The sequence below is a fragment of the Sulfuricella sp. T08 genome (assembly GCF_000971475.1).
GTDB lineage: Bacteria > Pseudomonadota > Gammaproteobacteria > Burkholderiales > Sulfuricellaceae > Sulfuricella.
In genome coordinates this window covers 1-56,219 of sequence record NZ_DF967541.1, presented here as the reverse complement: position 1 = coordinate 56,219, position 56,219 = coordinate 1, and the positions used below count along the sequence as shown (strand labels likewise).

Sequence of the window (56,219 nt, the reverse complement as noted above, 5' to 3'; positions counted from 1 at the left end):
TGATGACCCATCATGGCGTGATTCCTTGTATCCATAATATGTCTATATCATATCACAAACAGGGGGCTAAAGGGTGGGGTTTTTCAACAGAATTGGCACTAAGCAGTCCCCGCCCAAAATTGATTCAATGCTGGATGACAACTCACAATAGCGAAAACAACGGCTACAGATGGGAAATTTTCAACAATAGATTCCGGACACCCGGTTTTTACATCCCCGCTTTTTTATAGCTTCCCACGGAGCCAGTCGAAAACCACAGCAGTCAAGTTTCTCTCCAGGCAGTCAAACTCGACTATCCCTTCCATGCCACGCAACCATGTCAACTGCCGCTTCGCCAGCTGGCGCGTGGCGGCGATGCCTTTCTCGCGCAACTCGGGCAAATCGAATTCTCCATCCAGGTACTGCCAAGCTTGGCGGTATCCGACACAGCGCATCGACGGCAGGGAAAGATCAAGCTCATCATTCCGCCGCAATTGCTCCACCTCATCGATCAAGCCCTGCTCCAGCATGATGTCGAAACGCTGGGCTATGCGCTGGTGCAGTACGGCGCGGTCACTCGGCAACAGGGCTAGGGCATGGACGTTATAAGGCAGGTCGGCAATGGCTTCCTTTTCGAGTAGCGAAGACATCGTCTGGCCGCTGAGAATACACACTTCCAGGGCACGCTGGATGCGCTGCGCATCGGCAGGATTTAGGCGCGCAGCAGTGACCGGGTCGAGCCGGGCGAGTTTCGCATGCACTGCGGGCCAACCGCTTTCAGCGGCCATGGCATCGATGCTTGCGCGGGTTGCCGGATCAGCTTGAGGCAGGTCATTCAGCCCCTGCCGCAGCACCTTGAAGTACAGCATGGTGCCGCCCACCAGCAGGGGAATACGGCCGCGTGCAGTAATCTCTGCCATCAACCGGAGCGCGTCCTGCCGGAACTGCGCGGCGGAATAACTTAATCTCGGATCGATAATGTCAATCAGGTGGTGCGGCGCTACCGCCAATGTCTCTGCATCGGGCTTGGCAGTACCGATGTCCATGCCACGATAGACCATGGCCGAATCCACACTGATGATCTCGCATGGCAGGCGCTGCACCAGATCGACCGCCACGCCGGTCTTGCCGCTGGCAGTGGGGCCCATGAGGAAAATTGCCGGGGGAAGTTGAGGGGAATTGGAAATGGGTAACGAGTGATGAGTTGACATATATTTAAGCCATCAGCCTAAGCCGGACCAGCCGGAAGCCAAATGGAATGATAGGTGATAGGGGGCTGATCGAGAGGTTTTCATCTCCCATTCCTCATCACCCACAACTGTTATTTCCCCCGCATGAATAGCTTGTCCAGCTCTTCCATGGAAATCTCGCGCCAGGTGGGACGGCCATGATTGCACTGGTCTGCTCGCTCGGTGGCCTCCATTTCACGGAGCAGGGCATTCATTTCCGGCACGGCCAGTTTTCTGTTGGCGCGCACCGAAGCATGGCAGGCCAGCGTGGCGAGCAGTTCGTTGCGCCGCTCGGCGAGCACCCGGTCGGCGCCGAATTCGCGCAATTCCTTGAGCAGATCACGTGCCAGCAATACCGGATCGGCATCCTGCAGCAGCGCCGGCAGCGCCCGCACTGCCAGCGTGGTCGGCGACAGCATGGCGATGTCGAAACCCAGTGCGCTGAATGCGGCGGCATGTTCCTCGGCCACGGCAACATCCAGCGCCCCGGCATGGAACGACACCGGGATCAGTAGTGGCTGCATGGCGACGGCGCGGTTGTCGAGAGCCGCTTTCAGCTTCTCGTAGGTCACCCGCTCATGAGCGGCGTGCATGTCGACGATCACCAGCCCCTTGGCGTTTTGGGCCAGAATATAAACGCCGTGCAGCTGCCCCAGAGCGAAGCCGAGCGGGGGAATTTCCGGTGCTGCTTCGGTCGGCAGTGCCGCTTCCGGCCTGCCGATCCGGCCGAACATGGTGGCATAGAGATCGGTGCGTTCCGCCACGCCCAGCGGCATGGCCTGCTGCCGAGGATAACTAGCGAATGACGCCGGGTGCGCCGGTTCCACCATAGGTGCAACAGTGGATTCCTGGCGCGCCCGGATCGGTGCCGATAGCGCCTTGTTCAGGGCATGAAAAATGAACTGGTGGATGGCACGTGCATCGCGGAAACGCACTTCGATCTTGGTGGGGTGCACATTGACGTCCACCCCTTCCGGATCGATTTCGAGAAACAGTGCGAACGCCGGATGGCGGTCGTTATGCAGAATATCCTTGTATGCCTCGCGGATAGCATGAGCGATCAGCTTGTCGCGCACAAAACGACCGTTGACGTAAAAATACTGGGCATCGCGTCCGCCGCGCGAAAATCCGGGCAGGCTCGCCATACCCCACAGGCGCAAGCTGCCGGCACGCTCGTCCAGAATGACCGAAGCAGCAGCGAACTCATCGCCAAGCAGAGTGGCGGCACGGCGCTCCATCGTACCCGCAGGAAGCTGCCAGATTTTGCGTCCGTTATGCTGCAGGGCAAAGCCGATATCGGTACGGCTCAACGCAAGGCGCCGGAACATTTCCTCGCAGTGACCATATTCGGTCGCCTCGCTTTTGAGGAACTTGCGCCGCGCCGGGGTGTTGAAGTACAGGTCCTGCACCTCCACCGCCGTCCCCGATTCCAGTGCAGCGGGCTGTATCCCGGTGACATCGCCGCCGGCAGCCTCGACTTTCCAGGCGTGACGCTCCCCCCGTCGGCGGCTGGTCAACGACAGGCGCGACACCGCGGCGATACTGGCCAGCGCTTCGCCCCGAAAACCGAGACTATTCACCGACTCCAGATCGTCGAGTGTAGCGATCTTGCTGGTGGCATGGCGCGCCAGCGCCAACGCCAGTTCCTCCGCGACAATGCCGATACCGTCATCAGCAACGCGAAGCTGCTTGATCCCGCCCTGCATCAGGGTAACTGCGATCTCGTTTGCCGCTGCGTCCACGCTGTTTTCCAGCAGCTCCTTCAAGGCCGAAGCAGGACGCTCCACCACCTCGCCGGCGGCGATCTGGTTAATGAGCAGGTCGGGCAAAACCCGGATGACAGACATATAACAATCCGAACAGAACACTAAGGTTCATGATTATATCCGTTCTGCCCGGACTATTCGAAACCATCCCCTCGCCGCAGCCGCCATAAACTGATCGTACCGGCATCAATTCAGACGTAGCACCTGCAGGCAGCCGCCCCGTGTAACGCCTTTGTCACAATCGCTGCGTAATATCGCCTCATGGCATATGCAATATTCAGCTCGGCAAAAAGTCAATAATGGCTCAGGTCCGCAGCGTTTTCATTTCCGACGTGCACTTGGGCACCCGTGCCTGCCAGGCTGAACGGCTACTGGATTTCCTCAAGGAACATCCTTCCGAACACCTGTTCCTGCTGGGCGATATCGTGGACTTCTGGGCCATGAGCCGTGGCGGGATTTACTGGTCACCGGCTCAGAACACCATCGTGCAGAAGCTGCTGCGGCGCTCCAGGCATGGCGCCAAAGTATTTTTCATCCCGGGCAATCACGACGAGGCGCTGCGCGAATATGTCGGCACCTCATTTGGTGACATCCGTGTCGAATACGAATATGTTCACACCACGGTCAGCGGCGAGAATTACCTGCTCCTGCACGGCGACGAGTTCGACCAGGTAACCCGACACCACCGCTGGGTCGCGGTGCTCGGCGACATCTCGTACAATTTCCTGCTGTGGCTCAACAGCTGGCTTTCCTGGCTGCGCAGGACTTTGCGCCGTCCAGGCTACTGGTCGCTTGCCGGCTACGCCAAGCGCAAGGTCAAGACCGCAATCAGCTTTATTTTCAATTTCGAAGATTCCGTCATCCACCATGCCCGTGAGCGCGGCCTGCACGGCGTGATCTGCGGCCATATCCACTGGCCAGCGATGAAGGAAATCGGCGGCCTGGCTTACCTGAACTGCGGCGACTGGGTCGACAATTGCACTGCCATTGTCGAGCATCTGGACGGCCGGATGGAACTGATCCACTGGAACGGCAGCCTGACCAGTGGCAAAGAGCTGCCGACCATGGCCGAGGATCTCCCGCTCTGAATCAGTTGTGCTGCGGATCGAGGCTGGCGGTAGGCACCTCGGCATGGCGCTCGATCATGGCCTGGTAGAACCCGGCCAATCTCTGTGCCAGTACCGCTGCGGACCAGGTCGCCGCATAGCTCCTGCCAATTGCCCCCAGGCTGGAGGCGTATTCTTTGTCACGCAACAACCTTACCGATTTTGTCGAAAAATCCTCGATATCATTGTCGGCAATCAATACCCCCTGCCCAGGTTTGAGTACATCCTTGGCACCCATCTCGGCGAGTGACACCAGCGGTACTCCCTGGGCCATGGCCTCCAGCAGCACCAACCCTTGCGTTTCGGTGTGCGATGAAAATACAAAAACATCCGCCGAACGGTAGCAGCCCGGCAGTTCACGGCGCCGGTCGAGGTAGCCCACAAACAATACGTTGCTCGACAACGACAACTTGTCCACATCCTGCTTCAAACTGGAAAGCGCCGGCCCTTCGCCAGCCACGACCAGCAGCACGTCTGGAATATCCAGCCGAACACGAACCAGCACTTTGATCAGGAAGCCGATGTTTTTCTCGAACGCCACCCTTCCTACATACAACATTACCGGACGCTGCGCCGCGATGGCATGGCGCTGGCGGAAGGCTGCGCCATCGCCGGGTTCGAAGCTTTTCGGATCCAGCCCGGTTGGAATCACCTTGGCACGCGTTTCGATGCCATAGTTACGCAAGGCTTCCAGCATTGCAGACGATGGCACCACCATCCCGTCGAGATTATTGCACTGGTGGCTGGACAGGCGGCGCGCCATGAAGCGCATAAACTGTTTCGGCAGGAAGGGTACGTAGAAGTAGAGGTATTCCTCGAAGAAGGTATGGTAGCTTTCGATCCGAGGCACGCCCAGCTCCTTGGCCAGACGCACCCCCAGATAGTGAGCCACGAATGGGGTCTGAATGTGCACGATATCGAAATCGGACTGATGCAGCCATTCCCTCATCGCCATCACGTGCCCGGTCTTCATCATCCGGTCTTCAGGGTCGAGAATCAGGTTGCGGGAAGGAATGCGGTGGATATTGTGCTCATCCTCGGTGATCCGACCATAGTCCGGTACGATCAGGTGTACCTCGTGTCCCTGCGCCACCAGTTCACGCCGGAATGTGGCGATAGAGGTGGAAACCCCATTGACGCGGGGAAAGTAGACATCCGAGATCATCAGGATTTTCACTGTTCATTCCTCTTCTCAAGTTGGAACAGCACGGAGCTGTCCTCTCCATCACGCCCATCAGTCATTTTGAACAGGCCTGGAAAAATAGGGAACAGTCATTCTAAGAAAGTCAGATGACAGAATAATGACAGCACCCATGTCGCCATGCATGCTCCATACAGATCTGGGCGCCATGCCACTGTGGCACATCAGAATTTTCTAAATCGTCTATGTAAATAATTCTTGACTGTTTAGCTTGGGTATTGTCTAATGTCGAGACATGGTCTAAACAGAGGCATTACAGTTAACGTTGACTAAACACAGTTACAGCAAATAATCATGCACTGTGTAGTTATCAATAATTTCAGATTTCAGAAAGGAATGCTTAATATGGAACTTCCAGAGCGCGACGGAGATGGTTATCTCGACGACATGAACATTTGGACAGAGGAGATTGGCCGAGCAATGGCTGAAGCAGACGGTTATGTGCTCGATGATGCCAAATGGGCTCAGGTCTTAAAAGCCCGTGAATATTTCGAAGAATTCGGTAGCGTGCCACCGATACGGAAGTTCGCCAAATACCTGGGCGAAGAACAAAACACCGTATTTAAACTCTGGATGACCGGACCAATGAAGCCGATCACCAAGTATGGCGGTCTGCCCAAGCCTACTGGCTGCGTTTGATTCAAAACTCGCACCGGCGCTCGCCGGTGCATCCAGCACCTTATTCGGCGCTAGCCATCTTTGAGCGTGCCAGCGGCGGATTCTTCGCGAAATAGTGCTTGATCCCGCCAAGTATTGCCGCCGCCAGTTTGTCCTGATAACCATCATCCGAAAGCTTACGCTCTTCCTCGGGGTTGGAAATGAATGCGGTTTCCACCAGGATAGAAGGGATGTCCGGCGATTTCAGCACGGCGAAGCCGGCTTGTTCTACCGAGCCCTTGTGCAGGTCGTTTATCCCACCAAGTTCGCCGAGCACAGCCTTGCCGAGCTTGAGGCTGTCGTTGATCGTAGCAGTCTGCGACAAATCGAGCAGAGTCTGTTTGAGATAGACGTCCTTGACGTCGATATTGACGCCGCCGATCAGGTCGGCATCGTTCTCTTTCTTTGCCAGCCAGCGCGCCGCGGCGGAGGTAGCGCCACGCTCCGACAGCGCGAACACCGAGGAACCTCGCGCATCTGGCTTGACGAATGCGTCAGCATGAATCGAAACGAACAGGTCGGCCTTTACGTTGCGCGCCTTGACCACGCGGCCATGCAAAGGGATGAAAAAATCGCCGTCACGGATCAGCACGCCACGCATGTTCGGCTCCACGTCAACCTGTGCTTTCAAACGGCGGGCGATTGCCAGGGTCACGTCCTTTTCTCGGGAGCCATTTTTGCCATGTGCGCCAGGGTCCTCGCCGCCGTGTCCGGCGTCGATCGCAATGGTGATGAGGCGCGACACCTCCGGCTTCCAGGCACGCATTTCAGTCCGAGCCGGTTTGTCTGCCAGCTTTGCAAGCTCAGCAGGCTTATCGCTGGCCGGATTTTCCTGAGTGGTGGCAAAAGCCAGCTCACGCGACTTCTCTGCTTGCTCTTTGCCCCCCCCCGGCACAGCGACTTCCTTTTGTCCCAGCAGTGCCATCAGCGGGTCCGCCGGCTGTAATGGATAAATATCCAGCACCAAGCGGTGACCGTATTCGCCATAGGGCAGCAGGGTGAACATCTGCGGCTTGACCTCGCCCTTCAGGTCCAGCACCACTCGTACCACGCCCGGCTTGTTGCGGGCGACTCGCACCAGCTTGATGTAAGGGTCATCCGCCGCGACCTTGGCTGCAAGCCCTTCCAGCGCGGAATTGACGTCCACGCCCTCAAGGTCGATCACCAGGCGATCGGGGTTCTTGACCGCGAGAAACTGATATTTGACCGGACTTGCGGATTCCAGCGTGACCCGCGTGTAATCGGCCGCCGGCCAGACCCGCGCCGAGGTAATGCCGTTTTCTGCATGGGCACTTGCCGCCGCGACCAGCAGAAATACAAGAGCTATTCTAATTCCTGCAAACATAGCCTACCCTTTTTACTGCCCGCTTCAACCGAAACATCCCGGCCAGATTCCCGGATGTCCAGGGAAATCCTGATGTCCGGCGAGGGCAACAGACCACCCGCCTTTTCCGGCCATTCGACGAGACACACCGAGTTTTCGTTGAAATATTCCCGAAAGCCCGCCTCGTGCCACTCATCCGGATCATTGAAGCGATAAAAATCAAAGTGATATAAGTATAAGCTAGAAATCACATAAAATTCAACCAGAGTATAAGTAGGGCTTTTTACTTTTCCAAGATAACCCAGCGCACGCAGCATGGCGCGCACCAATGCGGTCTTGCCGGCGCCAAGGTCGCCGCTGAGGGTAATCATCAGCCCCGGTTTCAGCATCTTAGCCAGCTCCGCGCCGAACGCATCGGTCGCGGCTTCATCGGCCAGATGGCGTGTTATTTTCGACGGCTGACGGTTTTCATCTAAACTATGCACGTGGACGCTCTCACTGATTACTCCCAACTGGATTTACGGCAGCTTGCCGATAATATCAAGGCCTGGGGGATGGAATTTGGCTTTCAGGCAATCGGCATCGCCGGTAACGATCTCGGCCAGGCCGAAACTCGCCTGCTGGAATGGTTGGCGCAGGGCTGCCATGGCGAGATGGATTATATGGCAAACCATGGCGTCAAGCGTAGCCGTCCGCAGGAACTGGTGCCGGGCACACTACGCGTGATCACGGCGCGCATGGCCTACTTCCCGCCCCAGGCGCACGACAGCATGGCGGTAATGGAAGACAGCAGCAAAGCCTACATCTCGCGCTATGCGCTGGGCCGCGACTATCACAAGCTGATCCGGGCTCGACTGCAGAAGCTGGCGGAAAAAATCCAGAGCGAAATCGGACCGTTCCAGTTTCGCGCTTTCACCGACAGCGCACCAGTGATGGAAGTGGAACTCGCCAGCAAAAGCGGTCTGGGCTGGCGCGGCAAGCATTCGCTGCTGCTGTCGCGCTCGGCCGGGTCGTGGTTTTTTCTCGGTGAAATCTATACCGATCTGCCGCTGCCCATCGACGAACCCGAGCAAAACCACTGTGGCACCTGCACCAGCTGCATGACATCCTGCCCCACCGATGCGATCGTCGCGCCCTATCAGGTAGATGCACGGCGCTGCATCTCCTACCTCACCATCGAGCTTAAAGGCAGCATCCCGGAGGAACTGCGCCCCCTGATCGGCAATCGCGTCTACGGCTGCGACGACTGCCAACTGGCCTGCCCGTGGAACAAGTTCGGCCAACTCACGCGTGAGCCCGACTTCGCCGTGCGCCATGGCCTGGACGATACCAGCCTGATTGAATTGTTCCTGTGGAATGAAAAAGAATTCGACAGCAGGCTCGCCGGCAGCCCAATCCGCAGGATCGGCCACGAACGCTGGCTGCGCAATCTGGCGGTGGGATTGGGAAACGCCAGGCCAGTCGTTGAGATCACGGCGGCCCTAAAACAGCGTTTAAACCATCCCTCCGAACTGGTGCGCGAGCACGTTTCCTGGGCGCTTAATCGTCAAGCGTTGTAAGGTAAGCCAGGATATCGCGAATTTCTTCAGGCTTGAGGAGGTTCAGCACATCCTTGCTGGGATCCTTCATTTCCTCGTCGTGAATGCGCTCACCCTTGATGAATTTGTCGATCTGGCGCTTCAGGTAAGTTGTGTACTGGCCAGCCAGCATCGGCACGGTTTTGTGGCCCATTCCGTCCTTTTTGTGGCAGGAAGAGCATTCGGTCTTGTAGATCTTGGCCCCGGCATCCACATCCCCTTCTGAACGCGGAATGTTCAGCACTTTCTCCACCGCCAGCAACCGGGTCAGCGCGTCATCCGATTCCTTGAAGACAGGAAAGGTGGTATCCAGCTTGATCGAAGCCAAATAAGCCGCAATATGGACAAGATCCTCGTCCGGCAACTCGCGCTCCTCGGTGTAGGGGAACATCGGCAGGTTAGTCCGCTTGCGATCTTTGAACTTGTGCAGTTGATCCATCAGGTATTCGACATGCTGCCCCGCCAGCCGCGGATATTCGCCCTTTTTGCCGCCCTGCCCGGAATCACCGTGGCAGGCTGCGCAAACGCCATTGATCTGGCGCCCGGTTTCCGGATCGGCCTTGAGCGCCGCGATTGCGGCGGAAATATGGGTGGCAACAGGCTTATTGGTGGATGCGGGTTCCGACGTCTCGGCTGCCGGCTTCTTGACCGATGTCTTGGCTGTTTTTTTGGCAGATGTCTTGTCCACCGGCTTGTCCGCCGCGATACCGCCCATCGGCGAAAGCGCCACAACAACCATTATCAGATACAAATAATTTGTTGATTTACCAAACACTTAAATATCCTCCTGGGAGTTTATCTGATCCAGATCAGGGAAATGATTGTACGATAAATTCCGGGCCCGACCAACAGCCACTGTTGTCATAAGTTCGAGGCGGCTCTAAACTGGCGCCAACCCATCATGAGAAAATATCTTGCTGAAATCATTACTTAGCCTTCCCTCCACCGTTTGGCTGCTCGGCCTGGTCAGCTTCTCCAACGATGCAGCGAGCGAGCTTATCTACCCGCTTGTGCCTCTTTACCTGGCATCGGTGCTGATGGCCGGACCCAAGGCTCTGGGCATTATCGAGGGCATCGCGGAAGCGACCGGCAGCCTGCTCAAACTGTTTTCCGGCGTGCTGGCGGACAGAATGCGCACTACCAAATACTGGGTGGTGGGCGGCTATAGCCTTGCAGCGCTGGGGCGGCCGTTACTGGCGCTGAGCGTATCGCCCGGCCAGCGCGGGCTGGCGTTCGGCTCCACCGCGCCATGGACAATGCCGGCGCGGTGGTCGGTCCGCTCTTGACGGCGTGGCTCCTGGCGAGACATACGCCAATCCGCGAAATTCTGCTATGGACCGCCATCACCGTCGCGCTGGCACTGTTCATCCGTGAGCCAGCACGAGAACATCTGAAAAAACCCGCCTTTAGTTGGACGATGCAGGGCTTCCCGCCCGTCTTCAAGCGCTATCTGCTGGTGCTGGCGCTGTTCACGCTGGGCAACTCCTCCAACATGTTCCTGCTGCTGCGCGCGAAAGAGATGGGGCTGCCCGACTACCAGGTGCCCATACTGTGGGCGCTGGTGTCGCTTACCGCGATGCTGTTTTCCACGCCGCTGTCGGCGCTGTCCGACCGCTTCGGCCGGACCCGGCTGATCGTTTCCGGCTGGGGAATCTATGGCCTGTTCTACCTGTTTCTAGGCTTGAACGGCGATGTGCTGTGGCTGCTGTGGCCAATGTTCGCCTTCTACGGCCTGTTCATGGCGGCGACTGAAGGCGCGGAAAAGGCGCTGGTCGCCGACCTCGCGCCCAAGGAACTGCTCGGCACTGCCTACGGCTGGTTCAACCTCACCGCCGGCATCATGCTGCTACCCGCCTCGATTCTGTTCGGCTGGCTGTGGCAGAGCTTCAGGCCGGAAACGGCATTCGGCTTTTCCGCCGGCTGCGCGATTCTGGCAGCAATAATGCTGAAATTCTGGGTGGCGCCAAAGCAGCACACGCCACATCCGTAATATAATGCCGCATTCTTCCTGGAAAATTCCTGGCAACCCCATGCATCCCGACTCCAGCAACCCCATCGGCGTATTCGATTCAGGCGTAGGCGGCCTCACTGTGGTACGCGCCCTGATGGAGCGCCTGCCGTTCGAGAACATCGTCTATTTCGGCGACACCGCGCGCGTACCCTACGGCGTGAAATCGGTCGAAACCATCGCCCACTACACCACCCAGATCGCTGAATTCCTGCTCGCCAAGGAGGTCAAGCTGCTGGTCGTTGCCTGCAACACCATGGCAGCGGTGGCCTCGCAGGTGGTGAAGGATCTTTCCCCTGTGCCGGTGCTGGACGTGATCGACGCCGGCGCGCTCGGCGCTATCGCCACCACGACGAAGAAACAGGTGGGTGTGATCGGCACCCCTACCACCATCAACAGCAACGCCTATGCCCGCGCCATTCATCAGTACGAGCCGGAGGTGCGGATTTTCTCCCAGGCCTGCCCGCTCTTCGTGCCGCTGGTCGAGGAAGGTTGGCTGGATCACCTGGTCACGCGACTGACCGCGCAGGAATACCTGAAACCGGTACTGGCACAGGACATTGACACCTTGGTGCTGGGCTGCACCCATTACCCCCTGCTCAAGCCGCTGCTGCAGGAGGTAGTGGGGCCAAGTGTGAGGCTGGTGGATTCGGCCGAGGCGATGGCGGAGGAAACCGCTGCACTGCTCACCGAAATGAACCTGTCCAATCCCCAGCGCACTGCACCTCGCTACGAATTTTACGTCACCGACGTGCCGCTCCGCTTCCAGACCATCGGCGAGCGCTTCCTCGGCCGCACGTTGTCCAATGTGCATGTGGTGAAATGGTAACTACCTGAACTCGTAGCCCTTCGCGAACAACCCCAGACATACATCCACCACCGCGGCGTCGTACAGCCTGCCGCGGTTCTCCCTGATCTCCGCCAGCGCCTTCTCGGCGCCAAGCCCCGGCCGATAGGGGCGGAACGAGGCCATTGATTCAACCACGTCAGCCACGCACAGGATGCGCGCACCGAGCATGATCTCGTCGCCCTTCAGCCCGCGCGGGTAACCGCTGCCGTCCAGATGTTCATGGTGCTGGTACACCATCTGCGCCACCGGCCAGGGGAATTCGATATTTTTCAGGATGTCATAGCCAGCTTGGACATGAACCTTGATCAGTGCATATTCAATCTCCCCAAGCTTGCCGGGGAAGCTCAAGATTTCGGCTGGGATGTGGATTTTTCCGATGTCGTGGATGGTGGCGGCAAGGTAAATGCCGTGAACCTCCTCCTCCGGCAGGCGCATTTCCTCGGCGATGTGCTGGGCGAGCCCGGCGACGCGGCGCTGGTGCCCGGCGGTGTAGGGATCGCGCATCTCGATGGTCGTGGCGATGGCCTGAACGGTTTCCTCCATGCTGTTTTCCAGTTGCTCCAGGCTGTGCTTGCGCTCGGCTTCGAGCCGCTCGCGCTCGGTGATGTCCTGGGCGGCGCCGTCCCACACCACGCTGCCGTCCTCCTGCGCGCTCGGCATGGCATTAAGCAGGATATGCCTGACCCCACCCGCCCGGTCAAGCCAGCGAAAGGCCTGGTTCAGGCGGATCGACCCGGCCTCGCACCGGGCCAGCGCCGCCTCGTAGCCTTGCCGGTCCTCGACGTGAAATCCGTCGACGAACGCCGCCGCATCGGCCAGCAGTTCATCCGGAGGCAGCCCCAGCACCCCGCTGGAGCCCTTGCTGACGTAGGTGAAGCGGGCCTTTCCATCCGGATAACGCAGCATCTGGTACAGCATTTCCGGCACGTTGTCCGCCATGCTGATAAAACGGTGCTCCGAGGCGATGCGCGCAAGCGTGGTATCGAACAGGCCCGCCACGGCAAGATAGACATTGAGCAGCTCCCTGGACAAGGGCGCGTCGTTGCGATACCCCACCAACATCACGGTCGCGGTGCGGCGGCCCTCGGTCAACGGCAGGAAGGCGACTGAACAGGCCTGTGGCAGCTCCAGCGTTTCGGTTGCAAGAAAGCCGCTTTCCAGCACCTGGGAAATGGTCTTCCCGGCCGCTTCGACCAGGCGGGGGCAAAGGCTTGCATCAGCCGGACTGCAGGAGTGGACGATGACCCTGCCATCCGGGCGCCGTCCGGCGAAAGCAACGATGTCCGCGCCAAAAAATTGGGTCACCACCTTCCCCAGCTCTGCCCAGATATCCCGGTCGCTGGTGAGGCCTGCCAGATATTGCGCAGTCTTGATCACGGCATCGAAGTGCGGGTCTTTCCCTGAAAACACTTCATTCATCAGAGCACCTGCAACGGCTGAAGGTACAGATTTTCGAAAAATGCCTGGTCGAAATCGGGATAGCTCGCCAGGTTGACGAGCCGGGCGCGGCTGCGCAACTCCTTCAGTCGCTCCGCCGCCAGCGACGACAGCATGACATCGCAGCAGCCAGCCAGAGCAGTGTTGCCGGCAAGCTCCACAGTTTCCGGTGGAACCGGCGGCAGCAGCCCGATCGCCTGGGCGCTGCCGACATCCAGATAGCGCCCGAATGCTCCGCCCACGCACACCCGGCGCAGTTCCTTAAGGCCCACCCCGGCATGGCCGCACAGCGCCCCGATGCCGACTCCGATGGCGGCCTTGGCGCGCTGTATCAGGTCCACATCGCCCTTGGTCAGAGTCAGCTCCCTTCCGCCCGCGCTGAAGGTATACCCCGTTTCGCCGCTGGCGAACTTGCCGGCGCTAGTCAACCTGCCTGAGTCGAGCAGGCAAGCGATCAGATCCACCAGACCCGACCCGCACACCCCCTTGGCACGGTCGTCGCCGATGATCTGGCAGGCCAGGTCGCCCGCGGAATCCAGACTCACCCGGAACACCGCACCCACCTCCGCCGGCGCGCCGCAGCTGATACCGCTGCTTTCAAAGGCCGGTCCACCCGCAGAAGCGGTCACCCACAACTCTTCGCCGCTCCACAACGCGATCTCGGAATTGGTGCCGAAATCGATGAACAGCGCCGGCGCCGCATCCTCGGTAAAGCGCGTGGACACCAGCCCCGCCAGCAGGTCGGAGCCGACGAACCCGGCCAGCGGGGCGACCACATCAACCTCGGCCACCGGGTTGATCTCCCACTCCGCCACCCAGCCCGAAGTTTCCAGAGGCTGGCAATCCACCGGTTGCGTCCAGTATTCCGGCTGCAGCAGCAGCTCGAAATTGCGGCTGGAAAGCAGGGCCAGCATCGCCGTATTGCCGACCAGAGTGACATTGACGATGCGGCGCGGATCGAAGCCCTCGCGCGTAGCGATGTCGAGCAGCGCCTCACCGATCGCCGCCACCGCCAGCCGGCTCATTTCCCGCGCCGCACCGGGCAATTCTGCCGCCGCCGCGAGGCGGGTGATAACGTCAGCACCGAAATTCTGCTGCGGGTTGCGCCCCCAGCGATCGGCCAGCCACTGCCCCTTGGCCAGATCGAATAGCGACAGGCACACATGCGTCGTGCCCAAATCCACCGCCACGCCGCACGGATGCTTGACTCCCGGCGGCAGCCACCTCCCCTCAACCGCCTGTTCGCGGAGGGTATGCAGCAAAGCCGTATCCGGGGACGATTTCCAGTTCGACGGCGGCGCGGAGTTGAGAATTTCGACTTGCATGTCGTGGCGTGGACTGACTTGGCAGGCCAGCCGTACGCCTTGGGAAAGCTGTGCCGAAGTCAGGTGCAGGCGCTCGTTCTGTGTCGGCTCCCCGGCTTCGCCTCCAGCCACGCGCACCCGGCACAGACCGCACGCGCCGATGCCGCGGCAGCCGGAACGCACGCGAAAATCGGTCGCATCCAGAATCTCGCGGACTGACGGACCGAGTTCGAAAGGAATGCGGTGGGTCTCGCCGTCGATGCCGAGGATCAGCTCCGGCATGCCTCATCCTCCTCGGCATGCCGCCACCATGGCGGCGATATTTTCCGGCTTCGCCTCGGGCGGGATTTCGCAGCCGGATGAAAGCAGGAAGCCGCCCCGGTCAGCAAATGCAGCGACCAGCCGGGAAGCGGCGGCGGTCACTTCGTCCGGCGACGCCTCGACGAACAGCAGCGACTTCAGGTTGCCGTCGAGACAGATGTGGGGGAGCAGCTGTTGCGCCCGCTGCGGCTCGACGTAGTAGTCGAAGTTGGCGATATCCGCCCCGGCCTCCGGATAATAAGGCAGGGTGGTTTCGGTCGGCCCGGCGATGTTGAGCCAGTTGGCCAGTGCCCCGGCCTGCCGGAACGAGGCGAAGACCCGCTGCAGCCTGGGCAGCAGCAGTTCGCGGAAGAACTGCGGCGGCACCACCGCCGGAGAAGCGGAGGGATCGAACACGATGGGCAGATGGACGCCCGCCTCGATCTGGGCAGTGCCGTAGCGGATCGCGACCGAGGCGGAAAAATCGAGGATTTTTTCGAACCTCACCGGATCGTCCGCCGCCAGGTAGAGCGCGGTTTCGATGCCGAGCAACTGGGTCGTCAGGGTCATCGGACCGGCAACGCAGCCGGCCACCAGCACCGTATCGTCCAGCTCGCGGCGCAGGATTCCCGCCGCCCGCAGCAGCTCCGGCATGCGCCCGGCAACGGTGGGGTCGGGCACGGCCAGCGCCGACACGCTGCTGGAGGGCGCGAGCACATAGGAAGCCACATCCGGATACTGGTTGTCGCGGTATCGCAGAATGGAGCCGACCGCCTCGGTCTCCACGCACAAATCCATGAAGGCGAACACGACGTCGTGTCCATAGTGTTCCAGGGCCTCGATCTGGCAGCGCGCCAGCAGGCCGCCGTCGCGCAGGTAATCCCCCAGCGCCACGCTGGCCAGCGCGGCAGCGTGGCCGAACAGCTGCGGCACGGCCGGGGTGCGGTCGACCGGAGCAAAAGAAATCGCGGCCTTGATCCGCTCCAGGCTGTTCATGCCGCTCCCTCCGAACATGTGGTGCAGACCCGGCGACAAGGCGTCGGGAGACCGGCGGCAATCGCGGACGGTCGCATCCCCGCTGCGCGGAGCCCCTGCTCCCTGCTCATGCCGCCCCCTCCGCCTTATGCACCACTAGGCTATCCAGGTAGCGCGCTCCATCGAACGCTGTTTCCGCCACGTAATCCACGTTCAGCGCCTCGGCCGAGGACTGCTTCAGCGCGGCGCCGCCCGCCACTACCCTGATGCCACCCAGGCCGCGCTCGACCAGCGCGGACCTGACCTTGCGCACCTGCGGAATAACTGGCGTGATCAGGCCGCTTACCAGAACGGCATGGGCGTGCTCGCGCTCGGCCGCATTCACCAGGGCTTCCACCGGGCAGTCCTTGCCCAGATCGACCACCCGGTAACCCTTGCCGATCAGCACCATCTTGGTGATGTTCTTGCCCAAGTCATGGACATCGCCCTCCAGCGTGGCGATGACGAAGGTATCGCGACCCTGCTCCGGCGGTACACCCTCCGGATAAAGCTCGTTCACCACGGCGGATACCGCGCGCCCGACCAGCATGATTTCGAGCAGGTTGAAGCTTTCCACGGTGCACTTGTCATCGAGCCGCTGCATCGCCGCTTCCAGCCCTTCCGTCACGATCCGCTCGGACGCCATGCCTGCAGTGCGCAGACGCCGTGCCTCGGACAGTGCAGCAGCGTGGCCCCCTTCCAGCAGGACCTCCACCAGCTTGTTCATTTCCGGGTTGATCATGGCGACCGCATCAGGACAGAGTAGATTCCTTCATTGTAGTACCCGACAGGCAGACAAAAGGAAAAATCGAATTCCTGGCGCATTGCCTTTAATGGTGCGCGTGACCCTCGCCCTCTTCGTCGGCATCCAGCGGCCATAGTTGGTGCGCATCGAGCAACAAGCGATAACGGGTTTCGGCCGCATCCAGGCGCGCCAGAGCGGCCGCTAGATTAGCTTCCAGCGCCTGTCTGCGCGCTGTCAGCACTTCCGGCAAGCCCATCTCGCCTAGCGAATAGGCGCGCGCCATCAATTCGGCATTGCCGCGCATCTTCTCGGCTACGCTCTGGGCGCTTTGCCAGCCGCCGTAGGCAGCCTGGGCTGCCGCAAAACTGTTGACCGACTCGGCAGTGACCTTGCGCAAGATGGCCGCCTCGCGCTGTGCCGCCATCTCCGCCATTGCCCTGCCTTCGTCTGCCCGGGCCGAGCGCGCGCCACCGGGGAAGGGAAACGACACATGCAGGCCGACGATGTGCTCGGCGCTGTCCCGCTCACCGCCAAAACGCAAGCCAACGGTGGGGTCGGGAAGTTTGTCGGCGGACGAACGCTCCGAGTGCAGCCTTCCCAGCGACGCCTCGCTGCGTGCCACACCAAGTTCGTGGTTGTGCTTGAGGATTTCTTCCTGCCAGTATTCCAGCCCCTGCTGCAAAGGCACAGGAGCCGATGCAGGCACCGCTGTCGGCAAGGAAATCGCCGGAAAGCGCTGACCGAGCTCATTGGCAGCCACCTGCTGACGCAGCCTAGCCTGGTACAGCGTGCTTTCCGCCTGCGCCACAGCGGCTTCGGCAAGGTCGCTTTCCAGCCGCGGCGCATCGCCCGCGCGCACCCGCTTGGCGACGATTCCAGCCTGGTTCTTCAATAGTTCCACTTGATCCGCCCATTGCTGCGACTGAGACCGCTCCCTGTTCCAGGAAAACCATGCCTTCAGCAGAACACGCCCCGTTTCATGCAGCGCATCGCCATACAGGGTGTGCGAACGCTCCACCTCGACGTCTCCCATCTTGCCGTCGAGCGCGGCCTTGCCGGGCAGGCGGATAGCCCGCTCCAGCCCGATATCCCACTCCCGGTAGCGCTCGGAGGGATTAATGCTGCGCCGCTGCCCCATCACGCGCATGGTGACCTCATGCTCGCCAGCCTGCAGGCGCTGGCGCACCGCCTCACCGACCTTGATGCCAGCCTGGGCGGACAGCACATCCGGGCTGTTCCTGATCGCTGCCTCAACGGTTGCCGGCGACGGCAGATCGGGATAATTGGCCAATGTTTCAGCTGCCATTGCGGGCAGTGAGGCCGAGAGCATGATGAATAAAAGCATTCTGTTCATGCGAACCTCCCGAATTCATTGATCGGAGCAATCCAGTAGACGATATCCCGGCTCGGCAGGGTTTCCTTGAAATGGGCAATCAGCGTCTGTGCATCCTCATGCTCCATCGCCACTTCCATCTTCACCCGCCGCGCCCGGCCGCGCACCTGCTCGTTGACGCTGTGGTAGACGGCAACCTGCCCGTGCCCCTCAACCTCGTATGTAGTAAAACCACTTGCCAGTTCGGGGTGTTCAAGCAAGTGGTCAATCATGTCATCTTCCAGCGCCTTGGAAAAAACGATGGTCAGACAGCAATCTGGTTGTTTCATTGTTTATCCTCTCCAACCATGCCGAACCGCTGGTAGAGCAGCGGCAGGATGATCAATGTCAGCAGTGTCGAACTCAGTAGCCCGCCGATCACCACGATCGCCAACGGCTTCTGGATCTCCGATCCGGGACCGCTGGCGAACAGCAGTGGGATCAGGCCGAAGGCGGTAATACTGGCGGTCATCATTACCGGCCGCAGGCGGCGCCGGGAGCCCTCCACCACCACTTCGGCCAGTGCCATGCCCTGATCCCGAAGCTGGTTGAAATAACTCACCATCACCACGCCGTTCAGCACCGCAATACCCAACAGAGCGATGAATCCGACCGACGCCGGGACCGACAGGTATTCACCCGAAAGCCACAGAGCCCATACTCCCCCGATCAGGGCGAAGGGAATATTGGCGAACACCAACCACGCCTGGCGCATCGAACCGAAAGTGACGAACAGCAGCAGATGGATCAGGGCCAAGGCGACCGGCACCACAATGGCGAGCCGTGCCGCGGCGCGCTGCTGGTTCTCGAACTGCCCCCCCCAAGTGAGACTATAGCCGGCCGGTGATGGCGCCAGTTTTTCCACCGCCAGCTTCGCCTCCTCAACGAAACTGACCAGGTCGCGACCGCGCACATTGCTTTGCACCACCGCGTAGCGCTGCGAGTTTTCCCTATCGATCTTGACCGGTCCATCCACCCGCTTGAGGTGAGCCACGCTCGCCAACGGCACGCTCTGGCCGGAAGGCAGGGTCAGGCGCAGATCAGCAAACACCGCCGGGATATCGCGCACGGCATCGCTGCCGCGCAGCAGTACCGGCGTACGTCGCACGCCTTCCAGCACCATGCCCAGCACCTGGCCTTCAAGCTGGGAACGCAGGGCGTTACCGATCTCATCCACCGTCAGCCCCATACGTCCGGCGGCAAGGCGGTCGATCTCGATTTTCATGTACTGCACCCCATCGTTCATCACCCGGTAAACGTCCTCGTTACCCTTGATACCCTTGAGCACGGTCTCGATTTTTTCCGCCTGCTGGTTGAGGGTGGCGAGATCGGGACCGAAAACCTTCACCGCGACGTCGCCGCGCACGCCGATGACCATCTCGGAAACACGCATGTCGATGGGCTGGGTGAAGCTGTGGGCGATGCCGGGAAAGTCCTTGAGCACTTCGCGCAACTGGTCGGTAAGCCATTCCTTATCGGGCTTGCGCCACTGCTCGCGCGGCTTCAGCACCAGGAAAGTATCGGTCTGGTTAAAGCCCATCGGGTCGAGACCGAGTTCGTCCGAGCCCGCACGCGCCACTACCCCCTTCACTTCCGGCACCCGCGCCATGATCGCCTGCTGCAGGCGCAGATCCAGCGCCGTCGATTCCTCCAGGCTGATGGAAGGCAGTTTTTCCACGCCAATGATGATGTCGCCCTCATCCATCGTCGGCATGAAGGTCTTGCCGATCATCGGATACACCGCCACCGTCAAGGCCAGCGCAGCCACCGCGCCGATGGCAACAAGCTTGGCATGCCTGAGCGCCCAGCCGAGCGCGGGCATGTAAACCGCGGTGAGCTTGCGCACCAGCCACGGGTCGCCATGGGCGCCCTGTTTCAACATATAGGATGCCAGCACCGGAATAGCGGTAAGCGACAGAATCAGCGAGCCGGCCAGCGCGAATATGATGGTCAGCGCCACCGGGATAAACAGCTTGCCTTCCAGACCCTGCAAGGTCAGCAGAGGCAGGAACACCACGATGATGATCACCACGCCGGAAGCCACCGGCATCACCACTTCCTTGACCGCCCGGAAAATCACATGCAGGTGCGGGATATTCTTCGAGCTCCGGTCGTGGGCGAGATGGGAAACCACGTTCTCAACCACCACCACGGCAGCGTCCACCAGCATACCGATGGCGATGGCGAGGCCGCCCAGGCTCATCAGGTTGGCCGACATGCCGAACAGGCGCATCAGGATGAAGGTAAACAGTGCCGCCAGCGGCAGCGTTACCGCCACCACGATGGCGGCACGCAGATTGCCCAAAAACAGCAGGAGCAGGATCACCACCAGCACGATCGCTTCCATCAACGCCCTGGAAACTGTGCCGACGGCACGCTCAACCAGGCTGCCGCGGTCATAGAAAATCTCGGTCTTGACGCCGGGCGGGAGCGAAGGCGCGATTTCCTTCAACCTCGCCTTGACGCCGTTCACCACGGTCTGTGCATTGGCGCCGCGCAAACCCAGCACCAGCCCTTCCACTGCCTCACCCTTGCCGTCCTTGGTGACAGCTCCGTAACGACTCAGGTGGCCGATGCGCACCGTCGCCACATCCCCCACGCGCACCGCTTGGCCGTCGCGGCTACTGACGACGATGGCGCGCAGGTCGTCGAGGCTCTTGATCGCCCCCTCGCTACGTACCAGCAGAACTTCCTCACCATCCTTGAGACGGCCAGCGCCGTCATTGCGATTATTGACCTCCAGTGCCTGCTGCAACTGTGCCATGGCAATGCCGCGCGCCTGCATGGCCGCGTTGTCCGGCACCACTTCAAAGGTGCGCACCAGGCCACCCAGAGCGTTGACGTCCGCCACGCCCGGCAAGGTACGCAACGCCGGACGGATCACCCAGTCGAGCAAGGCGCGCCGTTCCAGCGGGGTGAGGTCGCCGCCATCGATGGTGAACATCAGCATCTCACCCAGCGGCGTGGTGATCGGCGCAAGCCCGCCACTGACGCCGGCAGGCAGGTCTTTCATCACGCTGCCCAGGCGTTCCGCCACTTGGTTGCGCGCCCAGTAGATGTCGGTGCCGTCCTCGAAATCGATAGTGATATCGGTCAGGGCATACTTCGACACCGAACGCAGGATTTTCTTGTAGGGGATACCCAGGAGCTCCACCTCGATCGGCGCCACGATGCGCGATTCAACCTCCTCCGGCGTCATCCCCGGTGCCTTGATAATGACCTTGACCTGGGTCGATGAAACGTCAGGGAAAGCGTCGATCGGCAACTGCTTGAAGGCGACCGCGCCAGCACCGATCAGCACCAGAGTGGTCACTATCACCGCCAGACGCTGGGTGAGGGCAAATTCGATTATCCGCGTCAGCATTATTCGCCCCCCGCCGCCAGCCCTTGCCACATCGCCTTGAGTGAAACCGTGCCGCCCACTGCGATGCGCTCGTCACCCTTGAATTCCGCAATCACCACAGTGTTCCCAGCCGTCTCGCCACCCAGTTTCACTGACCGGGCGAGAAAACCCGTCGCAGTCTGAACGAATACATAGGCCTGATCACGCTGTCGCACCAATGCGCTATTGGGTACATGCCAGTGCTTGTCATCACCGTCGACGGCCAGCACGGCCTCGACGAACTGGCCCGGACGCAGATTCTCTGCACCCTGACGAATCTCGGCGCGCACCGTTACGGTCTGGCTGCCTTCCTCCACGCCACGACCGATTTGCACCACCTTCCCGCTCGCCTGATAAGCCGGCACACTAACCACACTGCCAGCCTTCAGGCCGAAAACCTGAGCAATTGGCGCCTGAATTTCCAGCCACAGCGGCACGATCTGCGCCAGCTTCACCAGTGGCGAGGCAGCCTCGATACGCTGGCCCGGCACCGCCATCAACTCAAGCGCTACGCCGTTGACTGGCGCGGTGATCTCGATGGTACCGGACATGGCATGGCTCTTTTCCAGCCGCTGCAATGCGGCTCCGCTCAGGCCTGCAAGTGCAAGAGCCTGGCGCCGCTCGGACAATGCCGCCACGGCCTCGACCTGACGGCTCCTGGCGGCAAGATATCGGCTTTCGGCAATAATGCCTTCCTTGAACAGCTTCTCGTCACGGCTCAGGGAATCGCGTGCCAACTGTGCCTGGGTCGCCGCCTGCAGGAAGCCGCGCTGAATTTCCACCAAGCCCGGGCTTTGCAAACGGGCCAGAACCTGGCCTTTTTTTACCGCCTGACTGGGCGCCACCGACATGCTTTCCACCAACCCGGCGAGCGGTGCGGCTACGATATGCAACTGATGGTTCGGTATCACCACCCTCGCCGGCAACCCTTTTCCGGCCGTCATGACAGTACTGGCGAGCGGAGCCGTAACCACGCCCATGGCCTTGGCCTGGGTCGGGGACAACTTGATTTCATCGCCGGCATAAAGCGGTGTTATGACAATAAAACCGCATAGCAGCAGCGCTCCCAGGGAAGCGCGCAAATATTGCGCTTTCCGCATATCTGTCTCCTTGAAAATACGAATAGATCCTGCCGTTTCTCCAGCGAGAACGGCAGCAAAGATTGTGAACTAGCTAACTTAAGGAATGCTTAAACGATTGCAGGCGGCGCCTGAGACGGAGGCGGCCCGGCCCGAAAGGGCATATAGGGAAGTATAGAAGATGAATCAATAACAACAACATATGCCAAATATGGCACGATCAAGCAGAGGGTGCCAGGCAGCGCCCCGTTAAAGCCGTCATTCGCGAGGTCGCGCCTGAATTCACAGGCGGCGCCCACCACGGGCGAGTCGCTCATGTCGGCCTTGAGTTCCGTTGCATGCGCCGCATGGAAAGCCGACAACTCCAGTCCGTGGTCATGTACATGCACATGAGATGAAGCATGCACACCACCTGCATGGGCATGCAGAATCGGCACCAGACATTGCAGGAATGTCAGCACCAGAATCAGGCAGTAATTCTTTATAGTCTTACTCATAGACACATTCTAAACCAGAATTTCCACGGGCGACAATCTTTATTGACTCGCATTTCGCCTGAATGGCGTCCACAGTCTAAAGCACATCCGCCTATGGCGCACCACCACGTACGGAGCTGTCGGAACTTTCCGAGATGATTCTGGGAAACTGCACAGAAATAATCGTTCCTTTCCCATACGAACCGGATGTCAGCTCAATCTCTGCACCATGATCTTTAACGATGTCCCGCACAATAGCCAATCCTAAACCGCTACCAGCTATTTTGTCATTGAGGCGATAAAAGCGATTAAATATCAGATCCTTCTCAGACGGCGCGATGCCTGGACCGGAATCTTCTACCGATAAGATTCCCTGATGCGCATTTTGAAAGCAGTTTATTGTAACCACGCCCTCATTTGGAGAGTAGCGAATCGCGTTGTCAATTAGATTGTCGATCATGTCGCGCAGCAGAAAACGGTCGCCCATCACTTTGGTCGGATGCAAATTGAATCCCAAATCAATGTCTTTTTTATTAGCCTCCTCCACAAAATGTTGAATGGATTCCTCGACCAGCTTATCCAATTCAACTATCTCAAGGCGTGCTTTCTCGAACTGGCTTGGCTCGGCACGTGCGAGCGCCAATAACTGGTTGGTTTGTCGAATCATCCTTTCTGTCGAGGACATCATCAGCTTGGCCGAATGAGCCGTTTCGGACTCAGCAGCATAGCGTCGCTGTAGCCATTCGAGTTGCATTTTAATTCCGGCCAAGGGCGTCCGGAGTTGGTGAGCAATATTGGCAAGGAAATTCTGCTGCGCACTGGCACCTATTAGCACTTTACTGAGCAAGCCATTGATCGCATTGACCACGGGGCGCAGTTCCAATGGAACATCGTATTCCCTGACAGGTGACAGGTCATCATAATTACGTGAATTTAAGTCCGTCTGCATTTTTTTGAGAGGCAGCAGCCCTTTCGTTACCGCCCACCAAACTATGAAAATAGAAACAAAAGCCAAAAGACCTTCCAGCAACAGCAACGAAACCAAAATCACGGATCGTATATGGGTTCGCTTCCGCAATGTTTCGGCCACGCCTATGAACACGGGTTCTGTACCCACATTTGTTTTAAGCGCGATGATGCGAACAGATTCTCCTCGCATTGATCCATCATAGGCCGCAGGATCGTTCAATCTCTCAGCCGGAAACAATGTCGGGAAATCCATATCGCCTGTAATCGTCATTCCTGCCGCATTGCGAACGGTAAAATAGATGGCATCGAAATGATCCACTCGCAGAACCTGCTCCGCCTCCTGCGGCAGGTCGACCAGGACAGTTCCCCGTGTTTCCCTCAGTCTGGGGACAAGTGCCCATGCTGCATCTGCCAGACTTTGGTCAAACGCAATTTGTGCGGGAGCCCATGCAAGCCAGTAAGTAAGACCCGCCCCAATTAAATTAATCAACAAAAGGGGGGCAATGAGCCACTTAAGCAGATTCAGCCGAATGCTTGGCGTCACGGAACCTCTTTCTCCAGCATGTAACCGAAGCCCCGAATCGTGCGTATCACAACGCCGGCGCCTGAGATTTTCAGACGGATTCGGGAGACATATACCTCTACGGCATTCAGCGTCAATTCTTCCCCCCACGGAAGGATCGCATCAATGATCTGTTGTTTGGACACCACCCGAGATGCTTGTTGAATCAGATATTCGAGAACCGCCCATTCCCGGACGGACAACTCTACCGGTTGATCGTTAATGCGGACACGTTTGGTAAATGTATCCAAAGACAATCCACCGACGCGCCATTCAACCGGCTTAGGGTTGCTCCTCCTTACCAATGCCTTCAAACGAGCGACGAGTTCTGGAGTAGCGAAGGGTTTGACCAAATAGTCGTCGGCGCCAAGTTCCAATCCATGGACACGATCCTGAATGGCGTCACGCGCTGTCAGCAACAGCACAGGAAGATGACTGCCCCGCGCACGCAACCGTCGCACCACTTCAAAGCCATCGATACCGGGAAGGCCGATATCCAGGATCATGACCGCAATTTCCGCGTGCTGCAAAATCGAATCCGCATCGCTGCCGTTATCCACGACGTCAACAGCCATGCCGTGGGATTTCAAGATTCGAGATATCCCATCGGCAAGAGTTGAGTCGTCTTCTACTAAAAGAACATGCATGCGGAATTAATCCCTATGGTCGACTTTTGAATGAAATCGTAGAGCAACTTTGCTCTTGATACTAACCCTGTCAGGATTTTGTCAGCTTCATGTCATGTTTGCGACAGGATAGCGCGTTAGTCTACCGACCCTAACGCCGATAGCCGCATGATACTTTGGATTGTTTATTAATGCAGCGGATTGGTTAATACAGGCAGGCCAAACAAAAAGCTGAGATCTATTGGGTATGAAAAAGGGACGGTCTATGGTTTCACATCAGTTGACTCGCTATGTTGGGCTTATAGCACTATTTCTTTCAACGTTCTCATTTGCTGAACAACCCGTTAACCTCCAGAAATTAAGCCTCGAACAGGCGATCAAAATCGCCGAGGAGCACAACCATGAGCTCCGTTTATCTGGATTTGCGGTCGCAAATGCAGACGCCGCAACAGTCATCGCGTCGGCGGCGCCCAATCCGATGCTGACAGTACAAACTCTAAATATTAATCCTAAAGCTGGAATCGGAGCGGGCAACCTACGCAACAAGACCGTCGATAGCACGCTTCGGATCGACCAGCTGATTGAGCGCGGCGGCAAGCGAGAATTAAGAACGAAAAATGCTTCTCATCTTGAAGACGCCGCGCGCAACGACCTTCAGGATGTGCGCCGACAGCTTCATGTAAGCGTTAGCCAGTCGTATTACGACCTCCTGGCGGCAGAAGAAAAGCTCGACATCACTCGCCAGACGGTGGTTCTCTATGAGAACACCTTCACCGCTGCACAAAAGCGCCAGAAGGCGGGGGACATTGCAGGCTCCGACGTCGCGCGACTACAGGTCGATGCATTGCGTGCCAAGAACGATTTGACGCAGGCTGAAGCGGATGTGGGCAAGGCGAGACAAGCGCTCGCACTGGTGCTGGGGCAGATCACCTATGCAACGCAAATCAAACTGGCCGACAGTTGGCCAGCGCTGCAATTCAACGCCGCAGCACCATCCCCGGAAGCATTGATCGAGCGGCGTCCTGACGTGCTTGCCGCGAAGTCCCGTGTTGACGCTGCATTTGTGGCACGCAAGCTCGCACTAGCCTCGCGCACCAGGGACGTTACGGTCGGCGTTCAGTATGAACATTTTCCACTCAGCGATGCCAACCCTCAAGGCAGCGGCAACAGTTATGGCATCGCGGTGCAGATACCGCTATTCGCACGCTATACATTCGACGGCGAAATTCGGGCCGCGGAAGCGGCGGTCGACTCGGCGCAAGAAAATCTCGAAATGACACGTGATCTGGCGCGTAATGATTTGGTGAAAAGTTGGCAAGATGCACGCTCTTCCTTCGATCGTATCCAGCGCTACGACGACGGCTTGCTGGCCGCCGCAAAAAAATCCTCGGATGCGGCCGAATTCGCGTTCAAACATGGTGCGCTGGGCGTCATGGATGTGCTGGATGCCAGGCGAACCTATCGCGCGAGCCAGCTCGACGCGCTGGCCGCACGCGCGGACTATGCAAAATCACTGGCCGCCTGGCAGTCGGCCGTTTCGGAAAGCAATACGCAATGACTCTGCAATCGAACATTCTCAAAGTCGCCATAGCCATCGCTGTCGTCGGTGCAGCAATAGCTGGCATTCATTACCTCAATGCGTCTCAAGACCACAAAGCTGATCCTCCTCCCAAAGATCACTCGCAACCCGGCGTGTTGAAGTTCGCGCCCAATGCGCCGCAGTTGTCGTCACTCAAAATAGCCGCAGTAACCGCGGTGCCGTTACCGGTATCCGATCCTGTCAATGGCCGCATCACGTATGACGAGAATGCGACCACACGCGTCACTTCACCTATCGTCGGACGGGTAACCGCGCTGCATGCGGAGGTTGGCGACGCAGTACGACGCAACACCGTGCTGGTGGACATCGATTCACCGGATTTGGCTACCGCTGAAGCCGACTGGCGCAAAGCAAAGGCAGACGAATTGCGCAAAAAACTGGCATTTGAGCGTGCTAAAACGCTGTTTGATGGTGAAGTGCTCGCACGCAAGGATTACGAATCCGCAGAGGCCGACTATCAACAGGCAAAAGCTGAGACCAGGCGGACAGTTCTGCGGATGAAAAACCTGAATGCGACCGGTCAGGAGGATGGCAAATTCGGCCTGAAATCACCCATTGCCGGGATCGTGGCTGACAAGCAGATCAATCCTGGACTCGAAGTGCGCCCAGACCTGCCGAATCCGCTATTTGTTATCACCGACCTCAGCCGCCTCTGGGTAATCGTCGATGTGCCGGAACGTAGCGCCGCCGAGCTCCATCCGGGCCAAGCCGTCACCCTGGAAACAGATGCCTATCCGGACGAGCGGTTTAACGCCAGAATCGACAAGGTAGGACTGGTGCTCGATCCAGGCACGCACCGTATTCAGGTACGCTGCTCGGTCAAAAATATCGGCCTCAAGCTCAAGCCGGAGATGTTTGCACGCGTATCGTTTCTCGCCGACGATGGCGGCAAGAAGGCAATACCGCTGCCGAATACCAGTCTTTTCGTTGAAGGAATGTATAGCTATGTATTTGTCGAAAAACAAGCCGGTACATTCGAAAAAAGGCGGGTGAACGTAAAAGTCAGGGGGCACGACAGAAGCTTTGTCGATACGGGGCTCGAGAATGGCGAGCGCGTCGTGACGGAGGGCGCGTTCTTATTGAATGCCGAGGTGGCGGACAATGCTCAATAAGCTGATCGATTTTGTCTTCGCGCAACGCGTTTTCGTTCTCATTCTGACGGCTGCACTGGTTGCATTCGGCTATCGGGCTCTCACCAACCTGCCGATCGAAGCATTTCCCGATGTGCAGGATGTGCAGGTCCAGATTGTCACGCAGTATCCAGGTCAGGCGCCGGAAGAAGTCGAACGCACCATTACGCTGCCGATCGAACGGGAAATGAGCGGTGTGCCGAGCCAGACCCAGTTGCGCTCGGTGTCGATCACCGGATTGTCAGTGGTTACCCTGACCTTCGCCGACGGTACAGACGATTATTTTGCGCGGCAGCAGGTACTGGAAAAACTGCAAAATGTCAGTCTCCCCAACGGCACTCAGCCGAGCCTTGCTCCGCTGACGACGGCGGTTGGTGAAGTTTACCGCTATATCGTCGAAACACCGCCAGGCATGGATGCAAACGAAGTAAGGGCTTTGCAGGATTGGGTTATCCGTCCCAATCTCAGAATTGTTCAGGGCGTCGCCGACGTCGTCAGTTTCGGCGGCACCGTTAAGGAATACCAGGTTCAGATCAATCCCTATGCATTGAAACGATATGGAATCACCATAGACCAGGTCAGTCAGGCGTTGACCAACAACAGTGCAAACGTTGGCGGCGGTCTGATCAAGCGCGGGGATGAAGCGCTGGTGGTGCGCGGCTTTGGTATTTTCAGGCACCTCGAAGAAATCGGACGCGTTATTGTCAGTGCGAAAAACGGCAAAACCGTGCTGGTATCGGACGTCGCTGACGTAACCATCGGACACCGTCCGCGTTCCGGCGTGGTCGCCTTCAATCACGACAACAGCGTGGTCGAAGGCATCGTGCAGATGAGCAAGGGAAGCAATGCCGCGAAGGTGGTGGCGGACATCAAGAAAAGCATCTCCGACCTCAATGCGAAACTGCCCAAGGGCGTGCGTATCAAGACCATCTACGACCGCACCGAACTCATCGACCATACGGTACACACGGTTGCCGAAAACTTGCTGGTGGGTGCTGCGCTGGTCATTACGATCCTGGTCGTGTTCCTCGGCAACTGGCGGGCGGCGCTGATAGTCGCCACCGTTATCCCGCTGTCTTTGCTGTTCGCCTTCATCATGCTGGATGCGCGCGGCATTCCAGCCAATCTGATTTCGCTCGGCGCAGTCGATTTCGGCATCATCATCGATAGCGCTGTCGTGCTGGTGGAAGCCCTGATCGTGCGGCTCGCCATTCAGAATCTTGACGCAACGCCAGGGCAAACTCCCTATGCATGGCGCAAGGAAACGCTCAAACAGACGGTGGTCGAACTCGGCCATCCTATTTTGTTCGCAAAAGCGATCATCATCGTCGCCTTTATTCCGATTTTTACTTTCCAGCGCGTCGAAGGTAAGATTTTCTCACCGGTCGCTTTCACACTTAGCTTTGCCATGCTGGGCGCGATCATCCTGACGATGACATTGGTGCCGACCCTGTTGGCATGGACCATGAAACGCCATCCGATGGCGGAAAAACACAGCGTATGGCTACACCATATCCAGGACTGGTACCGGATGGTGTTGGTGCGAGCACAGGAAAAACGCACGCTGGTAATGGCAGGATCGACAGCCATCCTGGCACTCACGCTTGCACTTGCGCCGATGCTCGGCAGCGAATTTCTACCGAAACTTGATGAAGGCAACATCTGGTTAACGATCAGTCTGCCGACTTCCAGCTCGCTACAAAAAACCGAACAAATCGAGCATCGAGTTCGCGCCATATTGCAGAGCTATCCGGAAGTCGGCAATATCATTTCACAAGTAGGCCGCCCGGATGACGGTACCGACCCGAAGGGGCCGAACAACATGGAGTTTCTGGCCGATCTGAAGCCGCGTAACACCTGGAAATTCGACAACAAGGAAAGCCTGATTGCGGACATGTCTGCAAAAATCCGCACGATCCCTGGCGTCCCTACTAATTTTTCCCAAGTGATCGAAGACAACGTCGAAGAGACACTGTCTGGTGTTAAGGGGGAAATCGCAGTCAAGATATTCGGACCGGACCTGGAGATACTAACCCAGAAGAGCGAGCAGATCGCAGCGATATTAAACGGTATCGCCGGTGCTGCCGATGTCGCTGCTGTGAAAATCGGCGGGCAAAGCGAGCTGGATATCGTGATTGACCGGGATCAGATCGCCAGACTCGGCATCAACGTCGCGGATGTCAATTCGGCGATCCAGACCGCGCTGGCTGGCAATGCCGTCAATGCCTATTTCGAAGGCGACCGGCGTTTCGACATCACGATACGACTGAAGGAAAGCTTTCGCGATTCCATCGATGATATCGCCGAGCTTCAGATCAATCTTCCCGCTGGAGCAGGCACCGTGCCACTAGGTGATCTTGCGCGTATCGACATCCGGCAAGGCGCGGCACGTATCAGTCGCGAGGCGGGTGGGCGAAACGCCTCAGTAAAAGCGAACTTGCTCGGTCGCGACCAGGGCAGCTTCGTAGCAGAGGCGCAGCAGAAAGTTGCAGCGCAGGTGCATTTGCCGCCAGGCTATCAGATTACCTGGGGCGGCCAGTTTGAGAACCAGCAACGCGCTGTCAAGAGACTTGAAATCATTGTCCCCATCACGGTATTTCTGATTTTCTCGTTGTTATTCTGGGCATTCCGTTCTGTGCGTAAAGCGCTGCTGGTGTTGTCGATCGTGCCGTTTACCCTGATCGGCGGCATTGTCGGCCTTGCTATCGTCGGCCTGCATTTTTCCGTGTCCGCCGCAGTCGGCTTTATCGCAGTAGCGGGCATCTCGGTGCAGAACGGCGTCATCATGGTGGAACAGATCATTGACGGTGCACGCACCAATCAATCGGCGTTCGAAAGCGCGGTGGAAGGGGCCGTTTCACGACTACGTCCAATATTGATGACCGCATTAATGGCCGGCTTGGGGTTATTACCCGCCGCGCTGTCTCATGGCATTGGCTCGGAAACGCAGCGCCCATTTGCGGTGGTCATCGTAGGAGGAATCGTGTCGGCCACCTTCTTCACGTTATTGCTTATACCGCTGGTATATCCTTATTTTTCAGAGAAAGTGGAGGCTGAATGATTTGGCTCTCCCCACATAAATAACGACCACTAACGGTTAACACATATTGTAAAAAATCGTCACTTTGCTGACGCAGTATTTCAGGTTTATACTTCGCACCGTTTTGTTAATTGCGGAGACCCCTTTGGGCATTTGTTCGGGTGACAGTAGTAGCCGACCCTTGATGGGCGGCGGCTTCTCGGCAAGATAACACGCAGGACTTCCCCTGCTGCTATCTCGCCGAAGGCGGGAAGCGGCATCCAGGCGCGGGTCTTTCATCAGCCAGCGCCTTCAAAACTTCCACTCACTAGATTCTGACCGAGCATCCACGGATGCCTCGTAACGCATGCCCGCTGCGCGGCTCCACCTCCATCGACCCGATTTTCGAGGATGAGCATGAGCATTTTGCTGAATCGCCGCTGCCTGAATGGCAGCTTGTGGGCTTTTATCGGCGCTGCATTACCCGCACTAGTTTGGGCCCAGTCTCCAGAAGTGGAAGACTGGGGCGCCAAAATCCAGGCCACCTATCTCTGGCAGAAGAAGCCGGGATTCAATGCCGCCTATTCCGGCCCCAACAGCCTGCGGCCTGACAAGGAGATCAGCTATACTTTCACCACCACCGCCTACCTGGGCTTTCGTCCCTGGCAGGGCGGCGAGCTTTACTTCAATCCGGAAGTCACCCAGGGCGAGCCGTTTTCCAACCTGACCGGGCTGGGCGGCTTTACCAATGGCGAGGTAACGCGCGTTGCCGGTCCTAATCCGAAAGCCTACCGTCAGCGCTTGTTCCTGCGCCAGACCTGGAACCGGGGCGGCGGCGAGGAGAAAGTGGAATCCGACATCAACCAGCTTGCCGGCGTGGTGGACAAGAACCGTTTCGTGCTCACCGCCGGCAACTTCTCGACCCTCGACGTGTTCGATGAGAATGCCTACGCCAAGGACCCGCGCATCCAGTTCATGAACTGGGGAAATATGACCTATGCCGCCTATGATTATGCCGCGGATTCGCGCGGATTCGGCTGGGGTTTCGCCGGCGAGTGGTATCAGGGCGACTGGGTGCTGCGCTTCGGCCGCATGACCGGACCCAAGGAGCCCAACATGCTGCCTATCGATCACAGTATCGGCAAGCATTACGGCGACCAGGTAGAAATCGAGCATGCTCATGAGATCGGCGGTCAGCCCGGCAAAGTACGTGTGCTGGCTTGGCGCAACCGCGCCGTGCTGGCCCGATACCGTGACGCCATCAACTATGGCGCTGCCCACGGCGAAGCGCCGGACATCTTCAAAGTGCGCAACGGCGAGCAGATCAAATACGGCTTGGGGGTCAATATCGAGCAAGCGCTCAGCAGCAATCTGGGTGTTTTCCTGCGCGCCATGCAGGCGGACGGACGCACCGAAACCTGGGCCTTCACCGAGGTCGACCAGTCACTGGCTGGTGGCCTGTCGATCAAGGGTTCTGCCTGGGGGCGGACGCAGGATGTCGTCGGCCTGGCTTTGATGCGCAATGGCTTGTCCAGAGACCGGCGCGAGTATCTGGAGGCCGGCGGCATTTCCTTCTTCATCGGCGACGGGCGGCTCAACTATCGGCCGGAAACCATAGCCGAAGCGTATTACAGCCTGAATGTCGTCAAGGGCGCCTGGATCACGCTGGATGCGCAGCGCATACTGAACCCCGCTTATAACGCGGATCGTGGCCCGCTGACTGTTGGCTCGATACGCCTGCACACCGAATTTTAGCGCCTGAAAGGGGGAGCAATATGAACATTTCCTTCATGAAGGAATTTTTCGCCGGATTCGTTCGCACCCGCGCCATCTCGCGGCACTACCGCAGGTTGGCGATCCTCGAAGCACTCAGAGGTACGCCGGTGCCGCGTGAGGTGCCGCCGACGCTCGCCCATACTTTGCTTGAGGCTTCGCGCAGCGATGCCGACGCTTTGCTGTCGCGGCTCGACACACATCTGGATGGTCTGAGCGAAACCCAGGCCGAAAACATCCGCGATCACATCGGCCTGAACGAGGTCGAACACGAGAAGCCGCTGCCCTGGTGGGCGCACCTGTGGCACTGCTACAAGAACCCGTTCAACCTGCTGCTGACGGTGCTTGCCGCCATCTCTTACTACACCGAGGATATGAAGGCGGCCATCGTCATCTCCTCGATGGTGGTGCTGTCGACGCTGCTCCGCTTCTGGCAGGAGGCGAAGTCCAACCGGGCTGCCGACAAGCTCAAGGAAATGGTCAGCAACACCGCTACCGTGCTGCGCCGCGACCTGGCTCAGGATGCCGCCGAGGAGGCGCGCCGCTACTTCCATGCCATGCTGCATCCCAAAGGTCCGCACAAGACGGAGGTACCGATCAAGATGCTGGTGCCCGGCGATCTGGTGCTGCTCTCGGCCGGCGACATGATCCCGGCCGATCTGCGGGTACTTTCGGCGAAAGACCTGTTCGTCAGCCAGGCGGCCATGACCGGCGAATCCCTGCCAGTGGAGAAATTCGTTACCCAGAGAGTGGATACTTCCAACCCGGTTGAACTCGAAAACATCCTGTTCATGGGCACCAACGTGGTGAGCGGTACAGCCATGGCGGTGGTAGTGACTACCGGCAACAGCACCTACTTCGGCGCGCTGGCCGCGCGGGTCACCGCTACCGGGCGCGTGCAGACGGCGTTCCAGTCTGGCATCAACAAGGTGAGCTGGCTGCTGATCCGCTTCATGCTGGTGATGTCACCACTGGTCCTGCTCATCAACGGTTTCACCAAAGGAGACTGGCTGGAGGCGTTCCTGTTCGCGCTTTCCGTCGCCGTCGGCCTGACGCCCGAGATGCTGCCGATGATCGTCACCTCGACGCTGGCCAAGGGGGCGGTGCTGCTGTCGCGCAAGAAGGTGATCGTCAAGCGCCTCGACGCCATCCAGAACTTCGGCGCGATGGATGTGCTGTGCACCGACAAGACTGGCACCCTCACCCAGGACAAGATTTTTCTCGCGCGTCATACCGGCGTGTTCGGCGAGGAATCCGACACGGTGTTGGAATACGCTTATCTCAACAGCTACTACCAGACCGGGTTGAAAAACCTGCTCGATGTGGCGGTGCTGGAGCATGCCGAGGTGCACCAGGAGCTGGAAATCGCCACGGCCTTCCGCAAGGTGGACGAGATCCCGTTCGACTTCACACGTCGGCGCATGTCGGTGGTGGTCGCCGAGCATGACGAGCATCATCTGCTGATCTGCAAGGGTGCGGTGGAGGAAATCCTCGCTGCGTGTACCCGTGTTCAGCACGCCGAAAGGACTGAGCCGCTGACGCCGGAACTGCTCGCCCAGTTGAGCGAGGTGACGGCAGCCCTCAACGAGGAGGGTTTGCGGGTCGTAGCGGTTGCCGCCAAGGAATTGCCGCCGACAAAGGAAATCTATGGCGTAGCCGATGAATCGGAACTGACCCTGGTCGGCTACATCGCCTTCCTCGATCCGCCCAAGGAATCCGCCGAGCCGGCGCTGGCGGCGCTGCGAGGGCACGGGGTCGACGTCAAGATACTGACCGGCGACAATGAGCGAGTGACGGCCAAGATCTGTCGCGAGGTCGGCCTGCCTGATGACAAGGTACTGCTTGGCGCCGACATCGAGGCGATGAACGATGCTGAACTTGCCATCGCGGCAGAGCAAAACCACATCTTCGCCAAGCTCAGCCCGGCCCACAAGGAACGCATTGTCCAGGCACTGCGCGGCAATGGCCACGTGGTCGGATTCATGGGCGACGGCATCAACGATGCGCCCGCCCTGCGCGCTGCGGATATCGGCATTTCGGTGGATACCGCAGTGGATATCGCCAAGGAAGCCGCCGATATCATCCTGCTGGAAAAAAGCCTGATGGTGCTGGAAGAAGGCGTGATCGAGGGTCGAAGGACTTTCGCTAACATGCTCAAGTACATCAAGATGACGGCCAGCTCCAACTTCGGCAACGTATTCTCGGTGCTGGTGGCGAGCGTGTTCCTGCCGTTCCTGCCGATGCTGCCGCTGCATCTGCTGGTGCAGAACCTGCTCTACGACATCTCGCAGATCGCGATCCCCTTCGACAACGTCGACGAGGAACAGGTCAAGCTACCACAACGCTGGAACCCGGAAAATATCGGTCGCTTCATGGTGTTCTTCGGACCGGTCAGCTCGATATTCGATCTCACCACCTACACACTGATGTGGTTCGTTTTCAGCGCCAACACACCGGCCGATCAATCGCTGTTCCAGTCCGGCTGGTTCATCGAGGGGCTGCTGTCGCAAACGTTGATCGTACACATGATCCGCACGCAGAAAATCCCGTTCATCCAGAGCCGTCCTGGTTGGCCGTTACTGGTGACGACGATGGGCGTCATGATCGCTGGCATTCTCGTGCCGATGGGGCCGTTCGCTCACTATTTCAAACTCCAGGCGCTACCGCCGTTATACTTCGCGTTCCTGGCGGCAATCCTGGTGGGCTATATGGTGCTGACTCAAGCGATGAAAAGGTATTACACTCGCCGCTACGGCTGGCAATGAGCCCGTTCAAATTAAATTCAGCTCCCATGACCACATGACAGACATCCCTAATTCAGCCTACCGCCCAATTTTCTTACGCCTTATCCTTTCACGACCCAGACTATTCAGCTCGATTCTGGTCGGAGTACTGATTGTATTTTTTTTACCAAGATCTTTAGCGTTGCACGAAATTACACGGGCGATTGTCGGCTGGAATGTCGGGGCGTGGCTGTATTTGATGTTGGCGGCTCGCATGATGTTCTGGACTGAACGTGAAAAAATGCGCACCCGCGCCATAGCGCAAGACGATGGAAAATTTGTCGTTCTGGGAATGGTGATCGTCGCTGCCATTGTCTCTCTCGGCGCAATCTTTGCGCAACTTGGTGTAGTCAAGGACATGCACGGCATGCTCAGGTATGCGCACATCGCTCTCGCCGTGCTGACTATCCTGTCTTCATGGGCATTTACTCAAGTAATGTTTGCGTTGCATTATGCACATGACTTCTATGTCACTAAAGAGCGCGGCGGTTCGGGTGGGCTGGAATTCCCCAATGCATCTGCGCCGGACTATAGCGATTTTCTTTATTTTGCCTGCGTGATAGGAACCTCTGGCCAGACGGCTGACGTAAGTTTCACTAGCAGGGCGATGCGAAGAACAGGGCTGGTACACTGCGTATTGGCATTCTTTTTCAATACCACTTTGGTGGCCTTAACCATTAATATTGCGTCTGGCTTGATATAAGCATGTATGTAGTGCGATTTACTGGCGACGAACAAATCGGAGGAAGCGGTGCTCGTGGGTAACTTGAAGATGGTCGTCAGGGCTGGAGTGTATGGAACGCTGTTGGGTATATCCGGGGTGTATGCAGATACCGCAACGCTGGGCGATGCGGGTGTTGTAGCGGCCGACGCCTGGGCTTTCAAGCTCACCCCCTCCTACTATGTCACCACCCACGAAAAGGATGCGACCGATCTCAATCTGCGTGCGAATCATGGCCCCCATGCCATTTGGCTAGGCTACTACCAGCGCGGCAGCGAATTTGAGCAGACCCGCACCGGCTACGAATACACGGCGCAAATTCCCTACGGCCAGTTGGTACCCTCATTGCAACTGGCTACTCACGGCTTCGTCGGGGGCTCCATCAACGCCCAGATCGGCGACTCAATCTATGCACTGCTTGGTTTTGGGAGGACCAACGCACGTGACTACTACAACCTCAATTTTGACCCGAACGATTCCATCGTCTATGGGCTCGGGACACGCCTGCTGCCTAAATCAACCCTCTCGATATTTACCGTCAAGGACAACCGCCTTCACACCGGCCAAACTGTTACGCACGCAGTCTGGCGCATGTTGCCGGACGAGCATCAGCGGTGGACAGTGGATTTGTCGAGCAAGCATGGTCGTGCAACTGCCGATGACGAATTAGTGTCCGGCAAAGCGCTTTCAGTGACCTACGACTACCGGGATATCTTTTTCAGGTTGGCGCAGGACCGGAAGGTCAATTTCACGGCTGAGGATCAGACCCGTTTGTCCGTTGGGCTGCGATTTTAGCGATACAGGGATAGTGTAAATTACCTGTCGTAAGGCGATTACGCTGTGGTTCGCGTTACAATCCATTCTATAGGTGACCCGGTCATGCTGACGGCACAGCCACCGTGCTCATACCACGACCTCCTCGGAGCGCGCATCGAGACCGCGATCTGGTGTGCGGCATTCCACGACACGCGCCATTTGACACAGACGCCGCCATGAAGCACATTGATTTAATTGCCTCTATTTCAGGCACACTTCTTGCGACAAGCCTATGAAATCTTTTTCGGATAAATTGTTATGGGGCATTATAGTATTGCTGGCTGCAGCCTTGGCCATTACGGCAGCGGTCAAGCTGTCGCCCCTGCTCAACCCGCCGCAAAAAATCAGCCTGCCGCTGAATGCGGCTTGCGATCTGCAACAAGGGCCGTGCGCCACCTCACTACCCGGTGGAGGGCGCCTGGAATTCTCCCTGGAGCCCCGGCCGATCCCGGTGCTGAAACCACTCAGGCTGCAAGTGCGGGCCACCGGCTTCAAGGCCGGCTCGGTGGAAGTGGATTTCGCCGGCGTGGACATGAAGATGGCTTTCAACCGCCCGCGCCTGGTGCCCGGCAAGGATGGCCTGTTCACAGGAGAAGCCACGCTGCCGGTGTGCGTACGCGATAAAATGGCCTGGCAGGCGACCGTACTGGTCGAGTCCGACGGCAAGCGCATTGCGGTGCCATTCAGATTTGAAACAAAACGATAAAACCATGAAAAAATTTCTTGTCGGCATCATTTTAGCGCTCAGCCTGCTGCTCGTCTGGGCCATTACGCTGTGGCAGCCCTCCGGCACCCAATCCGGCATACACTCTCCGCTAGGCTTGGCGGAAGTACCCCGGGGTGGAGACTTCACCCTGCACTCGCCGAGCGGCCCGCTGGCACTGCATGATCTGAAAGGCAAGGTGGTGCTGCTGTATTTCGGTTATACCTTCTGTCCGGATATCTGCCCGACTTCGCTCGGTTTCACCTCCCAGGCGCTTGCCTCGCTCGACAAGGATGAACTTGATAAAGTGCAGATGCTGTTCGTCACGGTGGACCCGGAGCGCGACAAGTTGGACAAGCTCAAGACCTACACCGCCTATTTCCACCCCAGCATCGTGGGCCTGAGTGGCACCCCGGAAGAAATAGCCAAAGTTGCTAAACTTTACGGCGCGAGCTATGCAAAGCAGAATACCGCCTCGGCCGGGGGTTACGTAGTAGACCATTCCGCGTACACTTACGTCATTGCACCCGACGGCAGCCTGTTCAAGGCCCTCGATCACGGCACCCCCCCGGCACAGGTCGTCGAAGCGATCCGCGCTGCAATGCAAATGAAATAAATTTTACCAACCGAAGGAGAGAAGCATGACTGACAAGTTCCATTCCATCCGCATCGCCGCTTGCATTCTGGGCACCTTGATTGCTGCGCCGGCACTGGCGGGTTCCGCCGCGGAGAGCGTTTCAGCCAACGACCCTTTCGTACGCTTGGCACCACCCGGCATGACCAACACCGGGGCGTTCATGGTGCTCAAAAATGCCGACAGCAAGGATCACAAAGTCGTCAAGGCAGAAAGCACTGTTGCCAAGGCGACTGAATTACATACCCATACCAACGAGGGTGGCGTAATGAAAATGCGCCCGGTCAAGGACATCGAGATCAAGAGCAAGGGCGAAGCCGTGCTCAAACCCGGCAGCTTGCACGTGATGCTGATCGGCCTGAAACAGGACATCAAGGAAGGCGACAACGTAGCGATCACGCTGACCTTCGAGGACGGCAGCAGCAAGAAAGTTGAAGCGCCGGTGCGCAAGATCCAGACTGAAATGAAAATGGAAATGATGCATGACCATGAAGGAATGAAGCACTAATCCACGCACTCACCCGCCCACCTCCTCGGACGGGTGAGTACCATCAGCCGTACATCTCCATCGATTAATTTTATTACTGTCTATTCAGTCAATTAGGTTTTATAACACTCTTTCCCCTGCAATATTGCCTTTTCAGCACTAATCCCAGAGAAGAACCTATACTGGATTTAATAGTCTGAACTAAAAATCAATGCGTCCGCATCGAATCTGCAATCGTTTCTGCTGCCGAGTGTGAGGAGTGGACCATGAACGCACCGCATATGGAGCCTTGGGATTTCGACGCCTGGATGGCACTCAGCCGTTCAGACCCCACTGCTTTCGAGGAAAGGCGCAGGTGCGTGATTGAGGAGACCATTGCGCGGGCTCCGCAACATATGCAACCTCGGTTACGAGCCCTGCAATGGCGCATCGACATGGAGCGTGCCAGGGCGAGCAATCCGCTCTCGGCATGCATCAGGCTGTACAACATGATGTGGAAATCACTCAACGGCGAGAACGGCTTGATGTCCGCAATCGGGAGGCTGACGGGATCAGATCCTTCCGCGGGAGAAGAACGCATTCCCCATTCGGCCAGGATATTGCCATTCGAGCCCCACAAGCGGCTCTCCTGACATCCTGCATTTTCCCACCGAACCAGGAAGGGCTAGTGCAGACTGGGTATATCTTCCCCATCCGGCCTGCCGCTGGCAATTTCGGATGGAGTGGCGTCATTGACTGACACCACGTTCACAACGAAGGTCACGGTCTGGCCAGCCATGGGATGATTGGCATCGATGGTGAGCTTGCCGTTCTCGATCTTGGTGACGAAAAACTTCATCGCCTCGCCCTTATCGTTCTCGAACTCTACCTCGGCACCCATGTGGCGGAATTCCGGCGGCACGTTGTCGATGTCATCGGTGAAGGTCAGTTCGGGATGGTGGTCACCGAACCCTTCCCTCGGATTCAGCATGACTTCGATCTTGTCGCCGGCCACGCGGTCTTCCAGCGCTGCTTCGATCTTCTCGAACAGCCCACTGTTGGCGCCGTGCACGTAGCCGATCGGCATATCGTACTGTTCGAATACCTTGCCGCTCTCGTCCAGAATCACGTAGGTCACGTGTACTGTCTTGTTCCTGCCGATTTTCTGCTCAGCCATGAATGCAATTCCTGATTGAATGCCTAAAGGGCACTGGTAAAAAAGGGGGGTAGTATAACCCAGTGAGGGGTGAGGAGATAGGAGTGAGGAGTAAAGTCAAAAAGCAGTGCCGGGGTGGCTCCTCACCCCTCACCATCACGATTTAGGCAGCACTTCGAGCGACACGTGCAGTTCACGCCGAATTTTATCCAGCGGGAACGAAAGCGTCAGCGTTACCGCCTGCATGATTTTTTCGAAGCCCGCCTCGGACTGAGAGACGCTGAAATGGGGCCGGCTTATCAGCCGCGCCGGCTCGCTCAAGGTCAATTTTACTATGCCGCCCAGAACATCGTCGTCGAGCTGCAATTCCCTGACCGCATCCAGTTCCATCAATTGGCCGAAGCCGCCCGGCACCTGGCCCGCAAAGACGAACTTCCCGGCCGGACCATCACAGCTTGGCATGGCGAGATTGATTTCAGTGGTGAACGTGCCGCGGGATTCCTTGCCGAAGCGGTAGCTCGCTTCCAGCCTGTTTTCAGACAAATGCACCCGTTTTTCCACCCCGCCTCCGGCAAAGGTCAGAGACAGGTCGCGCTCCGTCTTCAGCTGGTAATCCTGCAAGGCAGAGAACTCGCCGCCCTCCGGCTGGATGCTGTCGACGAACAGGCCACGCGGGCGCACATCGGTAGCCAGATCCTCCGGATGAATCTCGTGCTTGAAGACAACGCGATCATGCGCCGAGGCAATACCGGTGCCTTCGTGCTGGCCATGCTCCTCGCGCAAGTGGATTTTTCGATGGTAGTGCTCGGTCTGGCGCATCAGGCTGTCGGCGAAATTGTGGTGCAGCGGGTAGCTGTCGAACTCGATCACGCTGGCATTGCCATCCACCCGCACCACCGCCTGGATAGCTGAATTGTGCAGAAAAATCTCGTCCTGGCCATCGAGGTCGCAATCAAAACGGGTTCTTCCAGAACGCGGATCGCATTGATCGAGGCTGCCCTCCAGTTCGACGATGGCGTGGTACACCGCGCGCCGCAAGTGCGGCAGGTACAACCCCCCGAACAGCCCGTGCCAGTAAGCATCGTTGGCCTGCGCGCGGTACAGCGCGTCGAGCATCGCCGGTTTCTTCCGGTTCGACGGCAGCTTGTCCAGGCGAACCGACAGCCCCAGCATGCGCTTGTGCATCCAGTTCGCCTCGGGGTAGCGGGTAAGGAAATTCTTCCACATGCCGCCGCGCAGGAACGCCTTGTCCTGGGCGAACCACCCTTCAACCTTGGCGCGCGCCACCAGGTCCGCATACTGGTTGGCGGCAGGCGCCGGCAGGCTCCACTCGTTCATCTCGATGTAGGAGGTGGTGGGCAGGTACACCACGCCGCGCGTTTTGGCAGCAGCATGGTAATCGCCGTAGCGCTGGGTGCGGATTTTCGGCGAGGCGAGCACACCCTCGATGAAGCTCACCAGCCAGCCCTTCTCGTACACCCATTCGTAGGTTTCCGGCCAGATCCCGAATTTCTCGATGTCATCGAAATACACCGCCGCGGTGCGCCCTTCGTCGGCCAGGCTCTCCAGATAGGCAACAGCCTCGTTGGCGGGCGAAAACGGGAAACGATAGCGCAGCTCCTCGGAAATAGGGAACAAGTCCAGCCTGCGCCCGTCCTCCTCGGTCGTGTAGAAGCCATCCAGTTCAGCCGCGGTCTTGCCGGCGCAGAAGAAATGGTAGTCGTCCACGGTGACGTAACGGACCTGCGAATCGGCCAGCGCCGGCACCACCGTTGCCTCCCACACCCGCTCGGTCAGCCAGGCGCCTGCGGGTCGCTGGCCCAGCTTCTTTTCCAGCTTGTCGGACAGCCGCATCACCTGCCCGACTCGATCGCGATGGGGAATCACCGCCAGCACCGGTTCGGTGTCTCCGGCGCCGAACAGCTCGACCTGCCCGCGCTTGACCATCTCGCGCAGCAGCGCCATATCTTCGGGGTAGTGCTGGAACAGCCAGTCCAGCAGCCAGCCGGAAAAATGCACCGCAAAATGGAAGTCCGGGAAGCGGTGCAGAGTATGGATGAACGGGCGGTAGCAGCGCAGGTGCGCATCCTCCAGCACTTCCGGAAAGTTGCCGACGGGCTGGTGGGCGTGGACGCCGAGCAGAAGGGAAATGGGTTGGGTCATTGTTTAGTTGTTAGTTGTTAGTTATCAATCCAGCCACCCATCACCAACTGATAGCTGATGACGGATAGCTGTCCGCTTCAAGCTGCTCTGCGCATTGCTCCACCCGCTTCAGGGCTGCCGCCGCCGTGGCTGATCGGCTTGCCGAGCTGTTCCGGCACGGGCAGTTTCAGCAACCGATAGAGGTTAGACAGATTATCCCGATACAGCTTGTCGAAACTCTCTACGCTGTGCTGCGGGTTGTAATCGCCGAACCACCAGAACCAGTCGGAACCCTCGCAATCGGCCAGCTGTTTATGTGCGAGGTCAACTTCCTGCTTGTCCAGGCGGCCGCTACCCATGACCAGATCGAAGCTTTGCTTGGCGGAGCATAGCAGATCCCAGGCGCGGTTCTTTGCGGGATCTCCGATCCAGGTGGAAAACGTGCCATACACCCAGCTGCCGGCAACCAGGTAGGGCAATTTGCCCATCGCCGGACTTGTATTTCCTGTGTTCTCAACCAGGCCTAGCGGCAATTGCGCCTGCATGCCGTTATTTTCCACGCAGCCGTCGAGATAATCCTTGAAGGTGGTGGTGCGGATGAAAGGGTGCGACTCCAGCGCATCGTACATCTCGGATAGAAAGTAATATCCGTTGTAGGGGTAGTATTCCCAGGCATTTTCCCCGTCCAGGATAACGCTGACAACAGGGCTCTCGCCTTCCGGCGTATGCCGCCAGATTTCCTCCAACTCATCAATGAAATTATCCACCGCATCCCTGCCGAACCACTTCGCATATTCGAAGCCGATCTTGTCCGACAGCTTGTCGTCACGAAAGAAGGATACGATCTCATGATCGCCCGTAGCGAGGCGGTAAGGCCGATAGAGATAGTCCATTCTGGACGGCACCGGCTGGTTCCCGTCCAGCCCACGCAGGCTGTTAACCAGCACGGCCTCTCCGCTCGCCATCCAGCGGCACCCATGTTCGGCAAACACCGTCGCCGCCGCCTGAGACACACCGCCCTCAGCGGGCCAGACACCCTGCGGTGCGATGCCAAAACGGTCGCGGTGGCTTTCGATTGCGGACGTAATATGGAAAGAAGCTCGCTTCAGTCCGCCCGGATAGCATAACGCTTCCGGCAGAGCAACGCCGGGCATGCATTCCCGCGCCACCTTGAAGTCAATCAAGAGGGGCACGATAGGGTGATAATGGGGAGTAGTGGAAATTTCGATCTGGCCGGAATCGGCCAGCTTTCGGTAACGCGGAATCAATCCCTGGATGGTTTTTCCGATCAGGTCGAACAGTAGACGGCGATCGGCAAGGGTGAAATGCGAACCCTTCGCCATCAGATTGACCACCAGCTCGCTGCTGCGCCGCACGCTTTCACCGCACCATACCAGGTGGTACCAGACCAGCAGATCCGCCAGGTACTGCCCGGAAAGAAAATCCAGGCTCGCCTCACCGTTCAGCTCATGGTACTTGTACAGATCGCTCAGCCGCTTGTAGGCCGGGTAAGGGTCGATCATCTTGGTATGGTTGCTGCGAAAACAGCTGTCAAAAACCAGTTCGCGCCTGACGGAAGAGAGGCTATTCAGATCCTTTTCGATTAACAAGGCAAGCAATGGATCGCGCAGTTTGCCTTGCTCGAATTGTCGACTGTAATCCTCCAGCTGATCCAGCAGCACGGGAACAAAATTGAACACCGACTTGGCCTGGGGATGGCTTTCCAGGTGATAGGCCATGTCGGAATAATCCTTCATGGCATGCAAATAGGTCCACGGCAGCATGTACTCGCCCGTAGTCAGATTACGATAATCCGGCTGGTGCATGTGCCAGCACAGGATCAGATGGAGTTTTTTGTCGGTCATAGGTTTCAGTGACGAGTGCTGAGTGCCTGGTGATTACTCAGGACTCAGCACTTTCAACTCAGGATTCGAATTTATCTAAGATGATGCAGCTGCTGCCCAAGCATATCGGGCGTAATCAGGGTGATCCCCTTTTTTGTCACGTGAAAGCGCTTGGCATCCTCCTCAGGGTTTTCCCCCACTACCAGCCCTTCCGGGATCTTGCAGCCCTTGTCCACCACCACCCGGTGCAGGCGGGCGCCACGCCCGATGTCCACGTCCGTCAACACTACCGAATCGCTGACCTCGGCAAAACTGTGGACATAGACATTGGAGAACAGCAGCGAGCGGCGCACCGTCGCACCGCTGATGATGCAGCCGCCCGACACCAGGGAATCCACCGCCGAGCCACGACGAGTCTCATCGTCGAACACGAACTTGGCGGGCGGCAGTTGCGCCTGGTAAGTCCAGATCGGCCAGGTCTTGTCGTAAAGGTTGAGGTCAGGGGTGACCTTGGTGAGTTCCATATTGGCTTCCCAATAGGCATCCACCGTTCCCACATCGCGCCAGTAAGGCACCTCCCCTGGTGCGGCCACACAGCTGTCGGAGAAGCGATGAGCGAAGATGCGGTAGCGCGACATGATATGGGGGATGATGTCCTTGCCGAAATCATGCGAGGAATTCGGATCGTCGGCGTCGCGGGTCAGTTGCTCGTAGAGAAATTCAGCGTTGAATACGTAAATACCCATGCTCGCCAGTGCCATATCGGGATTGGCCGAGGTCGGCTGCGGATGCTCAGGTTTTTCATGGAAGGCGACCACGCGATGCTGCTCATCCACCGACATCACGCCGAATTCCTTGGCATCTTCAATAGGCACATCGATGCAGGCCACCGTCATGTCGGCCGCGCTGGCGGCATGAAACGCCAGCATTTCACCGTAGTCCATCTTGTAAACGTGGTCGCCCGCCAGGATCAGGACATAGGTCGAATCGTAGTTGCGCAGGATGTCCATGTTCTGGAACACCGCATCGGCGGTGCCGCGGTACCACATGGTTTCGTCGATACGCTGCTGCGCCGGCATCAACTCGACAAATTCGTTGAATTCGCCGCGCAGGAAGCTCCAGCCACGGTGCAGATGCTGCAGCAGGCTATGCGCTTTGTACTGGGTGATGACGCCGATGCGGCGGATGCCGGAATTGACGCAGTTGGAAAGCGGGAAATCGATGATGCGGAATTTGCCGGCGAAAGGCACGGCGGGTTTGGCGCGCCACTCGGTCAGGTTCTTCAGGCGGGAACCACGCCCACCGGCGAGGATCAGTGCGACGGTGTTTTTCGTCAACAAGCTGACAAAACGTGGATATTCTTTCTCCAAGACTGACCTCCACTTACGATTATCGGGAACCTATTGAAGCCCATCCGAGCACAGCTTAACGAGGAGAGCACACAAGGAAGGATTATAGCAGACCGAAATCTCCCGCAACCCGAGTAACTGCCGTTATAATCCAAATATATTTCTAAATTTATAGAAACACGACAAATCATGAAAGTCAATCCACGGATAAAGTCTTTGCTTCAAGCTCGGCTGCACGATCCTTTCGCCTTCCTCGGCGCGCACCAAGCCAACGAAAGCTGGACAGTCCGGGTCTTTGCGCCCCTCTCCGAAAAACTCTGGCTACAGATGGGAGATGACTGGGAGGACATGCAAAAAACCGACTCGCATGGCCTGTTCGAGTGGCGTGGCAAGGAAGCGCCGTCCGCTCCGTGCCGTCTGCGCCACCTGCAAAACGGGGTACTGAAAACCAGCCACGACCCCTATTCCTTCCCCAGCACCATCAGCGAGCACGACCTCTTCCTTTTCGGCGAAGGCCGGCTCTATCAGGGCTACCACATGCTGGGCGCGCAGCCGATGGAAAGCCTCGGCATTGCGGGCGTGCGCTTCGCGGTATGGGCGCCCAACGCGGAGAGAGTCAGCGTGGTCGGCGACTTCAACGGCTGGGACGGCCGCGTCCACCCGATGCGTAGCCTGGGAAGCTCGGGAGTGTGGGAAATCTTCATCCCCGGGCTTCCTCCTGGCAGCCTGTACAAATTCGAAATCCGTAACCGCCACAGCGGCCAGGTGCTGGTCAAGGCCGACCCCTACGCCAGAGAATTCGAACTGCGTCCGAATACCGCCGCCCGCATCGTTGCGCCTGCAGGCCATGCCTGGCAGGACGGCACCTGGCTGGAGAAACGCAAGAACCTCGACTGGCTGCACGCGCCGTTCAACGTCTACGAAATCCATGCCGGCTCGTGGCGGCGTCACCCAGACGGGCGCTTCTACACCTGGCGCGAACTGGCCGAAAGCCTGGTCCCCTACGTCAAGGAAATGGGGTACACCCACATCGAACTGCTGCCGATTTCCGAGCACCCGCTGGATGAGTCCTGGGGCTACCAGACCACCGGCTACTTCGCCCCGACCTCGCGTCATGGCACACCGGACGATCTGCGCGCCTTCGTCGACGCCTGCCACCAGGCAGACATCGGCGTCATCCTCGACTGGGTGCCGGCGCACTTCCCGCAGGATGCCTGGGCGCTCGCACGCTACGACGGCACCGCGTTGTACGAGCACGAAGATCCGCGACTGGGCCTGCATATCGACTGGGGCACCCACATCTTCAATTTCGGACGGCACGAGGTAAAAGGCTTCTTGTTATCCAGCGCCCATTACTGGCTGGAGGAGTTCCACCTCGACGGCCTGCGCGTGGACGCGGTTGCTTCAATGCTCTACCTCGACTACTCGCGCAAGGCCGGCGAATGGCTGCCGAACAAGTTCGGCGGACGGGAAAATCTCGAAGCCATCGAATTCCTGCGCCAGCTCAACATCATGGTGCACGACGAGTTTCCAGGCGCACTCACCTTCGCCGAGGAATCCACGTCCTGGCCGATGGTGTCACGTCCGGTGTATCTCGGCGGCCTGGGATTTTCGATGAAATGGAACATGGGCTGGATGAACGACACCCTGACTTACATGCAGAACGATCCGGTACACCGCCGTTACCACCACAACGAGCTCACTTTCGGCCAGCTCTACGCCTACACCGAAAATTTCATGCTGCCGTTCTCGCATGACGAAGTAGTTCACGGCAAGAGTTCTCTGCTTAACAAGATGCCGGGAGACGACTGGCAGAAATTCGCCAACCTGCGCCTGCTGTTCACCTACCAGATGACCTACCCGGGGAAAAAACTCAATTTCATGGGCAATGAAATTGCCCAGGGTCGTGAGTGGCAAGTCGGCGGCGAACTCGAGTGGTGGCTGCTGCAATATGGCTGCCACAGCAGCGTCCAGAACATGATGCGCGATCTCAACCATCTTTACAGGGATTGGCCAGCCCTGCACGAACTCGACTTCACCTCCGACGGTTTTGCCTGGATCGACTGCCACGACGCCGACCAGTCGGTGCTTTCTTACCTGCGGCGCGCCAGGGATGGCTCGTTCGTGGCAGTGATGCTGAATTTCACCCCGGTGCCGCGCCTCGGCTACCGCATCGGCGTGCCGCAACCCGGCCTGTACCGGGAAATATTCAACAGCGACTCGCAATATTACGACGGTTCCAACCAGGGCAACGGCGAAGGTGCCGTTGCCGAGAATACGCCATGGATGGGCCACCCTTATTCCATCGTAATCACCGTACCGCCGCTGGCGGGGATAGTATTGGCTTTGGCCGAGTGAAAGTGATGGGTAATGAGTGATGAAAACCATCGCCATTACCCATCACTCTTTACCCATTACCCATTTCCACAGAATGAATAAATAAAATGTCCGCCCTCACCCGCTCGACACCCTGGCAGGCGCTGAAAGCGCATCAGAAAACACTGGCCTCAACCTCGTTGCGCGAGCTTTTTGCCGCCGACCCCAAGCGATTCGACAAATTTTCCCTGGAGGCCTGCGGCATCCTGCTGGATTACTCGAAAAACCGTATCGACTCGGAGACCATGTCGCTGCTGGCGGCGCTGGCGCGTAAAGTGGATATCGAAGGCTGGCGCGAAAAAATGTTCACCGGCGACAAGATCAACTTCACTGAAAACCGCGCGGTACTGCACACGGCGTTGCGCAACCGCTCCAGTCGTCCGGTCATGTTCGACGGGCAAGACGTCATGCCTGAAATAAGGCGCGTACTCGGCAAGATGCGCGAATTTTCGGAAAGTGTGCGCTCGGGGCACTGGAAGGGCTACACCGGCAAACCAATCACCGACATCGTCAACATCGGCATCGGCGGCTCCGATCTCGGCCCGGCAATGGCCTGCCTGGCGCTCGCACCCTATGGCAAGCCGGGGCTGTATGCCCACTTCGTTTCCAATATCGACGGCACCCAGCTTGCGGAAACGCTGAAGCGGCTCGACCCGACAACCACGCTGTTCATCGTCGCCTCGAAGACCTTCACCACCCAGGAAACCATGACCAACGCAGCCTCTGCGCGCGAATGGCTGCTCCGCTCGGCGGGCGACGAAGCCGCCGTCGCCCGACATTTCGTCGCTGTTTCCACCAACACCACCGCCGTCGCGCAGTTCGGCATCGACACCGCGCACATGTTCGAATTCTGGGACTGGGTGGGCGGACGCTACTCGCTGTGGTCGGCGATCGGACTGCCGATTGCTGTTTTCATCGGCATGGACCATTTCGAGGCCTTGCTGACGGGCGCCTTCGAAATGGACGAGCACTTCCGCAGCGCATCGCTGGAAAGCAACATGCCGGTGATCATGGCCCTGATCGGGATGTGGCACGCCAACTTCTGGAATGCCCACAGTCACGCCGTGCTGCCCTACGACCAATCCCTCGCGCGTTTTCCAGCTTACCTGCAACAGCTCGACATGGAAAGCAACGGCAAACGTGTCGACCGCAGCGGCAAAACCGTCGATTACACCACCGGCCCGGTGATCTGGGGCGAACCTGGCACCAACGGCCAGCACGCCTTCTACCAGCTGATTCACCAGGGCACCCGTCTGGTGCCGGCGGATTTTCTCGCCCCGGTGGAAAGCCACAACCCCATCGGCGAACATCACGCCATCCTGCTCTCCAACTTCTTTGCCCAGACCGAAGCGCTGATGAAGGGAAAAACGGCTGAAGAAGCCCGCGCCGAACTGGAAGCGGCAGGCATGAAGGGCGCAGCGCTTAAACAGCTATTACCGCACAAGGTATTTCCCGGCAACAGCCCGACCAACTCGATTTTGTTCCAGAAACTCGACCCCAGGACCCTGGGCGCGTTGATCGCACTCTACGAGCACAAGGTCTTCGTGCAGGGCATGATCTGGAACCTCAACCCCTTCGATCAGTGGGGGGTGGAACTGGGTAAGCAACTGGCGCAGAAAATCCTGCCCGAACTTGACGGCAAGGCAGCCGTCTCTTCCCACGACTCTTCCACCAACGGATTGATCAATTATTTCAAGGGACGCAGGGGTTAGGACGCCACACCAGAGAATGGATGCCGCCCACGCAGTTGACTTGACGAGCTAACCCTTAACCAGGACGCTTTCGGCCAGCACATCCACCCCATGCAGGGGAATAATGGCGCGGGCAGGAATATTGGCACCGGCGCGCCAGTTCATCACGGCTTCATGCTTGCTCTCCCCGGTCACCAGGAACAACACCTGCTTTGTCTGGCCCAAGCGCCAAGCACTCAAGCTTACCCGCTCAGCCGGTGCCTTGGGCGCATCAAATATCGGCAGAGCTACAGGAGAGTCCATCTCCTGGCCCCAATCGTTGCCGGGGAACAGGCTGGCGGTATGTCCATCCTCGCCCAGCCCGAGCAGCACCAGATCGAACTCCCCAACCTGCTTCAAGGTGGCGGAATAGGCTGCTGCAGCTGCTTTTGCCCCCATTTCGGCCGGAATTGCATAAACCTGCTTTTGCGGCACAGGAACATGGTCCAGCCAGGCATCCCGCGCCATGGCGCTGTTGCGCTCCGGGTCAACAGCGGGCAGGCAGCGTTCGTCGCCGAAATAGATATGCCAGGCTTCCCAGTTGGTCTTTAAAGTTCGCAGCCGCTCATACAAGGCACGGGGGGTATTGCCGCCGGCCAGCACCAGACGGAAGGCACCGGAATCTACAATCGCCTGCTCGGCGGCACGAGCAATCATGCTGACTGCTTCAGCCTGCAAGTCCTGCGCCGAAGAAAAAAGATACCAGCGGCAAAGTTGCGGTGGTGTCATATCTTCACCATGGAACAAGCCGCTGCAGCATACTGCCGAGGCCTATCATGCAGATATTCATGCTGCCTTCCTTTCCCATTACATTTCTTAGTATAGATCAGGAAAGTGAATGCAGAGTCCAAACTGATTCGGGTGGGTGCCACGATCTGCAGCAAAAAACGATTGCGGCGAATGCATAAGCAGGCCAGGCGAGACTCAGGCTACCCTCATACCTTGATGTAAACCCAGTCCTGCTTCAGACGCAAGGTGATCTGGTCCAAGGCAGAAGAGGCAACCCCTGTATGCGGTAGCAGTTGTACGTCCACCCCTTTTCCCTGGAGTTTCTTGATGGTCTGGCCGCAGGCTATGAAACCAAGGTTAGGATATTTTTCCTGCATCAAGCCGATACGCTTGGCATAGGGAGAGACATCCGCACGCAGCAAATCGACCCCCCCGCCATTGGCAACGATTTCAATCTGGAGCTTTCGACCGGACCGTCGATAGCTGTCCAGCAGGTTCTCGGTTTCGTCCAGCGCTGTTTTGAGCCGGATTGGATTGGATGAACTCACGTGAACAATGAATTTTTGGGACTCCGCCCCGACATCGTTGCGCTGCGCGCTCTGGAGCAGGCGCGTCATTTCTTTGTCGCCCCCCATCCCTGTCCAGGTGTGGGCAAACCAGCCGGAGGCTGCGCCGATGCACAGCAGCAGGCAAGCAGCCAGCGCCTGAAGAAGCGGTACGCGCAAACGCCGCCCTTTCTCCACTGATCTGCCCCGGGTAGGAGGGTGCTCATAGGCGTGCCGCATCCTCTCCTTCAGCCCGCGCAGTTCACACACCCGTTCCTTCAGCGCATCATCATGCTCGATCGCATCGAACGCCTGGCTTTTCTCAGCCCCGTCGAGTTGATCATCCACAAATGCATTGAGGAATTCATCTGATACGCCTTGATTATCCTGCTTCACTTGACTCTCCTGATATGGCTGATCTGCGCGGACTGCACTGGTGCAAGTTCCTGCAACATCTCCTTCAACGCCCGTCTCGCACGACACAAGCGGCTCATCACGGTACCGACCGGAATCTCCAGAATAGTAGCGACCTCGGCATAGGAAAACTCTTCCAGATCCACCAGCGTCAGCACCTGGCGCTGGCCCAGCGCGAGCCTGGCTACCGCCCCGCGCACCCGGCCCACAACCTGGGTCTGCGCATGCTCATCTTCAGGTGTGGTTTCGTGCACACAGCGGTAATCCTCAATTTCATCAATATCCTCCATCTCTCGGTGCTGCCGGAAATGATCGCGCCAGCAGTTGGTCAAAATGCTGAACAGCCAACTAATCAGCATTTCCGGGTCACGCAACTGACCGTAATTCTTCAGCGCCTTGGCCAGGGTTTCCTGTACCAGGTCGTCCGCCAGCGCCGCGTCATGACTCCAGGAGTATGCAACCCGATATAGACGCACTCGGCTTTGCTCCAATTGGTCGTGGAAGGTATGGGAGCGGCTGAACAGGGAAAGGATTTTCATCGTATCGGAATATCGGCCTGAAAATTGAACATTAAAGTATACGACGTGGCAGCCAACTAAAATATTCCATCGCCGGTGAATTATTTAACTTTTTAAAAAAAGTGGAATAAATGCCTTGCTCCAGCCGTCATCAATTGCAGTGGCAGTGCACCGCCACAACTCAATTATTACAAACAGGAGACAACACCAAATGAAAATTTTACGTCAATTCCAGCACATGGCCGCCGCTTCCGCGCTGGTACTGTCCTTCGCTTCGAGCACCGCCCAGGCCGTCGATGCTCCCGCCCCGCAAGCTACCGCGGATAAGCAAAAAGTGGTATTCCAGGTCAGCGCAGGCGACCCGAAAATATGGAACCTTACACTCAACAACGCCAAGAACGTACAGCAAGAGCTCGGTGCGCAAAACGCCGACATCGAAATCGTGGTCTATGGCCCCGGAATAGGCATGCTCAAATTCGATTCCGCTGTCGCAAACCGCATCGATGAATCAATCGGAAGCGGCGTCAAGATCGTCGCCTGCGAGAACACCATGAAGGCACAGAATCTCACCAAGGACGACATGCTCTCATCCCTTAGCTATGTACCGGCCGGCGTGATCGAACTGATGAAAAAACAAAAAGAAGGCTACGCCTACATTCGCCCCTAAAACGGCAAAGCGTGTAGACCGACCAAATTAAAATTCAAATACCCCCTTCAGGAGAGGACATATGAAAAAAACCTTACTGGCGGCCGCAATGGTCGCCGCTTTCGCGCATGCGCCCGCTTCATTCGCCACCAACTGGTTCCAACTGCAGAACAACGAGCAGCCGGGCGCTGCGCCCTATACTTTCTGGGGCTTCATCCAGCCAACCTATACGCATAACGAAGGCGGGACAGTCAGCGGCATTCCCGCTACAGTCGTATCCCCTGTAAACGGCGCCAATGTTGCAGTGCCGGCGGGACTTCGGGCTTACAATGGACAAACTGCCCTGTTCAATCTGGTGGGTCCTGATCTCGCCCACAGCGATCAGTTGCAGATGTTCCGCGCACGCCCCGGGGTGCGCGGCGTGATTCCGGGAACGGATGAGAAGATCAACTATTTCGCCCTGGCCGAACTCGGCAACAACGGCCTGACCCGCGAAAGGCAAGCAGTATTCACTGACGCCACGGTGACTTTCAATTACATCCCCGGCGCACGCATCCGCGTTGGCCTGGGCCGCCTCCCGCTCGGCGAGGAAGCCATGGTGGGCGTCCATATCATGGATTACATCAACTTCACCACCGTCACCGACCAGTTGCTCAATGAGCGCTTCGTCGAACCCTATACCAATGCGTCGCGTAATCATGCACCCGTGGTGGGCGCGCCGATGGCGATGTCGAAACTCAATGGCGCATTTGGCGGCTTCCGCGATGTCGGTGTCGAAGTGTACGACTGGTTCAACCGGGGCAGATGGGAGTATGCCTATGCGCTGATGGCCAGCCAGGCCAATGGCATCGATTTCAGTGACGACCTCAACAGTGGCAATCACGATGTGACGGCCCGCGTGCAGGCCGCCTACGTATTCCAGGGCAGCGGCCCGAAACGGGAAGACGTCATGGCTTACGCCTGGCATCAGGATGGCAAGCGCGCCTATGGCGGCACCGACTACAACCGCATCCGCGAAGGCATCGGCGCAAAGTACCTGCGCCATGGCGTGCGGGTGAGCGGCGAATACATTCGCGCCAAAGGTATGATCTACGTGGCGCCCACGCCGCAATTCAACGATTTGGGCGGCACCACTTCCACCACCACCCCCTTCGAACCGGTCGATTATGTGGCGCTAGATTCCAGCAACAAGGCCGACGGCTACTACCTGGAAGCGGGCTGGCAATTTGCGCCAAAATGGGAGGTGGACCTGCGCTATGACGAACTCAGCAAAATGACGAATTCGGCCTACGACGAACGTAAAGCCAGCACCTGGACCCTGGGCGGTCAGTATTTCTACAGCCCCAAAGTGCGCTTTGCACTGAACTACGAAATCCGTGACATCAAGGTCGTTCACCCTGAGGCGCAACTTACCAACCCCCAAAAAATCCAGGGCACGGCCGCTGGAATTATTGGCGGTTCAGTAGGCGACCGACTCAGCGCGCAGATGACCTGGGTTTTCTGACAGTAGCAATAGCACCTCTGCATAGGGCCGCGAACCCGGACTTTCTGGCCGGATCGCGGCCCTTTCTCCATTGCGTGTTGCCGGCATGATATAATTTGGCCAAAATTCAAGGTGATGCTCATGCCAGCCCCAAGCACAAAAAAACCAAAAAAATCCCTGAAAGTTCTTTTCGTCACGCCGGAAATCCATCCCCTGATCAAAACCGGCGGGCTGGCCGATGTCAGCGGCGCACTGCCCGCGGCATTGCGCGAGCTGGGTACGGAAGTGCGGGTGCTGGTGCCGGGTTACCCGAAAGTGCTGGCCGGTGCCAAGAACAAGCGGTTGCTCTACACCTTCCACGACCTGCCCGAAGCCGGCGAAGTACGTCTGCTATCGGCCTCGCTGCCGGGCAGTGGCGTGCCGCTGCTGATCATCGACTGCCCTGTACTCTACCAGCGCGACGGCGGTCCCTACCAGAACCCAACCGGCATCGACTGGCCGGACAATGCCCAGCGCTTTGCCCTGCTTTCCCGGATCGGCGCGATCCTTGGCAGCGATGCCTCGCCCCTCTCCTTCCGTCCTGACATCGTTCACTGCAACGACTGGCAAAGCGCCCTTGTACCCGCTTTTCTGCACTTCATGCATGGGAAGAAAGCAGCGACAGTCATGACCATCCACAACCTAGCCTTCCAGGGCATCTTCCCTCCCCACGTCGTGGACGAGGTTGGCCTGCCGCCGGCATGCTTCAGCATCGAAGGGGTGGAATACTACGGCAATTTCTCGACTCTCAAGGCTGGCCTCTATTATACAGACCACATCTCCACGGTAAGCCCCACCTACGCTCAGGAAATCCAGCAGAAAGCGCTCGGCTTCGGCATGCAGGGGCTGCTCGCTCGCCGCAGCAATAAACTGACCGGGATCGTCAACGGCATCGACACTAGCGACTGGAATCCAGCCACCGACCCGCATCTGGTGCAGGGATACGACGCTGGGCAGATGGCCGGCAAGACCGCCAACAAGCTCGCCCTGCAGGAAAAGATGGGATTGAAGCGCGACCCGGACATCCCGCTGCTGGGCATGATCAGCCGCATCACCCAGCAGAAAGGCGGAGACCTGCTGCTGGAGATTGCGCCGCAACTGCTGCAAGAGAACGTGCAGATCGTCCTGCTTGGAACCGGCGAAACCGTGCTGGAAAACGGCTTCCGGAACCTCGCCCACGCACATCCGGACAACGTGGGAGTGACGATCGGCTTTGACGAAGGATTGTCGCATCTGGTCGAAGCCGGCGCAGACATGTTCCTGATGCCCTCACGCTTCGAGCCGTGCGGCCTCAACCAGATGTACAGCCAGCGCTACGGCACCCCGCCGATCGTGCATGCTACCGGCGGGTTGACGGATACGGTAGAGGATGGCGTCACCGGCTTCATATTCTCACCGATGACCGCCAAGGCATTTCTGGCCAGCATCCACCGCGCACTCGCCACCTACCGTGACAAGCAAGCATGGCACGCCATCCAGCATAACGCCATGACGCGGGATTTCAGCTGGAAAAAAAGCGCCGAGGATTACCTGGCGCTTTATAAATCAGTCCTGAGTCCTGAGTCCTGAACAAGTAGCCCGGATGAAGCACAGCGCAATCCGGGAGTGCCCGCCAAGGCACATGGGCAGGGGCACGTCCGCCCGGCAACCATCCCGCACCACGGCAGGATGCCCCTGATTCCATTTCATTCCATCCGGTCTACGCCTACTGCCCCCCTTATGCCTCCTTTACCCACAAAATGATTCTTACGAGACCTGTTAATAGTGCTACTATTAACACTCTTATGAGTGTTGGAGAACATCATGGCAAACGTAATTTTGGCGGAAACGACCGCCAGCGTTTCAGAATTGAAGAAGAACCCAATGGGTACCGTTGCCGCGGGTGACGGCTTTCCGGTAGCGATCCTCAACCGGAACGAACCGGCTTTCTATTGCGTCCCGGCGAAAGCCTACGAGGCGCTTATGGATAGGCTGGAAGACATTGAACTGAATGCGATCGCCGATGCACGTTCGGGCCAGGCGGAAATCAAGGTCAAGCTAAGTGAGCTATAGCCTCGCCTTCAAAGAGGAAGCCTTGAGGGAGTGGCGAAAACTCGACAGCAATGTGCGCGACCAGTTCAAGAAAAAGCTGGAAGAGCGCTTGCTGAATCCGCGTGTTCCAGCGTCGAAACTGTCAGGCCACAATGACAGATTCAAAATCAAACTCAGGAGTGTCGGTTATCGTCTGATTTACGAGGTCCGCGATAGCGAATTGATCGTTGTTGTTGTCGCCATCGGAAAACGCGAGCGCAACGCCGTTTATAAAGCTGCCGCAAAGCGGTGAAGTCATGGTGGCGGGCAATTCGAAAATTAGAGGGAAACCCGCATAGGATGTTGGAATGTTAGAACAGACCCCCGTGACTGTGACGCGGGATTTCAGCTAAAAAAAAGCGCCGAGGATTACCTGGCGCTTTATAAAACAGTCCTGAGTCCTGAGCAAGTAGCCCGGATGAAGCACAGCGCAATCCGGGAGCGCCCGCCAAGGCACATAGGTAGAGGCACGTCCGCTTAGGGAAGCCCTGAACAAGTCATCATTCAGGACCTCGAATTAAACATATTGCGGCATCAGGCTTTTTTCCACCGGAATTAGCCTGAAACAGC

At 58.1% G+C, this 56,219-nt stretch carries 48 protein-coding genes; 24 read left to right on the top strand and 24 right to left on the bottom strand.

All coding sequences use genetic code 11. From position 1 onward, the window contains the following. Positions 1–224: 224 nt before the first annotated feature. Positions 225–1,127 carry a tRNA (adenosine(37)-N6)-dimethylallyltransferase MiaA gene (gene miaA, locus SCT_RS10955; RefSeq protein ID WP_059422925.1) on the bottom strand — a complete coding sequence of 301 codons (903 nt, stop codon included), beginning with the start codon at positions 1,125–1,127 and terminating at the stop codon, positions 225–227. A gap of 173 nt (positions 1,128–1,300) precedes the next feature. Next, entirely contained in the window at positions 1,301–3,055 is a 1,755-nt protein-coding gene (gene mutL / locus SCT_RS10950) for a DNA mismatch repair endonuclease MutL (RefSeq protein WP_059422924.1), read from the bottom strand. Between the two features lie 218 nt (positions 3,056–3,273). Between mutL and SCT_RS10945 the strand changes: the two genes are divergently transcribed. Continuing rightward, complete coding sequence (locus SCT_RS10945) at positions 3,274–4,062, top strand: UDP-2,3-diacylglucosamine diphosphatase (RefSeq protein WP_059422922.1); 789 nt, start codon at positions 3,274–3,276, stop codon at positions 4,060–4,062. Position 4,063: 1 nt separating this feature from the next. Here SCT_RS10945 and SCT_RS10940 read toward each other — a convergent pair whose 3' ends face one another. Continuing rightward, complete coding sequence (locus SCT_RS10940; protein ID WP_059422916.1) at positions 4,064–5,257, bottom strand: glycosyltransferase; 1,194 nt, start codon at positions 5,255–5,257, stop codon at positions 4,064–4,066. Positions 5,258–5,626: 369 nt separating this feature from the next. Here SCT_RS10940 and SCT_RS10935 point away from each other — a divergent pair, with 369 nt between their 5' ends. Then, positions 5,627–5,920: a TusE/DsrC/DsvC family sulfur relay protein gene (locus SCT_RS10935; protein WP_009204907.1), complete on the top strand. Its 294-nt coding sequence runs from the start codon at positions 5,627–5,629 to the stop codon at positions 5,918–5,920. Positions 5,921–5,960: 40 nt separating this feature from the next. On the opposite strand, the gene SCT_RS10930 is transcribed toward SCT_RS10935, so the two are convergent. Together SCT_RS10930 and tsaE are read right to left on the bottom strand one after the other, a co-directional pair. Then, positions 5,961–7,283 carry an N-acetylmuramoyl-L-alanine amidase gene (locus SCT_RS10930; protein ID WP_059422912.1) on the bottom strand — a complete coding sequence of 441 codons (1,323 nt, stop codon included), beginning with the start codon at positions 7,281–7,283 and terminating at the stop codon, positions 5,961–5,963. Next, positions 7,262–7,747, bottom strand: a complete 486-nt coding sequence (gene tsaE / locus SCT_RS10925) for a tRNA (adenosine(37)-N6)-threonylcarbamoyltransferase complex ATPase subunit type 1 TsaE (RefSeq protein ID WP_202812150.1) — start codon at positions 7,745–7,747, stop codon at positions 7,262–7,264. The genes SCT_RS10930 and tsaE overlap by 22 nt, the downstream gene beginning before the upstream one ends. Between tsaE and queG the strand changes: the two genes are divergently transcribed. Further along, the gene (gene queG / locus SCT_RS10920; RefSeq protein ID WP_059422907.1) at positions 7,742–8,821 is read left to right on the top strand and encodes a tRNA epoxyqueuosine(34) reductase QueG; all 1,080 of its coding nucleotides are present in this window, start codon (positions 7,742–7,744) and stop codon (positions 8,819–8,821) included. The two genes, tsaE and queG, sit on opposite strands and share 6 nt — an antisense overlap. Here queG and SCT_RS10915 read toward each other — a convergent pair. Further along, entirely contained in the window at positions 8,802–9,614 is an 813-nt protein-coding gene (locus SCT_RS10915; protein ID WP_237759665.1) for a cytochrome c, read from the bottom strand. The genes queG and SCT_RS10915 overlap by 20 nt on opposite strands. Before the next feature lie 139 nt (positions 9,615–9,753). Here SCT_RS10915 and SCT_RS17505 point away from each other — a divergent pair, with 139 nt between their 5' ends. From SCT_RS17505 to murI, 3 genes are read left to right on the top strand one after another with little or no spacing between them, the layout of a single operon-like run. Next, on the top strand, positions 9,754–10,125 hold the full coding sequence (locus SCT_RS17505; RefSeq protein ID WP_202812149.1) for a hypothetical protein: 372 nt from the start codon (positions 9,754–9,756) through the stop codon (positions 10,123–10,125). Beyond that, positions 10,089–10,829, top strand: coding sequence for an MFS transporter (locus SCT_RS10910; protein ID WP_202812148.1), 741 nt, complete (start codon positions 10,089–10,091; stop codon positions 10,827–10,829). The genes SCT_RS17505 and SCT_RS10910 overlap by 37 nt, the downstream gene beginning before the upstream one ends. A 40-nt stretch (positions 10,830–10,869) precedes the next feature. After that, complete coding sequence (gene murI, locus SCT_RS10905; RefSeq protein ID WP_059422905.1) at positions 10,870–11,676, top strand: glutamate racemase; 807 nt, start codon at positions 10,870–10,872, stop codon at positions 11,674–11,676. Here murI and SCT_RS10900 read toward each other — a convergent pair whose 3' ends face one another. The 11 genes from SCT_RS10900 to SCT_RS17680 all read right to left on the bottom strand — a co-directional run bounded on the left by SCT_RS10900 (position 11,677) and on the right by SCT_RS17680 (position 24,984). Next, positions 11,677–13,116: an HD-GYP domain-containing protein gene (locus SCT_RS10900; RefSeq protein WP_059422902.1), complete on the bottom strand. Its 1,440-nt coding sequence runs from the start codon at positions 13,114–13,116 to the stop codon at positions 11,677–11,679. After that, on the bottom strand, positions 13,116–14,720 hold the full coding sequence (locus SCT_RS10895) for an ASKHA domain-containing protein (protein WP_059422900.1): 1,605 nt from the start codon (positions 14,718–14,720) through the stop codon (positions 13,116–13,118). Before SCT_RS10895 ends, SCT_RS10900 begins: the two co-directional genes overlap by 1 nt. A 3-nt stretch (positions 14,721–14,723) precedes the next feature. Beyond that, positions 14,724–15,734 carry a uroporphyrinogen decarboxylase family protein gene (locus SCT_RS10890; protein WP_059422895.1) on the bottom strand — a complete coding sequence of 337 codons (1,011 nt, stop codon included), beginning with the start codon at positions 15,732–15,734 and terminating at the stop codon, positions 14,724–14,726. Positions 15,735–15,840: 106 nt separating this feature from the next. Continuing rightward, positions 15,841–16,494 carry a B12-binding domain-containing protein gene (locus SCT_RS10885; RefSeq protein ID WP_059422893.1) on the bottom strand — a complete coding sequence of 218 codons (654 nt, stop codon included), beginning with the start codon at positions 16,492–16,494 and terminating at the stop codon, positions 15,841–15,843. Between the two features lie 88 nt (positions 16,495–16,582). After that, positions 16,583–17,851 carry a TolC family protein gene (locus SCT_RS10880; protein WP_059422891.1) on the bottom strand — a complete coding sequence of 423 codons (1,269 nt, stop codon included), beginning with the start codon at positions 17,849–17,851 and terminating at the stop codon, positions 16,583–16,585. Beyond that, a complete protein-coding gene (locus tag SCT_RS10875; RefSeq protein ID WP_059422888.1) occupies positions 17,848–18,159 on the bottom strand; it encodes a DUF3240 family protein in 312 nt (103 codons plus the stop codon). Before SCT_RS10875 ends, SCT_RS10880 begins: the two co-directional genes overlap by 4 nt. Further along, positions 18,156–21,233: an efflux RND transporter permease subunit gene (locus SCT_RS10870; protein ID WP_059422886.1), complete on the bottom strand. Its 3,078-nt coding sequence runs from the start codon at positions 21,231–21,233 to the stop codon at positions 18,156–18,158. Before SCT_RS10870 ends, SCT_RS10875 begins: the two co-directional genes overlap by 4 nt. Beyond that, positions 21,233–22,351, bottom strand: coding sequence for an efflux RND transporter periplasmic adaptor subunit (locus SCT_RS10865; protein ID WP_059422884.1), 1,119 nt, complete (start codon positions 22,349–22,351; stop codon positions 21,233–21,235). The genes SCT_RS10870 and SCT_RS10865 overlap by 1 nt, the downstream gene beginning before the upstream one ends. 89 nt (positions 22,352–22,440) lie before the next feature. Continuing rightward, positions 22,441–22,827 carry a hypothetical protein gene (locus SCT_RS10860; protein ID WP_059422882.1) on the bottom strand — a complete coding sequence of 129 codons (387 nt, stop codon included), beginning with the start codon at positions 22,825–22,827 and terminating at the stop codon, positions 22,441–22,443. A gap of 91 nt (positions 22,828–22,918) precedes the next feature. Beyond that, positions 22,919–24,319: a sensor histidine kinase gene (locus SCT_RS10855; RefSeq protein WP_059422880.1), complete on the bottom strand. Its 1,401-nt coding sequence runs from the start codon at positions 24,317–24,319 to the stop codon at positions 22,919–22,921. Next, positions 24,316–24,984, bottom strand: coding sequence for a response regulator transcription factor (locus SCT_RS17680; protein ID WP_059422879.1), 669 nt, complete (start codon positions 24,982–24,984; stop codon positions 24,316–24,318). Before SCT_RS17680 ends, SCT_RS10855 begins: the two co-directional genes overlap by 4 nt. Before the next feature lie 244 nt (positions 24,985–25,228). On the opposite strand from SCT_RS17680, the gene SCT_RS10845 reads away from it, so the two are divergent. The 11 genes from SCT_RS10845 to SCT_RS10795 all read left to right on the top strand — a co-directional run bounded on the left by SCT_RS10845 (position 25,229) and on the right by SCT_RS10795 (position 39,261). Beyond that, a complete protein-coding gene (locus SCT_RS10845; RefSeq protein WP_059422878.1) occupies positions 25,229–26,521 on the top strand; it encodes a TolC family protein in 1,293 nt (430 codons plus the stop codon). Beyond that, positions 26,518–27,675, top strand: a complete 1,158-nt coding sequence (locus SCT_RS10840) for an efflux RND transporter periplasmic adaptor subunit (RefSeq protein ID WP_059422876.1) — start codon at positions 26,518–26,520, stop codon at positions 27,673–27,675. The genes SCT_RS10845 and SCT_RS10840 overlap by 4 nt, the downstream gene beginning before the upstream one ends. Continuing rightward, positions 27,665–30,754 (top strand): efflux RND transporter permease subunit, encoded by a 3,090-nt coding sequence (locus SCT_RS10835; protein ID WP_059422873.1) that lies wholly within the window; start codon positions 27,665–27,667, stop codon positions 30,752–30,754. Before SCT_RS10840 ends, SCT_RS10835 begins: the two co-directional genes overlap by 11 nt. A gap of 375 nt (positions 30,755–31,129) precedes the next feature. Continuing rightward, positions 31,130–32,467, top strand: coding sequence for a carbohydrate porin (locus SCT_RS10830; RefSeq protein ID WP_082098305.1), 1,338 nt, complete (start codon positions 31,130–31,132; stop codon positions 32,465–32,467). 20 nt (positions 32,468–32,487) lie between these two features. Then, a complete protein-coding gene (gene mgtA, locus SCT_RS10825) occupies positions 32,488–35,250 on the top strand; it encodes a magnesium-translocating P-type ATPase (RefSeq protein ID WP_059422872.1) in 2,763 nt (920 codons plus the stop codon). 34 nt (positions 35,251–35,284) lie between these two features. Further along, positions 35,285–35,971 carry a DUF1345 domain-containing protein gene (locus SCT_RS10820; protein ID WP_059422870.1) on the top strand — a complete coding sequence of 229 codons (687 nt, stop codon included), beginning with the start codon at positions 35,285–35,287 and terminating at the stop codon, positions 35,969–35,971. A 54-nt stretch (positions 35,972–36,025) separates the two neighbouring features. Further along, positions 36,026–36,784 carry a hypothetical protein gene (locus SCT_RS10815; RefSeq protein WP_144408263.1) on the top strand — a complete coding sequence of 253 codons (759 nt, stop codon included), beginning with the start codon at positions 36,026–36,028 and terminating at the stop codon, positions 36,782–36,784. A gap of 253 nt (positions 36,785–37,037) precedes the next feature. Further along, positions 37,038–37,511 carry a hypothetical protein gene (locus SCT_RS10810; RefSeq protein ID WP_237759664.1) on the top strand — a complete coding sequence of 158 codons (474 nt, stop codon included), beginning with the start codon at positions 37,038–37,040 and terminating at the stop codon, positions 37,509–37,511. A 4-nt stretch (positions 37,512–37,515) separates the two neighbouring features. Continuing rightward, the gene (locus tag SCT_RS10805; RefSeq protein WP_059422865.1) at positions 37,516–38,124 is read left to right on the top strand and encodes an SCO family protein; all 609 of its coding nucleotides are present in this window, start codon (positions 37,516–37,518) and stop codon (positions 38,122–38,124) included. Between the two features lie 25 nt (positions 38,125–38,149). Continuing rightward, entirely contained in the window at positions 38,150–38,650 is a 501-nt protein-coding gene (locus tag SCT_RS10800; RefSeq protein ID WP_059422859.1) for a copper chaperone PCu(A)C, read from the top strand. 245 nt (positions 38,651–38,895) lie between these two features. Next, positions 38,896–39,261 carry a DUF3135 domain-containing protein gene (locus SCT_RS10795; protein WP_059422857.1) on the top strand — a complete coding sequence of 122 codons (366 nt, stop codon included), beginning with the start codon at positions 38,896–38,898 and terminating at the stop codon, positions 39,259–39,261. A 32-nt stretch (positions 39,262–39,293) separates the two neighbouring features. Here the strand turns inward: SCT_RS10795 and SCT_RS10790 are convergent, their stop codons facing one another. The 4 genes from SCT_RS10790 to glgC all read right to left on the bottom strand — a co-directional run bounded on the left by SCT_RS10790 (position 39,294) and on the right by glgC (position 45,120). Next, positions 39,294–39,785, bottom strand: coding sequence for a peptidylprolyl isomerase (locus tag SCT_RS10790; protein WP_059422854.1), 492 nt, complete (start codon positions 39,783–39,785; stop codon positions 39,294–39,296). 135 nt (positions 39,786–39,920) lie between these two features. Beyond that, complete coding sequence (locus tag SCT_RS10785) at positions 39,921–41,927, bottom strand: alpha-amylase/4-alpha-glucanotransferase domain-containing protein (RefSeq protein WP_059422851.1); 2,007 nt, start codon at positions 41,925–41,927, stop codon at positions 39,921–39,923. A 77-nt stretch (positions 41,928–42,004) separates the two neighbouring features. Beyond that, positions 42,005–43,771, bottom strand: a complete 1,767-nt coding sequence (locus SCT_RS10780) for a glycoside hydrolase family 57 protein (protein WP_059422849.1) — start codon at positions 43,769–43,771, stop codon at positions 42,005–42,007. A gap of 71 nt (positions 43,772–43,842) precedes the next feature. Then, positions 43,843–45,120: a glucose-1-phosphate adenylyltransferase gene (gene glgC, locus SCT_RS10775; protein WP_059422845.1), complete on the bottom strand. Its 1,278-nt coding sequence runs from the start codon at positions 45,118–45,120 to the stop codon at positions 43,843–43,845. Positions 45,121–45,288: 168 nt separating this feature from the next. Between glgC and glgB the strand changes: the two genes are divergently transcribed. Together glgB and pgi are read left to right on the top strand one after the other, a co-directional pair. Further along, positions 45,289–47,457 (top strand): 1,4-alpha-glucan branching protein GlgB, encoded by a 2,169-nt coding sequence (glgB, locus tag SCT_RS10770; protein ID WP_059422844.1) that lies wholly within the window; start codon positions 45,289–45,291, stop codon positions 47,455–47,457. 86 nt (positions 47,458–47,543) lie between these two features. Then, the gene (pgi, locus tag SCT_RS10765; protein WP_059422843.1) at positions 47,544–49,187 is read left to right on the top strand and encodes a glucose-6-phosphate isomerase; all 1,644 of its coding nucleotides are present in this window, start codon (positions 47,544–47,546) and stop codon (positions 49,185–49,187) included. A gap of 48 nt (positions 49,188–49,235) precedes the next feature. Here the strand turns inward: pgi and pgl are convergent, their stop codons facing one another. The 3 genes from pgl to SCT_RS10750 all read right to left on the bottom strand — a co-directional run bounded on the left by pgl (position 49,236) and on the right by SCT_RS10750 (position 51,432). Beyond that, on the bottom strand, positions 49,236–49,934 hold the full coding sequence (pgl, locus tag SCT_RS10760; protein WP_059422838.1) for a 6-phosphogluconolactonase: 699 nt from the start codon (positions 49,932–49,934) through the stop codon (positions 49,236–49,238). A gap of 206 nt (positions 49,935–50,140) precedes the next feature. Then, the gene (locus SCT_RS10755) at positions 50,141–50,875 is read right to left on the bottom strand and encodes a hypothetical protein (protein ID WP_059422835.1); all 735 of its coding nucleotides are present in this window, start codon (positions 50,873–50,875) and stop codon (positions 50,141–50,143) included. Next, complete coding sequence (locus tag SCT_RS10750) at positions 50,872–51,432, bottom strand: RNA polymerase sigma factor (protein WP_059422833.1); 561 nt, start codon at positions 51,430–51,432, stop codon at positions 50,872–50,874. Before SCT_RS10750 ends, SCT_RS10755 begins: the two co-directional genes overlap by 4 nt. Before the next feature lie 190 nt (positions 51,433–51,622). Here SCT_RS10750 and SCT_RS10745 point away from each other — a divergent pair, with 190 nt between their 5' ends. The 5 genes from SCT_RS10745 to SCT_RS10725 all read left to right on the top strand — a co-directional run bounded on the left by SCT_RS10745 (position 51,623) and on the right by SCT_RS10725 (position 55,902). Then, positions 51,623–52,078 carry a DsrE family protein gene (locus SCT_RS10745; protein WP_059422831.1) on the top strand — a complete coding sequence of 152 codons (456 nt, stop codon included), beginning with the start codon at positions 51,623–51,625 and terminating at the stop codon, positions 52,076–52,078. 61 nt (positions 52,079–52,139) lie between these two features. Then, positions 52,140–53,561 carry a porin gene (locus tag SCT_RS10740; protein ID WP_059422829.1) on the top strand — a complete coding sequence of 474 codons (1,422 nt, stop codon included), beginning with the start codon at positions 52,140–52,142 and terminating at the stop codon, positions 53,559–53,561. A gap of 120 nt (positions 53,562–53,681) precedes the next feature. Then, complete coding sequence (glgA, locus tag SCT_RS10735) at positions 53,682–55,148, top strand: glycogen synthase GlgA (RefSeq protein WP_059422927.1); 1,467 nt, start codon at positions 53,682–53,684, stop codon at positions 55,146–55,148. Positions 55,149–55,382: 234 nt separating this feature from the next. Continuing rightward, positions 55,383–55,631: a type II toxin-antitoxin system Phd/YefM family antitoxin gene (locus SCT_RS10730; RefSeq protein ID WP_059422828.1), complete on the top strand. Its 249-nt coding sequence runs from the start codon at positions 55,383–55,385 to the stop codon at positions 55,629–55,631. Further along, entirely contained in the window at positions 55,621–55,902 is a 282-nt protein-coding gene (locus SCT_RS10725; RefSeq protein ID WP_059422824.1) for a type II toxin-antitoxin system RelE/ParE family toxin, read from the top strand. Before SCT_RS10730 ends, SCT_RS10725 begins: the two co-directional genes overlap by 11 nt. Positions 55,903–56,219 lie beyond the last annotated feature (317 nt).

What these genes read in the sequence shown, in the direction of transcription:
- miaA (WP_059422925.1), bottom strand. Translation starts at nt 1,127, where the DNA reads ATGGGCCCCACTGCCAGCGGCAAGACCGGCGTGGCGGTCGATCTGGTG.
- mutL (WP_059422924.1), bottom strand. Translation starts at nt 3,055, where the DNA reads ATGTCTGTCATCCGGGTTTTGCCCGACCTGCTCATTAACCAGATCGCC.
- SCT_RS10945 (WP_059422922.1), top strand. Translation starts at nt 3,274, where the DNA reads ATGGCTCAGGTCCGCAGCGTTTTCATTTCCGACGTGCACTTGGGCACC.
- SCT_RS10935 (WP_009204907.1), top strand. Translation starts at nt 5,627, where the DNA reads ATGGAACTTCCAGAGCGCGACGGAGATGGTTATCTCGACGACATGAAC.
- SCT_RS10930 (WP_059422912.1), bottom strand. Translation starts at nt 7,283, where the DNA reads ATGTTTGCAGGAATTAGAATAGCTCTTGTATTTCTGCTGGTCGCGGCG.
- queG (WP_059422907.1), top strand. Translation starts at nt 7,742, where the DNA reads ATGCACGTGGACGCTCTCACTGATTACTCCCAACTGGATTTACGGCAG.
- SCT_RS10910 (WP_202812148.1), top strand. Translation starts at nt 10,089, where the DNA reads ATGGACAATGCCGGCGCGGTGGTCGGTCCGCTCTTGACGGCGTGGCTC.
- murI (WP_059422905.1), top strand. Translation starts at nt 10,870, where the DNA reads ATGCATCCCGACTCCAGCAACCCCATCGGCGTATTCGATTCAGGCGTA.
- SCT_RS10900 (WP_059422902.1), bottom strand. Translation starts at nt 13,116, where the DNA reads ATGAATGAAGTGTTTTCAGGGAAAGACCCGCACTTCGATGCCGTGATC.
- SCT_RS10895 (WP_059422900.1), bottom strand. Translation starts at nt 14,720, where the DNA reads ATGCCGGAGCTGATCCTCGGCATCGACGGCGAGACCCACCGCATTCCT.
- SCT_RS10890 (WP_059422895.1), bottom strand. Translation starts at nt 15,734, where the DNA reads ATGAACAGCCTGGAGCGGATCAAGGCCGCGATTTCTTTTGCTCCGGTC.
- SCT_RS10885 (WP_059422893.1), bottom strand. Translation starts at nt 16,494, where the DNA reads ATGATCAACCCGGAAATGAACAAGCTGGTGGAGGTCCTGCTGGAAGGG.
- SCT_RS10880 (WP_059422891.1), bottom strand. Translation starts at nt 17,851, where the DNA reads ATGAACAGAATGCTTTTATTCATCATGCTCTCGGCCTCACTGCCCGCA.
- SCT_RS10875 (WP_059422888.1), bottom strand. Translation starts at nt 18,159, where the DNA reads ATGAAACAACCAGATTGCTGTCTGACCATCGTTTTTTCCAAGGCGCTG.
- SCT_RS10870 (WP_059422886.1), bottom strand. Translation starts at nt 21,233, where the DNA reads ATGCTGACGCGGATAATCGAATTTGCCCTCACCCAGCGTCTGGCGGTG.
- SCT_RS10865 (WP_059422884.1), bottom strand. Translation starts at nt 22,351, where the DNA reads ATGCGGAAAGCGCAATATTTGCGCGCTTCCCTGGGAGCGCTGCTGCTA.
- SCT_RS10860 (WP_059422882.1), bottom strand. Translation starts at nt 22,827, where the DNA reads ATGAGTAAGACTATAAAGAATTACTGCCTGATTCTGGTGCTGACATTC.
- SCT_RS17680 (WP_059422879.1), bottom strand. Translation starts at nt 24,984, where the DNA reads ATGCATGTTCTTTTAGTAGAAGACGACTCAACTCTTGCCGATGGGATA.
- SCT_RS10845 (WP_059422878.1), top strand. Translation starts at nt 25,229, where the DNA reads ATGGTTTCACATCAGTTGACTCGCTATGTTGGGCTTATAGCACTATTT.
- SCT_RS10840 (WP_059422876.1), top strand. Translation starts at nt 26,518, where the DNA reads ATGACTCTGCAATCGAACATTCTCAAAGTCGCCATAGCCATCGCTGTC.
- SCT_RS10835 (WP_059422873.1), top strand. Translation starts at nt 27,665, where the DNA reads ATGCTCAATAAGCTGATCGATTTTGTCTTCGCGCAACGCGTTTTCGTT.
- SCT_RS10830 (WP_082098305.1), top strand. Translation starts at nt 31,130, where the DNA reads ATGAGCATTTTGCTGAATCGCCGCTGCCTGAATGGCAGCTTGTGGGCT.
- mgtA (WP_059422872.1), top strand. Translation starts at nt 32,488, where the DNA reads ATGAACATTTCCTTCATGAAGGAATTTTTCGCCGGATTCGTTCGCACC.
- SCT_RS10820 (WP_059422870.1), top strand. Translation starts at nt 35,285, where the DNA reads ATGACAGACATCCCTAATTCAGCCTACCGCCCAATTTTCTTACGCCTT.
- SCT_RS10810 (WP_237759664.1), top strand. Translation starts at nt 37,038, where the DNA reads ATGAAATCTTTTTCGGATAAATTGTTATGGGGCATTATAGTATTGCTG.
- SCT_RS10805 (WP_059422865.1), top strand. Translation starts at nt 37,516, where the DNA reads ATGAAAAAATTTCTTGTCGGCATCATTTTAGCGCTCAGCCTGCTGCTC.
- SCT_RS10800 (WP_059422859.1), top strand. Translation starts at nt 38,150, where the DNA reads ATGACTGACAAGTTCCATTCCATCCGCATCGCCGCTTGCATTCTGGGC.
- SCT_RS10795 (WP_059422857.1), top strand. Translation starts at nt 38,896, where the DNA reads ATGAACGCACCGCATATGGAGCCTTGGGATTTCGACGCCTGGATGGCA.
- SCT_RS10790 (WP_059422854.1), bottom strand. Translation starts at nt 39,785, where the DNA reads ATGGCTGAGCAGAAAATCGGCAGGAACAAGACAGTACACGTGACCTAC.
- SCT_RS10785 (WP_059422851.1), bottom strand. Translation starts at nt 41,927, where the DNA reads ATGACCCAACCCATTTCCCTTCTGCTCGGCGTCCACGCCCACCAGCCC.
- SCT_RS10780 (WP_059422849.1), bottom strand. Translation starts at nt 43,771, where the DNA reads ATGACCGACAAAAAACTCCATCTGATCCTGTGCTGGCACATGCACCAG.
- glgB (WP_059422844.1), top strand. Translation starts at nt 45,289, where the DNA reads ATGAAAGTCAATCCACGGATAAAGTCTTTGCTTCAAGCTCGGCTGCAC.
- pgi (WP_059422843.1), top strand. Translation starts at nt 47,544, where the DNA reads ATGTCCGCCCTCACCCGCTCGACACCCTGGCAGGCGCTGAAAGCGCAT.
- pgl (WP_059422838.1), bottom strand. Translation starts at nt 49,934, where the DNA reads ATGACACCACCGCAACTTTGCCGCTGGTATCTTTTTTCTTCGGCGCAG.
- SCT_RS10750 (WP_059422833.1), bottom strand. Translation starts at nt 51,432, where the DNA reads ATGAAAATCCTTTCCCTGTTCAGCCGCTCCCATACCTTCCACGACCAA.
- SCT_RS10745 (WP_059422831.1), top strand. Translation starts at nt 51,623, where the DNA reads ATGAAAATTTTACGTCAATTCCAGCACATGGCCGCCGCTTCCGCGCTG.
- SCT_RS10740 (WP_059422829.1), top strand. Translation starts at nt 52,140, where the DNA reads ATGAAAAAAACCTTACTGGCGGCCGCAATGGTCGCCGCTTTCGCGCAT.
- glgA (WP_059422927.1), top strand. Translation starts at nt 53,682, where the DNA reads ATGCCAGCCCCAAGCACAAAAAAACCAAAAAAATCCCTGAAAGTTCTT.
- SCT_RS10730 (WP_059422828.1), top strand. Translation starts at nt 55,383, where the DNA reads ATGGCAAACGTAATTTTGGCGGAAACGACCGCCAGCGTTTCAGAATTG.